Consider the following 57,671-nt stretch of genomic DNA (forward strand, 5'->3'; position numbering starts at 1 on the left):
GCAAACGCTTCGACTTCAAATGCCCGATCGAGGTGATGGGCGAAGTGATGCAAGAAGCCGTGGTGATGCGGCATGATGCTCCCGCTTCAATTCAATAACCGTGTTGCACTCAGATCCTGCAACCGCCGTGTATTTTTTGATTTTGTTTGGCTCGAAAATATATACCCCTCCCCAAGGTGAAAGTATTGCTTCGCTAGCTCATATAATTGCAGGCTGGTATGCCACTATGTTATGTCTTCTGTTAGTAGTTGCGATATTTTTTTTTGCTCTAGCAAAAGACTTTTTCTGTTATACCCATTACCCCATTCGCTTCAATCGAATAAATCGCAAGGTCTACCTCTTTCGGCACAATAAAAAGAACGGTGTCATGACCCTGGATTGGGATAAGGTCCATTGGTGTGTCGGGCGGGGTCGTGATGTGGGGCATTATATTTATGAGCTGCGCGGTCATGTGCTGGATGACGACGGTATCGTGCGTTATACCTTCGCCGTCGGCCAGTATTGTGAAAGCCATGCAGGAATCCTGCAGCACTGGGAAGCGCTTCGCTTGTATATGGAAGAATCACCAGCGGCCTTGCCTTATCCACCCCTTGCCTTATCGATCTCGACTCGGCCGACCTTTCGCAATTGTATGTTGCTGGTTATTAGTTGGTTTGACGGCTATCAGTCTATAAAGATGTTCTTATTCAGCATGCTGTATGGTTTTTTTCGTTGGCTTGCCTTAAGCACTTGTCGCGAACCTCGCTGGCCGAGTGAAGTTGAAGCCGAGTGCCAAATCCCGATCAATGATCCCTATCAACGAACAGCCCCCATGAATGTAGGCGAGTACCCCGATTTCGATGAAGAGGATAAGCGTCAACAAAACGAATATGTAGCATTCGCCAGAGCTGCTGCCGCTGCCTATGAAGAACACGGCTCACAATCAAGAGCGCCCGAAGCCTGAGTGCGACACCTGGTCATTAGTGATCCCGAAGCCGAACGTGTTGTCTGCGAGGAACCGTTTCAGGCAACGCTTTAGCGCTGCTTGCTCATCAGCAGAATGCGGGCTAATGCCGATCAGTTGAGCCCTCTCGCTTGAACTTTGGCTGCTGCAAATTAGACGAGAGGAATGCGTTTAGCCCTGGCCATCAGGCTTGATACCCCCGGAGTATCCGATCAGAAATAAAAATGCCAGTCAGCTTAACTGACTGGCATTAGCCCCTGAGGGCGTTTTTTTTGCAGCCGGGGCCTGAATCACTTCAGGACAATGGCGCCTTTCATCATCGAGTTGTGGCCTGGGAACGAGCAGAAGAACGAGTAACCGCCCGCATCGGTCAGTTTCGACACGTCGATGGTCAGCGAGTCTGTCTCGCCAGCACCGATGATCTTGGTGTGCGCGATCACACGAGCATCGCCTTCCTTCAGGTAGTTCTTGTCCAGGCCGGCGCTCATGCCGTCGGTGGCAACGCCTGCCATGTCAGCAGTCTTGGTCACGACCAGGTTGTGGCCCATGACGTTTTTCGGCAAGGCACCGGAGTGGGTCAGTTCCACGGTGAAGGTCTTGCAGCTCTTGTCGATGGTGATTTCCTTGGTGTTGAAGGACATCTGGTCGGTGGAATCGACAGTGACCTTGCACTCTGCAGCCAACAATTGGCCGCTGGCCAGTGTCAGCAGGGAAACCGCAACGAGTTTTGCAAACATGGTGAATCTCCAAGGCAGGGTTAACGAAAACGCTTATCACCCCAGATTGCCTTAAATAGCAAAAAGTTCCTATGACCTGTATCAACGAGCGGTCTACAACTTTCGGGCTATGGCAGCGATACACACAATCAAACGGCCATTAGTGCTGCAGGCGCCCACAATCGGGCCTTTCCTTCCTCTCTGGAGCGCTTGTGATGCCCCTCAATAGCCTGTTATGCAGTTTGCTCGCCGCCTACGCCTGTGGCGCCAGCGGCACCTGTGAAACGCCGTCACGCCACGGCTAAGGCGCTCACGCCCCGAACGTCAGGCACTTCGCTCACGCCGGTTGGGGGTGCAGCACAGGGCCCGCTCGGCGACCACGGCAAAACCCTGGGGCTGCGGCAAGGGAACGGTTTCTACAAGAAACCCATCGTTTTTCTCGATCACGTCGTCGGCGAAGGCTTCGTGCGCGAGCAGCACCGTGCCATGCTGCAGGACGGCGAATCGCCGGCCACCCTGCTCGATGCGCTGGATGCCTGGCAACCGGTGGCACTGCCAAAGTGGGCCGGACAAAAACCCGGCTAACCCTTGTGCCTCGTTTACGGGCAGAATACGCGCCGCTCAACCTCACCTTCGACCCCAGAGGATCGCCCATGGCAAAACCTAATTACTCCTTCGCCAAACGTCAGCGAGACCTGGCCAAAGAGCAGAAGAAAGAGGAAAAGCTACAACGCAAGAAAGCCGCCGCCGATGAAGAGGCCGCCGCCCTGAACCCGGATGCCGAGGGTGAAGTGGATGCCCCCGACGCCGACACAGAAGAAACCCCGCTCCCGTAGGTAGGAAGCGGGTTCGCCCGCCCCGGGGTGCGTAGGAGCCCAAAAACCGACAACAACGATGTAACTGCGTAACTTGAACGAGTGCTTTAGGGGCGCCTCGCCTCCCGCGCGGGCTAGCCCACTTGCTACTTACGGCACTGGCATCACGGTCACCCGCACCTCCGGGTCGTGGTTGCCGCCCCCCAGAATGACCCCACGCAACGGCGACACATCGGAAAAATCCCGGCCCCAGGCCAGGGTGATGTGTTCCAGCGCCGGTTGCACGTTGTTGGTCGGGTCGAAATCCACCCAGCCCAGTTGCGGGCAATACACCGACACCCACGCATGGGACGCATCGGCGCCGATCAGCCGTGGCTGGCCGGGCGGTGGCTGGGTCAGCAGGTAACCGCTGACGTAGCGCGCCGCCAGCCCCCGCGAACGCAGGCACGCCAGCATCAGGTGGGCGAAGTCCTGGCACACCCCGCGCCGCCGCTCCAACACCTCCACCAGGGGCGTCGCCACCTGGGTCGCTTCGGCGTCGAAGGTGAACTCGCAAAAAATCTTTTCCATCAATGCCCGCACCCCCAGCAACAGCGGGCGCCCCGGCGCGAAGCAACTGGCCGAGAACTCGACGAAGCTGCGCTTGAGGTGCACATAAGGCGACTCGAACCGGTAGCGGCAGGCCTGCAACGCCGGCGCGGCGAGGGGGCGCCCGCTGTAGGCGAGGCCGTCGCGAACCTGCTCCCAGGGCGGCGATTGGTTGAAGTCCAGCGCCGCCCGCGCCAGCACCTCGACGCTGAGCCGCGCGTTGACCTGCAACTTATCGTGGGGCCGCTCGAACGCCAGGCGCGTCAAGGGGTTGCCGAACACGTCCAGCTCATCGCGGCGCGTCGAGGGTGGCGGGCTGACCTGCAATTGCTGCTCGGTGCAGCGCTGCCACGGGCATTCACGGGGCCACAGGTGAGCCAGTTGCTGGGCCAACGACACCGGGCTGTCGTAGCGGTAGTGGGTGTCGTGGAGGATCTGGTAGTGGGCGCTCATCACACGGACACCGTTTGCTGGCTGACATCATCGACGTGGGCAAAGTGGCGCAAGGCCAGGCGATCGGACACCTGGCCGCTGGCGTCGGCGATGCTCTGCAGCAGTTCGGCCAAGCCGTCCAGGGCCGCGCGCACGCTGGTTTCACCGAACAGCGGGTTTTCCAGGCAACCCAGGTCAAAACGCGCCAGCCGTTCGATCAACCCCGGCAGGACGCTGTCGCGGGGCGCGCCGAAGTCGTCGTTCAGGCGTTTGAGGGTACGCGCCACCAATTTGAGCTGGAATAGCAGCGCGTGGGGGTTCTGTTCGTCCAGCAACAACAGGTCGAGTACCGGGATCAACTGCGCCACCGCCAGGTAGCGCGAGCGGTAGGTGATGCTGCTGTTGCCCAATTCCAACAACCATTCCAGCGCCGCTTGGTCTTGCGCCCCGGCGCCGCGCAGGAACGCCGCCAGGCTGTTGCCCAGAAACTGCAAACGCTCCAGGCGCCGGCCGATCATCAGAAACCGCCAGCCTTCGTCGCGGGTCATGTCGTCCAAGGCAAAACCGGACAGCGCCGCCAGAGACATCACCAAACGGTTGAGAAAATCCATCAGTTCGCCGAAGTCCGGCTCGTCGGTTTCCAGCTCCAGGGCTTCGCGCTGTAACTCCACCAGCGCTTGCCAGTTCTCCCGCGAGAGCTTGCCGCGCACCTGCGAGGCCGCCCATTGCAAGCGTTGCAGGTTGGCGCGCAGGCTACAGGCCCAGTCGTCCCCTAGCATCGCTGCCAGCAAGCGCTCAGGCAGTTCGCCCTCGTCGGGCAGCAGCAACAGGCGTTCGCCCAGGTCGACTGCCGCTTGCAGGGCCTGGGGGTCGTCGCCGTCCACGTAGCGGGTAAGCATGATGCGCAGCAGCCGCGCACTGTCGTCGCAGCGCTCGCAGTAGCGGCCGAACCAGAACAGGTTTTCCACCACCCGCGAGGGCAGGTAGGGGTCGCGCCGCACCAGATCGTGCACGCCCAGGGTGCGCTGGGTTTTCCATTGCTCGCCGGCGGGTGCGCGGTCTCCGAGCACCCAGGTGTCCTTGCTGGCGCCGCCGCGCTGCATCGACACCACTTGGGCGTGGGCCTGCGCCGCCACCCGGGTCAGGCCACCGGGCAGCACCCGATAACCCTCGGCGCTGGCCACGGCATAGGCGCGCATGCCGATGGCACGCGGTTGCAACTGCCCGCCATCGGCCTGCCACACCGGCGCCTGGGACAGCTGCGCCACTTCCTGGGCAACGTAGGCGTAGGGCCGCGCTCGCATGCGTTCGATCAAGGCTTCGCGTTCGGCCGTGCTGAGGTCGCGGCCCACCACCGGGGCGAAGCTCTGGGACGGGAACGCCGGTTTTATCAGCAGGTCCGGGAGTTTCTCCAGGGCCTGGGCCAGCACCGGCGCCTCGCCGCACCACCAAGTGGCGATGGACGGCAAGATCAGTTCTTCGCCGAAGAGAAATTCGCTGATCTTCGGTAAAAAACCCAATAACCCCGGAGATTCCAACACGCCGCTGCCCAAGGCATTGGCCACCAGCACCCGGCCCTGGCGCACCGCGTCGAGCAACCCCGGCACGCCCAGGGCCGAGTCGGTGCGCAGCTCCAGCGGGTCGCAGAAGTCGTCGTCCAGGCGCCGCATGATCGCGTGGACTCGGCGCAGGCCATTGAGGGTCTTGAGGTACACCGTGGCGTCGCGCACCGTCAGGTCGCCGCCCTCCACCAACGGGTAGCCGAGTTGGCGCGCCAGGTACAGGTGCTCGAAGTAACTCTCGTTGAAGCGCCCGGGCGTCAGCAGCACCACCAACGGCGGCTCGTCCTCGGCGCCGGGAGCCTGGCGCGCCAGGGTTTCTTGCAAGGTGCGGAAGAACCCGGCCAGGTGCTGCACCTGCAAGTCGCGGTACAACTCGGGGAAGGCGCGGGAGACGATGGTGCGGTTCTCCAGGGCATAACCGGCGCCGGACGGGGCCTGGGTACGGTCGGCGGTGACCCACCAGCGGCCGTCCGGGGTGCGCGCCAGGTCCACGGCATACAGGTGCAGGAACGTGCCATCGGGGGGCGCGATGCCCTGGCAAGGCCAAAGGAAGTTGTTGTGGCCGAACACCAGTTCAGCCGGCAACAGCCCTTGGGCTATCAGCCGTTGCGGGCCGTAGAGGTCGGCCAGCACCGCGTTGAGCAGGCGCGCACGCTGGGCGATGCCGGCACTCAGTTGCGGCCACTCTTCGGCGGCGATCACGTGGGGCAGCAGGTCCAGCTCCCAGGGCCGGTCGGCGCCCTTGGGGTCGGCGTAGACGTTGTAGGTCACGCCGTTTTCGTGGATCTGCCGCGCCAGCAAGGCCTGGCGTTGGGCCAGTTGCGCCGGGGTGCTGCGCTGCAACTGGTCGAACAGGCGCCGCCAATGGGCCCGCACCGCGCCGCTTGCGTCGAGCAGTTCGTGGTAGGTGCCGGGCGACAACGGGTAGCGGTCTAGCAGGTCTGGCATGGCAGGCTCGGGCAAAAATTCAGGTTGATCTGCAAACAGGTACACCCGCGCTTACTGCGCGGTGTGGTCAAAGCGGCGCAAATCCAGGGTCATGGGCAGTTCGTTGTTGATAACCGGCGGCGTCGCCGTCCACGGCCCGGGGCTGTGGCCCAGGCGGAAGAACCGCGCCATGCGTCGGCTCTCGGCTTCGTTGGCGTTTACCGGCAGGCTGTCGTAGTTGCGCCCGCCCGGGTGGGCGACGTGGTATTGGCAGCCGCCCAGGGAGCGCTGCATCCAGGTGTCGAACAGGTCAAAGACCAGCGGCGCGTGGGCCGCGATGGTGGGGTGCAGGCAATTGGCCGGTTGCCAGGCGCGAAACCTCACCCCGGCGACGAACTCGCCGATGCGCCCGGTGGCGTGCAGCGGCACCTGGATGCCGTTGCAGGTCAGCGTGTAGCGGTCCGGCGCCAGGCCCTTGAGCTTGACCTGCAAGCGCTCCAGGGACGAATCGACGTAACGCACCGCGCCGCCCGCCGCGCCCTCCTCGCCCAGCACATGCCAAGGCTCCAGGGCCTGGCGCAGCTCCAGCTCGACGCCGCCGACCGCGTAGTCGCCAACCTTGGGGAAGCGGAATTCCAGGTGCGCGGCGAACCACTCGGCGCGCAGGGCATAGCCGGCGGCGTTGAGTTCGACGATGACATCGGCGAAGTCCTGCTCGATAAAGTGCGCCAGCATGAAGCGGTCATGCAGCTCCGTGCCCCAACGCGCCAATTTGGCCGGGGCGTAGGGCTGGCGCCAGAACCGCGCCACCAGCGCCCGCAGCAGCAACTGCTGGGCCAGGCTCATGCGCGCATGGGGCGGCATCTCGAAGGCGCGTAACTCCAGCAGGCCCAGGCGCCCGGTGGCGCCGTCCGGGGAGTAGAGCTTGTCGATGCAGAACTCGGCGCGGTGGGTGTTGCCGGTGACGTCGATCAGCAGGTTGCGCAGCAAGCGGTCTACTCGCCAGGGCGGGCAGTCCTCACCCGGCGCGGGCATCTGTGCGAAGGCGATTTCCAGCTCATACAGGCTGTCGTTGCGCGCCTCGTCTACCCGTGGTGCCTGGGACGTAGGCCCGATAAACAGGCCGGAAAACAGGTACGACAGCGACGGGTGGTTGTGCCAGTAGCTAATCAGGCTGCGCAGCAGGTCGGGGCGGCGCAGGAACGGCGAGTCGGCCGGCGTGGCACCGCCGAGAACGAAGTGATTGCCGCCGCCAGTGCCGGTGTGGCGCCCGTCGATCATGAATTTTTCGCTGCTCAGGCGCGTCTGCCGGGCCTCTTCGTAGAGGAATTCAGTACGCTCCACCAACTCGTCCCAGGTGGCGGACGGCTGCACGTTGACCTCGATCACGCCAGGGTCGGGGGTGATGCGCAGGTTGCTCAGGCGCGGGTCGGCGGGCGGTTCGTAGCCTTCAAGGAGGATCGGGCAATGCAGCGCCTGGGCGCTGGCCTCGATGGCGCTGACCAGCTCCAGGTAATCCTCGAGCCGCTCCAGCGGCGGCATGAACAGGTACAAGCGGCCCTCCCGCGCCTCGGCGCACAGGGCGGTGCGGGTCAGCCAGTGGGCGGATTCATCCACCTCGGGCACGCGCTCGTTGGCCACGGCCGGTTCCCCCGGCGCGCGGTTGGCGGGCAGCTCGGGCAGTTCCTGGTTGGGGTCGCGCGGGTGGACGAAGGGGTATTCGGCGGCGCTCACCCAGGGTTGCGAGGCCAAGGGCAAGCGGTAGCCCAGGGGCGAATCTCCCGGCACCAAGCGGCAATCGTGGTCGCGCAAAAACCAGCGGCCGCTTTGCCACTGCTCGCCACTGGCAGTGCGCGCCAGCGGCAAGACCTGGCCGATGATCTTGCCCAGGCCATGGCTGAACACTTTGCGCAAGCGCGCACGCTCCAGTTCATCCTCCAGGCGCGAATCTTCGGCGCGCACATTGACGGGCAAGGCGCCTTCGCGCCACAGGTAATAGACGTGGTCTTCATAGGCCGGGAACACGAAGCGGCTGGGCAACTTCAGGCGTTCGGCGACGCTGGCCAGAAAACGCCCGGCCAGTTCGCCATCGGCGCCGTAGTCTTGCTGCTCGTCGGCGATCAGCGCCTGGTTGTGCCACAGCGGCACGCCGTCACGCCGCCAGTACAGGTTCAGCGACCAGCGCGGCAGCGGCTCACCGGGATACCACTTGCCCTGGCCGAAATGCACCAGCCCCTGGGGCCCATAGCGTTTGCGCAGGCGCTGGAACAACTCGGCCGAGAGCCGGCGCTTGGCCGGACCCAGCGCGGTGGTGTTCCACTCGGCGCCATCGGGGTCGTCGATGGAGACGAAGGTCGGCTCGCCGCCCATGGTCAGGCGCACGTCGCCGGCCGCCAGGTCGGCATCGATCTGCCGGCCCAGGGCCTGGATCGCCAGCCACTGGTCGTCGGTGTAGGGCTGGGTGACCCGCGGCGCTTCCCAAATCCGCTCCACGGACATTTCGTGGCTGAACTCGCACTTGCTCGGTTCCACCAGGCCACTGATGGGTGCCGCCGAAGACGGATCGGGGCTACAGGCCAACGGGATATGCCCTTCCCCGGCAAACAGCCCGGAGGTGGCGTCCAGGCCGATCCAGCCTGCGCCGGGCAGGTACACCTCGCACCAGGCGTGCAGGTCGGTGAAGTCCACCTCGGTGCCGGACGGGCCGTCCAGGGCTTTGACGTCGGCGGTGAGCTGGATCAGGTAGCCGGACACGAACCGCGCCGCCAGCCCCAGGTTGCGCAGCAGTTGCACCAGCAACCAGGCCGAGTCGCGGCACGAGCCGCTGGCGTGCGCCAGGGTGTACTCGGGGGTTTGCACCCCCGGCTCCATGCGGATCAGGTAGCGGATGTCGTTGCTCAGGCGCTGGTTGAGGGCCACCAGAAAGTCCACGGCCGGCAGCGGTGTGCGGTCGATGCCGTCCAGGTAGGCCTTGAAGGCTGGGGTCAGGGGCAGGGTTGCCAGGTACGGCGCCAGCTCCTTGCGTTCATCGGCGCCGTAGCTGAAGGGGATTTTTTCCGCGTAGGGCTCAAGGAAGAAGTCGAAGGGGTTGAACACCGCCATTTCCGCCAGCAGGTCGACCTCGATGCGCAGTTCAGCGGTTTTTTCCGGGAACACCAACCGCGCCAGGTAATTGCCCTGGGGGTCTTGTTGCCAGTTGATGAAGTGCTGCTCGGGCCACACCTTCAGGCCATAGGACAGCACCCGCGTGCGGCTGTGGGGCGCCGGGCGCAGGCGAACGATCTGCGGGCCGAGCTCGACGGCGCGGTCGTAGCGGTAATGCGTGACATGGTGCAATGCGACATGAATCGACACGGCGTGCCTCCTGCGAGCCTTGGGCGTCTTTGAAAGCGCGCAAGAGTTATGCCACCCGGCATCCTCGGCGCTTTCTCCATTTGCTCAACGCAGTACAGCACCAAAACCGCGCAATGCAGGATTTGTGCAGGTGGCGGGCGCACATAAATGTGGCGAGCCCTGCTCGCGATGCCCCCAACGCAAAACGCCAGCCCGAAGGCTGGCGTTCTATCCACAGGCGCTGGCGCTTAGCGCGGCACGACCGGTTTGCGCGCAGGTTTGGGGCCCTTGCCCTTGGCCGCGTCCTTGCGTTCCTTGGCGGCCTGCTGGTTGCGGGCGAACGCGGCGGCCTTGGCCTGTTCGCGCTTGTCCCAGGCATTGCCGCCGTCACTGGCACGCGGCGGCAGGCCGGTGTGCTGGGTGAGGATCTTGGTGGTTTTTTCCTGGGCCACTTTATGGCTGCCCGCCGGCGTGGAGTTCTTGCGCCGGGCACTCTGGTAGCTGTCGGTGGCCGGTTGGTGCAGCGGGATCAACTGGTTCTTGCCCGGCCCGATCAGGTCGGCACGGCCCATGCGGGTCAAGGCTTCGCGCAGCATCGGCCAGCCCTTGGGGTCGTGGTAGCGCAGGAACGCCTTGTGCAAGCGGCGCTGTTCCTCGCTCTTGACGATGGTCACGCTGTCGCTCTTGTAGGTGACCTTGCGCAGCGGGTTCTTGCCCGAGTGGTACATGGCGGTGGCGGTGGCCATGGGCGAGGGGTAGAACGCCTGCACCTGGTCGGCGCGGAAACCGTTGCCCTTGAGCCATAGGGCCAGGTTCATCATGTCTTCGTCGGTGGTGCCGGGGTGGGCGGCGATGAAGTACGGAATCAGGTACTGCTCCTTGCCTGCCTCCTTGGTGTACTTCTCGAACATGCGCTTGAACCGGTCGTAGGTGCCGATGCCCGGTTTCATCATCTGGTTGAGCGGCCCTTCCTCGGTGTGTTCCGGGGCGATCTTCAAGTAGCCACCCACGTGGTGGGTCACCAGCTCTTTGACGTACTCGGGCGATTCCACCGCCAGGTCGTAGCGCAGCCCCGAGGCGATGAGGATCTTCTTCACCCCCGGCAACGCACGGGCGCTGCGGTACAGCTGGATCAGCGACGAGTGGTCGGTGTTCAGGTTCGGGCAGATGCCGGGGAACACGCAGGACGGCTTGCGGCACGCAGATTCGATTTCCGGGCTCTTGCAGGCGATGCGGTACATGTTCGCGGTCGGGCCGCCGAGGTCGGAGATCACGCCGGTAAAACCAGGGACTTTGTCGCGAATTTCTTCGATCTCGCGAATGATCGACTCTTCGGAGCGGTTCTGGATGATCCGCCCTTCGTGCTCGGTGATGGAGCAGAAGGTACAGCCGCCGAAGCAGCCGCGCATGATGTTCACCGAGAAGCGGATCATGTCGTAGGCGGGGATTTTCTCCTTGCCGTACGCCGGGTGCGGAACGCGGGCGTAAGGCATGCCGAACACGTAGTCCATTTCATCGGTGGTCATGGGAATGGGCGGCGGGTTGAACCAGACGTCCACTTCGCCATGCTTCTGCACCAAGGCGCGGGCGTTACCCGGGTTGGTTTCCAGGTGCAGCACGCGGTTGGCGTGGGCGTAGAGCACCGCGTCGTTGCGCACTTTTTCCACGGAGGGCAGGCGGATCACGGTCTTGTCGCGGGTCATCTTCGGGCTGGCCAGCAGCTGCACAACCTTGGCTTCGCTCGGGTCTTCGACCGGGCCTTTTTCCTGCTCGATGGCGCAGGCCTGGGTGTCCTGGGTGTTGACGTAGGGGTTGATGATCTTGTCGACCCGGCCCGGGCGGTCGATGCGGGTGGAATCCACCTCGTACCAGCCTGCCGGGGTGTCACGGCGGATGAACGCGGTGCCGCGCACGTCGGTGATGTCTTCGATCTTGTGCCCGTAGGACAAGCGCTGGGCAACTTCGACAATGGCCCGCTCGGCGTTGCCGTACAGCAGGATGTCGGCGCTGGCGTCGATCAGGATCGAGTTGCGCACCCGGTCCTGCCAGTAGTCGTAGTGGGCGATGCGGCGCAGCGAAGCCTCGATGCCGCCCAGCACGATAGGCACGTTCTTGTAGGCTTCCTTGCAGCGCTGGCTGTAGACCAGGCTGGCGCGGTCCGGCCGCTTGCCCGCCATGCCGCCGGGGGTGTAGGCGTCGTCGGAGCGGATTTTCTTGTCGGCCGTGTAGCGGTTAATCATCGAGTCCATGTTGCCGGCCGCGACGCCGAAGAACAGGTTCGGCTCGCCCAGTTTCATGAAGTCGTCTTTGGACTGCCAGTTGGGCTGGGCAATGATCCCGACGCGAAACCCCTGGGATTCCAGGAGCCGGCCGATGATCGCCATGCCAAAGGACGGATGGTCGACGTAGGCATCACCGGTGACGATGATGATGTCGCATGAATCCCAGCCGAGCTGATCCATCTCCTCCCTGCTCATGGGCAGGAATGGCGCTGGACCGAAGCATTCGGCCCAGTACTTGGGATAGTCAAATAACGGCTTGGCTGTTTGCATGACGGTGACCGGTGTTGAGATGAAAAATCGCGGGCGCGGAATATAGCACAAAATTTGACCAATTCCGACCGCAACGGTCGGCCTTTACCGCCTCGCGCCCCACTCGCCTGTTTTGCCCCGCCCATGGCACTAGATATCCAACGCAGGCGCAGGCAGCGGAGCAATAGTCTGGCCCGAACGATGGCCCACTCATTCCGACCTGCGGTGACCCACTTGAACGACGCCTCTCCCGTTGCAAAAGCCCTGCCCCAGCACGCCCGCTTCATTCACTACCACTTGCCGACATGGCTCAAGCAAGCCACACCGCCCCTGCGTGCCGCCCTGCGCACCAGCCTGCTGGCCAGCAACCAGTCGCGGCATGACATGGCCGAGCTGCTCAGCCCCCTGCAAAACCCGGTCGAGTTTGCCAGCCCACTGCTCAAGAACGCCTTGCGCCAGGAGTTCCTCGACCTGCTGGACAGTGACCGCACCACATTGGTGCGCGAATGGAAAACCACCCACATCCTGGGCCTGGTAAAGACCCACCGGCAAACCACCACACAATCGCTGCTGGAAGCGGCCCTGCAGAATTTCGACGCGGCAGAGGCTGAGGATGGCGGGTTCGAAACCGGTTCCGGCCTGTACACCGACGAACACGGCAGACAGGAAAAAAGCGTCGTCACCCCGGTCATGTTCGCCGGGTTCTGCCGACGCCTGAACCTGGGCCAGCGCTTCCAGGAGCACCTGGACAGCGTGCTCAGCGCCACCAGCGGGCCGGACGCGGCGACCGTGTTACGCCGCTGCGAGCAGGACGCCCTAGCGGTGGCCGCCCATATCGCCAGGATCAAGGGGGTCATCTCACCACGCCTGTATGAATCGCTAATCACTCTGCAAGCGAACGGCGAACACCCCGACCTGCGCTGCGCGCACTTGACCATCAACAACGTGCCACTGCCCGGCATTCTGGTGATTTACGACAAACACATCGACGCCGAGCAGGTGCTCTACATCCCCCAAGACCCCTACGGCCCCTTGTACCAGTACCCGTCGTTCCAGGCCCTGAAAGATGCGCTGGCCAACCGCCTGGAACAGCCGGGTTACGAGACGTTCTTCAAACGCTTCGTGCCCCAGCGCCACCACGGCCGCCTCTATACCCTTAAGCCCCACACGTACCGATGGGTCACCCACTGGCCCAACGGCCCCCGCCTCATCAACGAGCCGGCGAGCATCGTCGAGCCTGTGGCGCGCCAGTTGATCCAAGGCGATGTGCTGAGTGCCAGTGCCGCGCTGCACATCGCCAAGATCAAGGAGGATGCCAAAGTGCTCGCCGTGTCCTCAGCAGACGCCGATCTGGCCGCCCGCGAAGTACGCCTGCAAGGCTATGAGGACCTGGGCAAATCGCTGTTGTTCTTCGCCCTGTCCTTCGTGCCGGTAGTCGGCGAAGCGATGCTGGCGGTGACCGCCGCCGAAGTCATCCACTCGGTGTACCACGGGTTCGAATTCTGGAGCCGCGGGGACAGTGTCGCCGCCCTGAACGACCTGCTGGACGTGGCCGATACAGCCGCAGCGCTGGTATTTACGGCGGGCGCGGTCAAGGCCGGCGGGGCCGTGGCCAAGCTGGTCAGCGTCAAATTGCGCAACGGCAACTGGCGCCTCTGGAACCCGAACCTGACACCTTACCGGCAAACCTTGCAGTTGCCCGGCGCCCTGCCCGCCGATAGCCGCGGTTTGTACGCGTTCAACGCCAGTCACTACGTGCGCCTGGACGACCAGCTCTACCAGGCGCAACTCGACACGGCCAGCAACCAGTGGCAACTGCTGCACCCCCAAGACCCGGACGCCTACCGCCCGCCGCTGCTGAGTAATGGCGCCGGCGGCTGGCGCCTGCCCCATGAGCGCCCGCAGGAATGGAACAACCTCAAGTTGATAAAACGCCTGGGGGCAACCACCGCCCATATCCAGGCCGAGGATGTCGAGCCGCTCATGCTCATCAGCGGCATCGACCAACCCGCGCTGCGCCAGTTGCATCAGGAAGGCATGCGCCCGCCCGCGCTGCTGCGCGACAGCGTGAAACGCCTGAACCTGGAACGGGCCATCGACGGTTTCGACCTGGCGCAGGCCGAAGGGCGAACTCTGACGCCTGAGTCACCCTTTATCCAACTGCACCTGGTGACCCTGCTGCCCGAATGGCCAGCCAGCCACAGCGTGAAAGTGCTCGACCCGTCGGGCAACACCCTGCTCGCGCTACCCGCCGCCGAGCCGCAAGGCGAGCGCGAGATTCAAGTGCCGCTGGCCCGCTTGCGCAACGGCCAATTGCTGCAATGCCTAGAAGAGCAACTCGACACCGACACCTACCTTGCCCTGATTGACGACACCTACTTGCCCTACGTCAGCAACCCCGACCGACTGGCCTTGCGCCTTCACGAAGAGGCCCTCGAATACAAGAAGGCCTTATTCGCGCGGCTCTACCAGGGCACCGAGCAACCGGAGACCACGACCGAAAAAACCCTGCGCCAACTGCTGCCCGACCTGCCCAAAAGCTACCTGCAAGACCTCAGCCTCAGCCTCGGCCACCCTGAGCAGCAACGCCTGGTGCGCGAGGAAAGCCTAAACCCGCTGATGCACGAAGAAGCGCTGCAGTACCACGAAGAGGTGCTGGCACGCGCGCCCTATGAAGGCCTGTTCCTCGACACCCTGCACAGCGCCGACAGCGATCTGCTGGCGTTTGTTTGCCTGGAGCAACTGCCCCGCTGGCCCCAGCACCTGCGCCTGGAGATGCGCGACGCCCTGCACAACAACCGTTTGCTGGGTAGCGTCGGCGATGAGACCGCTACTCAAACCCTCACCCTTTCCCGCAGCGCCAGCACCTATGTGGTCGCCGATACCCCACGCCAGACGCCCGCCGATCTGTTCACCACCCTCGCCCGCGCCCTGCCCGAAGCCGATCGCAACGCCCTGTTCGGCACGGCCCAAGTCGAACCCAGAGTCATTCACGACGCCCTACGCGCGACCGTGAAACAACGGGTGAAAAATGCCGTGGCCTACATGCAAGCGAGCACTGCGGTGGATACGGCCGCAGCCAGCCCTGGCGGGGGCTTCGATGAACTGTTCGCCGTGCCCACCACCCCGCCACGACTGACCCTGCGCGAAGACAATATCTATGAGCAGCCCCGCCGGGATGTGGGTGGCTACAACCATTACGTGCAGGAAAACAATCTGTATTACCAGGTGCGTAACGCCAACCCCGGCTGGCAACTGGTGGACGCCCGCAACCCCTGGCGCGCCTACAAACCCTACATCCGCCCCAAGACCGACGGCGGCTGGGAAATCGCCACAGACGCCGGCTTGCTGGGTGGCGGTATCGGTCCTTCGCGCTACCGGGCGGTGGAACCGAGCAGCAGCACCTTCTACACCGCTTCGGACTACCTCATGCCCGAGCCGTTTACGACGCAAGAGCTGGCACGCATGCGCCAACGCTCGGCGACCAACGGCGTACCCAACAAGATCGGGGAGTACGACCGGGTCAACAATGGCCGCTACCCACTGCGCGACAACTATGACCGACCGCTCTACATCACCCAGATCCGCCCGCCGAACGACGAACCACGCTTCGCCACGGAGCTGGTGATGCCTTATCTGGAGCGCGAGGGGTATGAACGGGTAGCACAGCTCTATGAGGAAAAACTGAAAGTGCGCACTTTTATCGAAAGCGACGCGCGCAGCCCGCAAGAACGGGTGATGATCGGCCAACACACAGTGGTGGCCCGCAGGGACCTGCGCAAGGATGAAATTCTGGGGGTTTATGGCGGGCGGTTGATCCCCAGGTGGCGTGCCGACCAGAGCAACAATGCCTTTGTGATCGACGTGGAAGACCTGCCCCCTTACAAACGGGCGATTCGCGAACGCTTGCGTGCTGGCGATTACTTGTCGGGCGACAACATCCTTTCGCGTATCAACACCCTGTTCGAGTTCCCCAGGAACCGCTCGCCCCGCCAGGCCCGCCAAGGCTACAACGCCCATATGGTGAGCTACGCGGTGAAGGCCAGCCGTGGCCAAGAGGAGGCGCAGAGCTTGCAGATCAGCGTGCTGTTCACCCTCACGGACATCCCCGCCGAAACGGAGCTGCGCTGGGACTATGGCTACACCTCGGAGCAGATCCGCCGGATCATGACCCGAGCGCCGTGAGAGAGGCGTTACTCGTCGTCAAAGTTGTAGCTGCCCGGCGCCAGGTTCTCGAAGCGCGTGTACTTGCCAATAAACGCCAAGCGCGCCGTGCCGATGGGGCCGTTACGCTGCTTGCCGATGATGATCTCGGCAATGCCCTTGTGCTCGGTCTCGGGGTGATACACCTCGTCGCGATACACGAACATGATGACGTCGGCGTCTTGCTCGATAGCGCCGGATTCACGCAAGTCGGAGTTGATCGGGCGCTTGTTGGGGCGTTGCTCCAGGGAGCGGTTGAGCTGGGACAGGGCCACCACCGGGCAGTTGAACTCCTTGGCCAGGGCCTTGAGGGAGCGGGAGATCTCGGAAATTTCGTTGGTGCGGTTGTCGCCCCCCGAACCCGGGATCTGCATCAATTGCAGGTAGTCGATCATGATGAGGCCGATGTCGCCGTGCTCACGCACCAGGCGCCGGGTGCGGGCGCGCATCTCCGAAGGGCTGATGCCGGCGGTATCGTCGATGAACAACTTGCGGTCGTTGAGTAGATTGACCGCCGAGGTCAGGCGCGGCCAGTCGTCATCCTCCAGGCGACCGGCGCGGACCTTGGTTTGGTCGATCCGCCCCAGGGACGACAACATACGCATAATCAGCGATTCGCCTGGCATCTCCAGGGAATACACCAAAACCGCCTTCTCGCTGCGCAACACGGCGTTTTCCACCAGGTTCATCGCGAACGTGGTCTTACCCATGGACGGACGACCGGCGACGATAATCAGGTCCGAAGGCTGCAAGCCACTGGTCATGCCGTCGAGGTCGGTGTAACCGGTGGACAGGCCCGTGATGGCGTTATCGGTGTTGAACAGGGTATCGATGCGGTCGATGGCCTTGGTCAGCAGGTCGTTGACGCTGACCGGGCCACCGGTTTTCGGCCGGGCCTCGGCGATCTGGAAAATCTGCCGTTCGGCTTCGTCGAGAATCTCCTCGGCGGTGCGCCCTTCCGGGTTGAAGGCACTGTCAGCGATTTCAGTGCTGATGGCGATCAACTGGCGCAGGGTGGCGCGCTGACGGACGATCTGTGCGTAAGCCTTGATGTTGGCGACCGACGGCGTGTTTTTCGCCAGTTCACCCAGATAACCGAGGCCGCCGACCTGGGCACTCTGGCCTTCCTTGTCCAGTTGCTCGGCCAGGGTCACTACGTCTATCGGTGAGTTCTGGTCCGCCAACTTGGCAATGGCGCGGAAGATCAGGCGGTGGTCATGGCGATAGAAGTCACCGTCCGAGACTTGATCGAGCACGCGTTCCCAGGCGTTGTTGTCCAGCATCAGGCCACCGAGCACGGCCTGTTCGGCCTCGATGGAATGGGGCGGGACCTTCAGGGCAGCGGTTTGCAGATCGTATTGCTCGGGAACAGAGATATCGTTCATGGCCACTTGGAATTGGGGGTGGTGAAAAATCGGAAGCTGCAGAAAAACAAAAGGCACGACCTGTAAACAGGATCGTGCCCGATGTTAACCGTCCAGCACACAAGGTGCCAGACGATTGCGTGCTGCTTAAGCAGCCACCACAACAACGCGTACGGTTGCTTCGACTTCGGCGTGCAGGTGCACGGCCACGTCGAATTCGCCAACGTTGCGGATGGTGCCGTTTGGCAGACGAACTTCGCTTTTTGCCACTTCAACGCCAGAGGCGGTCAGTGCATCAGCGATGTCGTGGGTGCCGATCGAACCGAACAGCTTGCCTTCGTCACCAGCGGTGGCAGTGATAGTCACTTCCAGCTCAGCCAGTTGGGCAGCACGGCTTTCAGCCGAAGCTTTCTTGTCCGCTGCTGCTTTTTCCAGCTCGGCGCGACGCTCTTCGAACGCAGCCAGGTTGGCAGCGGTCGCAGCGGTAGCCTTGCCGTAAGGCAGCAGGTAGTTACGACCGTAGCCGGCCTTAACATTTACTTTGTCGCCCAGGTTGCCCAGGTTGGCGACTTTTTCCAGAAGGATCAGTTGCATGTGAAAATCCTCTTAACTTTTAACCTTCACCGTTCGCGCTATCGGCGTCTTTCGGCGCCAAACGACCGCGAAAATCAATCAGGCTGTCGACAATGGCCAACACCACGAGCAACGGATAGATCAGCTGCATGAACAGCAACAGCGTTACGTACAACCCCACCAGCCAAAACTTGGCCAGACGCTTATGCGCCACCAGCCCGTGCATCAGGGCCAGCCCGGCGAACACCAACGGTACGCTGCACAACGGCGTCAACATGGCCATCTGGGAACCGAAGTTCGGCCCCACAAGCATGCACGCCAGCAGCAACATCGCCGGCCCCAGCGGGATTCGGATGGCGCGAAACTCGCGACCAAAACCACCCGGGTTGTACAACAACGCCTGCCAATAACGCCCAAGCATCAGGCTCAACAAGCTGACGACCTGCAACAATGCCGCAATCAGGCCGGTCAGGACCGGTGCCACCAGTGCTGCGAGACGCGCTCGCTCCTCTACCGAGAACTGCTGGTAGAGATCCCCGAGGGCCAGCGGCAGGATTTTTATCAATTCCTGCGCCAAGCCTTCGATCTGAGGGCGGAAAGCCGCACCCAACACCACTGAAAACACCAACCCCATCGCTATGCTGACCAGCAGCACGCGGTTCCAGGACTCGCTTGCGCGCAAAACCAACGCAAGGCCCGAAGACCCCAGCAGCACCATGAGTGCGCGAGGATCTGAGGAGTACAGCCACCAGAACAAGGCCGGCAGCAATCCCAGGGCAACGACGCCCAAGGCATCCTTCAAACCGCGCCGCAGCAGCACAAGGCTTCCTGCGGCAGCACCCAACCAATACAACAGCGGCAATGCAGCACATCCGGCCACTACAGCAGTGGCCTGCACACGACCGCGCATGATGAACTCAGCTAAGGCGCGCATGCATTCAATCCCTTACTACGTGTCGACTGCCCGGTCTCAGCGGCCGTGGCTGTCGGTGTAGGCCAGCAGGGCCAGGAAGCGGGCGCGCTTGATAGCGGTGGCCAGCTGACGCTGATAACGAGCTTTGGTACCGGTGATGCGGCTTGGAACGATTTTGCCGGTCTCGGATACGTAGGCTTTCAGAGTGTTGAGATCTTTGTAATCGATCTCTTTCACGTCTTCAGCGGTGAAGCGGCAGAATTTACGACGACGGAAGAAACGTGCCATGTAATTGGCTCCTTAAAAGGTCCGTGGATTACTCGTCAGCGTTATCGCTGTTGTCGCTGTCATCACTATCAGCGCTTTCAGCGCCTTCGTGCTCAGGACGGTCGCGACGCTCACGGCGCTCACTGCGGTTTTCTTCAGCCTTGAGCATCTCGGATTGGCCAGTAACGGCTTCTTCGCGACGGATGACCAGGTTACGGATCACTGCATCGTTGTAGCGGAAGTTGTCTTCCAGCTCGGCCAGGGCCTTGCCGGTGCACTCAACGTTCAGCATCACGTAGTGAGCCTTGTGAACATTGTTGATTGCGTAGGCCAGTTGACGACGGCCCCAATCTTCCAGACGGTGGATTTTGCCGCCGTCTTCTTCGATCAGCTTGGTGTAACGCTCAACCATGCCGCCGACTTGCTCGCTTTGATCCGGGTGGACCAAAAAGATGATTTCGTAATGACGCATGAATGCTCCTTACGGGTTGTAGCCTGCCGCTCAAAAGCGGTCAGACAAGGAGTGAATGACACTTATGGACCTTGCCACGGTGAGGCACATGCGTGCCTGCCATGAAGGCAAGGGGCGCAATAGTAGAGAAGGAGGCTCTAAGCTGCAAGCTGCAAGTGACAAGCTGCAAGCGCATCGACGCTTAACTTGCAGCTTAGGGCTGATTTACTTGCGTGTAGCGGCGGCTTTTTTCGCGCCGCGCTGGCGCTGGGCCTCGAACAGGCATACGCCGGTCGCCACGGACACGTTGAGGCTGCTGACGCTGCCCGCCATCGGCAGGTTCACCAGGTAGTCACAATGTTCGCGGGTCAGGCGGCGCATGCCTTTGCCTTCGGCGCCCATAATCAGGATGGTCGGGCCGGTCAGGTCTTGGTCATAGATGCTGACCTCCGCCTCCCCTGCCGTGCCCACGACCCACAGGCCGCGCTGCTGGAGCTTTTCCAGCGTCCGGGCCAGGTTGGTCACGGCCACTAGCGGGATCACTTCCGCCGCACCGCAGGCCACTTTTCGTACAGTCGGCGTCAGGGTTGCCGACTTGTCCTTGGGCACAATTACCGCCAGCGCACCCGCCGCATCGGCCGAACGCAGGCAAGCGCCGAGGTTGTGCGGGTCGGTCACACCGTCGAGCACCAGCAACAGCGGCGCGCCTTCGGTGCGATCCAGGAGCTCATCGAGCATGGCTTCGCCCCAGACCTGGCTCGGGCTCACATCCGCGACCACGCCCTGGTGCACGCCTTCGACCCAGGCGTCCATCTCGCGACGCTCGGCCTGGCCGACCGCAACGCGGTTTTCGTTGGCCAGCTCGATCAGGGTCTGCACCCGCGGATCATTGCGGCCTTCGGCCAGCCAGATCTGCTTGACGCGCTTGGGGTGGTGACGCAGCAACGCTTCCACGGCATGCACGCCGTAGATTTTTTCCAGACTCATGACTTGGCCTTAGGTTTGCGCGCCCCGCCGCTTTTCGCAGCCGGGGCCGAGCCTGCCTTGGGCGGGCCCTTACGGTGTTTACTCGGTTTGCTCGACTTGTCCGACGCTGCGGGCTTTCCCCCAGACGCCGCTTTACCACCGCTTTTCGCTTCGGCCAACAACGCCTGCTTCAATTCACGGCTTTTGCGCAACTCGGCGTTTTTCGCCGCGGCATCGCTTGGGCGATAGGCTTCGCTGGCCTTCTCTTTGGTCGAAGTGCGACGCCCGGTTTTCGCCGGTGCAGGTTCGGCGGCAGCCTTGGCGGCTGGGGCGGTTGCTTCTGCACCCCGTTTCTTGCGGCCGATCGGCGCGCTGATGGTTTTTTCCGCCATCTCGAAGTCGATCTTGCGCTCGTCCAAATCGACGCGCATGACCCGTACTTCCACGGTGTCGCCCAAGCGGAAGCTACGGCCGGTGCGCTCGCCAGCGAGGCGGTGGTGCACAGGATCGAAGTGGTAGTAATCGCCCGGCAATGCCGTGACGTGAACCAGGCCTTCGACGTAGATATCGGTCAGCTCGACGAACAGACCGAAACCGGTCACGGCGGTAATGACCCCGGGGAACGACTCGCCCACGCGGTCTTTCATGAACTCGCACTTGAGCCAGTTCACAACGTCGCGGGTCGCTTCGTCGGCACGGCGTTCGCTCATCGAGCACTGCTCGCCGAGTTGCTCCAGGGCCGCCTCGTCGTACGGATAGATCCGCGCCTTGGGAATGCTCATGGCACCGGCGCGCTTGACGTGCGGGGTGTTCATCTTCGAATGGATCACGCTGCGGATCGCCCGGTGCGTGAGCAAGTCCGGGTAGCGGCGGATCGGCGAGGTGAAGTGGGTATAGGCTTCGTAGTTCAGGCCGAAGTGGCCCTGGTTATCAGCGCTATACACTGCCTGGCTCAACGAGCGCAGCATGACGGTCTGGATCAGGTGGAAATCCGGACGATCCTTGATGCTGGCCAACAGTGCCTGGTAATCCTTCGGCGATGGGCCGTCCTTGCCTTTATGCAGGGACAAACCGAGTTCACCCAGGAAGGCGCGCAGTTTTTCCAGGCGCTCCGGCGGCGGACCATCGTGCACCCGGTACAGAGCTGGGATTTCATGCTTTTTGAGGAATTCCGCGGTGGCCACGTTGGCCGCCAGCATGCACTCTTCGATCAGCTTGTGGGCATCGTTGCGGGTGGTCGGGGTGATTTCCGCGATCTTGCGCTCGGAGCCGAAGATGATTCGGGTTTCCTGGGTTTCAAAGTCGATGGCACCGCGCACATGACGAGCGCCCAGCAGCACCTTGTACAGCGCATAAAGCTGCTTGAGGTGCGGCACGACATGGCCGTACTCACCGCGCAGGGCCTTGGCCTCGCTGGTTTTCGGCTGCTCCAGGATGGTGCTGACCTTGTTGTAGGTCAGGCGCGCCTGAGAGTGGATCACCGCTTCGTAGAACTGGTAATCGGTCATTTCGCCGGTCTTGGACATGGTCATCTCGCACACCATGGCCAAACGGTCGACTTTCGGGTTCAGCGAGCACAAGCCGTTGGACAGTTGCTCCGGCAGCATCGGGATCACGCGCTCGGGGAAGTACACCGAGTTGCCGCGTACCTGGGCTTCATTGTCCAGGGCCGAGCCAATCTTCACGTAGCTGGAAACGTCGGCAATCGCCACGTACAACTTCCAGCCGCCGGAGAACAGGCGCAGCTTGCCCGGCTTGGCTTCGCAGTACACCGCATCGTCGAAGTCGCGGGCATCTTCGCCGTCGATGGTGACGAATGGCAGGTGGCGCAGGTCGATGCGCTTCTCTTTGTCCTTTTCCTCGACTTCCGGCTTGAGCTTGGCGGCTTCTTTGAGCACCGCTTCAGGCCAGACATGGGGAATGTCGTAGGTACGCAGCGCGACATCGATTTCCATGCCGGGTGCCATGTAGTTGCCCACCACTTCCACCACATCACCTTGCGGCTGGAAGCGTGGCGTCGGCCAGTGGGTGATTTTCACCTCAACGAATTGGCCGACTTTGGCGCTGGCATTGCGACCCGGAGTCACCAGCACTTCCTGCTGGATCTTCGGATTATCGGCAACCACGAAGCCGATGCCGCCCTCCTCGAAATAGCGACCGACGATGGTCTCGTGGGCACGGGACACCACTTCGACGATCACGCCTTCGCGGCGGCCACGACGATCCAGACCGGAAACACGGGCCAACGCGCGGTCACCATCGAACACTAGGCGCATTTGCGCCGGGCTCATGAACAAGTCGTCGCTGCCGTCATCCGGCACCAAGAAGCCAAAGCCGTCACGGTGGCCGCTGATGCGCCCCAGGATCAGGTCGAGCTTGTCCACCGGCGCATAAGTGCCACGGCGCGTGTAGATCAGTTGAGCATCGCGCTCCATGGCACGCAGGCGGCGGCGCAAGGCTTCGAGCTGGTCTTCGGTGGTCAGGCCGAATTCTTCTACCAGTTGCTCGCGGCTAGCAGGCGAACCCCGATCAGCAAGGTGCTGAAGGATCAGTTCGCGGCTAGGAATAGGGTTTTCATATTTTTCCGCTTCACGAGCGGCCTCGGGATCGAGGGACTGCCAATCGGCCATTAGAGAGTTTTCACCTTGTCTATATGCGGGTTAGTTTGGCATAGGCGTAATGAAACGGGAAATTTCAGACTCCAAGAGCCCCTTAAAAGCCCTTTGACCTACGCAGAAAACGCATTAGAAGACCGCTCGCGAATTTTTCGCTGGTTTTTTGATAACAGGGGTTTACAGCTCAAAACTGCCTCCGTATAGTGCGCGCCATCGACGACGTAGCCGTTGCCGATACTGCCCAGATGGTGAAATTGGTAGACACGCCAGCTTCAGGTGCTGGTGACCGCAAGGTCGTGGAAGTTCGAGTCTTCTTCTGGGCACCAAATTCAGAGCTTGAGGTTAGTTCAACTTTGAAGCTCACACAAAAACCCGCGAAAGCGGGTTTTTGCATTCTAAGTGTTTGATTTCATTCCAAGTATTCGGTTTATTAAAACGAAAACAGGGGTTTACAGATCAAAACTCTCTCCGTATAGTTCGCCCCATCAACAGCGCGAAAATGTTGTTGATACTGCCCAGATGGTGAAATTGGTAGACACGCCAGCTTCAGGTGCTGGTGACCGCAAGGTCGTGGAAGTTCGAGTCTTCTTCTGGGCACCAATTCAAGCATCAGCCTTTCACGCTGGCGCTTCACAAAAACCCGCGAAAGCGGGTTTTTGCATTTCTGGCTTTTTGATTTGCAAAACTGCGCACACCTCCTCAGCAAGCCCTCCCCATTTCCCTCCTCGGCCGTCAAGCGGTATCCATCCGCACTTGAGAAACAATATCGTTTATTATTGTTACAAGTTTTTGCAATGCGACCGCGAGGAACCCTGCGAATGATGCTTCGATATACCCGACGTGCAACCTCCCTTCTACGTGGCTTGATCCTCTCCCTGCTGGGCCTGGCCCTGTTCGCACCACTCGCCCAGGCTGGCGGCCCGGTCACCCTGACGCTCTACAACGGCCAGCACAAGGAAGTGGGGGACGCCGTGGCCAAGGCGTTTGAGGCCAAGACCGGTATTCACGTCAACGTGCGCAAGGGCAGCAGCAACCAGCTCGCCAGCCAGATCGTCGAAGAAGGCGACCGCTCCCCCGCCGACGTGATCTACACCGAGGAGTCCCCTCCCCTGAACAAACTCGGTGAACAAGGCCTGCTGGCCAAAGCCGACGACGCCACACTCGCCGTGTTGCCCAAGGACTACGTGGCGAGCAACGGCACCTGGATCGGCGTGACCGCTCGTGTGCGCGTGGTGGCGTTCAACCCGAAGCTGATCGACGAAAAAGACCTGCCCAAAACCGTGCTGGATTTCGCCAACCCCGAGTGGCAGGGCAAAGTCGGCTTCGTGCCCACCAGCGGCGCGTTCCAGGAACAAGCGGTGGCGATCATCAAATTACATGGCATGGACGCGGCCGAAGAATGGCTCACCGGCCTGCGCGCTTTCGGCAAAACCTACAGCAACAACATGGTGGCGCTCAAAGCCGTGGAGAACGGTGAAGTCGCCACCGTGCTGGTGAACAACTACTACTGGTTCGCCCTGCAACGGGAAAAAGGCAAGCTCGACTCCAAACTGCACTACTTCACCGATGGCGACGCCGGCGGGCTGATTACCGTGTCTAGCGCTGCGGTCATCAAGTCCAGCAAATACCCAAAAGAAGCCCAACAGTTGCTCGCCTACATGGTCAGCGAAGAAGGCCAGCGCGTGATTACCCAGACCACCGCCGAATATCCGCTGCACAAAGGCATGGAGTCGGATCGCGGGCTCAAGCCGTTCAGTGAACTGCAGGCGCCGAAAGTCACCCCGGCGGACCTGGGCAACGCCGAAGAAGCCCTGGACCTGGAACGTGACGTTGGCCTGAACTGATGGGCACATCGCTGCGCGCGCGCGCCCAAGGCTCGAACTATGTGCCCGGGCGCAAACGCCCCTCGATCTGGCTGCTGCTACCGGTGTTGCTGCTGATCGGCCTCAGCTTGCTGCCCCTGCTATATGTGGGGCTCAAGGCCTGGCAGGCCGGCTGGGCCGAGGCGGTGCATCTGCTGTGGCGGCCCTATGTGCTGCGCCTGCTGAGCAACACCTTACTGCTGATGGTTGGCGTGACGATGGCTTGCGGGGTCATTGGCCTGTCGCTGGCCTGGTTGCTGGAGCGCAGCAACCTACCTGGGCGACGCCTGTGGGGCGTGATCCTGTGCTTGCCGTTCGCGGTACCGGCGTTTGTCAGCAGCTTCACCTGGGTATCTTTGAGCGCCAGTTTCGAGGGCCTGGGCGGGGCGATTCTCGTAATGACCCTGTCCAAGTACCCGCTGGTGTTTTTGCCGGTGGCGGCGACGCTGCGCAACCTCGACCCATCCCTGGAGGAGTCCGCCCGCACCCTGGGGCAAAACCGCTGGGGAGTGTTCTTTCGTGTCACCTTGCCCCTGCTCTGGCCATCGTTACTGGCCGGCTCACTGCTGATTGCCCTGCACATGCTGGTGGAGTTCGGCGCCCTGTCGATCATTGGCCTGCAAACCTTTACCACGGCGATTTACCAGCAGTTTGAACTGGAGTTCAGCAACGCCAACGCTGCGATGCTCTCGGCAGTGCTGCTCGCCCTCTGCCTGGTGCTGCTGTGGCTGGAGTTACGGGTACGCGGCAAGGGCCGCCACGTGCGCACCGGCCAAGGCGCGGCGCGCCAAGCAGAGCAGGTGCGCCTGGGCAACTGGGCACTGATGGGGCAGGCCTATTGCCTGATGCTGGCGATCATTGGCAGCGGTGTGCCCCTGGGGATGCTGGCTTATTGGTTGGCGGTGGGGTCTTCGGCGGCCTTTCCCGTGGCGGCCATCAGCGAGGCCTTGCTCTCGTCCCTGGCCCTGTCCCTGGGCGGCGCGGCGCTGTGCCTGGTGCTGGCGGTGCCCGTCGGCTTGCTGGTGGTGCGCTACAAAGGTGCCTTGGCGCTGTGGGCCGAACGCCTGCCGTACCTACTGCACGCTCTGCCGGGACTGGTGATCGCACTGACCCTGGTGTTCTTCGCCCTCCATTACGTGCCCGTGCTTTATCAGACGTCGGCCTTGCTGCTGATCGCCTACGCCCTGTTGTTTCTGCCCTTGGCGCAGGCACCGATCCGCACTGCACTAAACAAAGCCGCGCCGCAATTGGAGGAAGCCGCACGCACCCTTGGCGCCAGCTCCTTCAGCGCGTTTTGCCGGGTGACCCTACCGATCATCTTCCCGGCCCTGGGCGCTGCGTTTGCGCTGGTGTTCCTGGATGCCATGAAAGAGCTCACCGCGACCCTGCTGCTCAGCCCCACCGGGCTCAACACCCTGGCCACCGAGGTGTGGGCGCATACGGCGAATGTGGAGTTCGCCGCCGCCGCACCCTATGCGGCGCTGCTGATCCTGGTGTCGGGGTTACCGGTGTATTTGCTGACGACGCGGATGTACCTGAGCCGTTGAAATAGGCCTGGTGGCTGTGGGAGGGAGCCCGCTCCCACAGAAGATCTACAACCCACCTAAGCCTTGAACTGCCCCAAGCTCGCCTTCAGCTGCGCCGCGAGGCCATCGAGCACCTTGCCGCTGGCCGTAGTCTCTATCACCGCTTGCGCCGCTTGCTCGGCCTGAGCGTGGATGGTTTCAACCCGTCCCCGCACCGCGTGCGCGCCCTGAGCCTGATGCGCCGCCGCCTGGGTCGCCAGGCCAATGGCCGCGTGAACTTGCTCCACCGATGACTGCACCGATTGCTGCAAGCGTGCACTGTCGCGCAGCACCAACAAGCCTTCACTGGCCTGGCGCCCGGCCTGACCAATCGCAGCCACCGCCTCCCGCGCGCCCTGCTGCAAGGCGCCGATGTGGGCCTGGATATCGCCGGTGGAACTCTGGGTCTTGCTGGCCAGCGCGCGCACCTCGTCGGCCACCACCGCGAAACCGCGCCCGGTTTCACCGGCTCGCGCCGCCTCGATAGCCGCGTTCAACGCCAACAGGTTGGTCTGCTCGGCGATCCCGTGGATCACCGTCAGCACCACCTCGATCTGCTCGCTCTGCTGCGCCAGGCGCTCGATAACCTTGGCCCCGGTGTCCACCTGCCCGGCCAGCGCCTCAATCAGGCTACCCACCTGAGCCGAAGTGCGAGTGTTCTCGTCCGTGGCCTGGCGGATCTCCACCACTTGCTGCAATGCCGACTGCATGGCCTGGCTCTCTGCCTGCGCTTCATCGGCCATCTGCGACAGCGCCCGCAGGCTTTCGGCCACTTCGTCGCGCTGGGACGCGGCCGCCGCATCGGCACCCGCATTGCGCCGGGTCATGGCGCCGATTTCCACGCCAGTACGCTGGGCCACATCGCCCGCCTCGCGCACGATGGGCTGCAATTTATCCACAAAGCGATTGACCGCCGAGGCCATGTCGCCGATTTCATCCTTGCTGTTGATTTGCACACGCTTGGTCAGGTCGCCGTCCCCGGCCGCCAGATCGTCCATGGCCGCAATCAGCAGGTGCAAGCGATTGACCACCCGACGCCCCAGCACCACAGCCAATAGCAGCAAGACGCCAAAGCCCACCAGGGCCAGGGCCAGGCCAATGCGCCAGCGCAACGTCGCCGCCGCTTCCTGCACGGTGCTGGCGGTGTTGTCTTTCATTGCCGCCGCCGTGCCCTGGGCAGATTGCAGGCGCGCGCGCATAGCCGTGGCGCTGTCAGCCGCCGCGCCCTTGAGGCTGTCATCCACCAATTGGTCGCTGCTGGCGATCAACGCGCTAAAGCGTTTGTCCAGCGCCGCCAGGTCGGTTTCCACCGACGCTGTCGACACGCCCATCAGCACCTTGCCGATTTCCACGCCATTGGGGTTGATGGAGGCTTCCAGGTAGTACACCGACTTATCGTTCTTCGCCGCGTCCAGCACCTTATCCAGCGCCCGCTCGCCTTGGCCTTTTTCCAGAAGGGCCTTGTTGATCGGGTTTTCCCGGTTCAGGTAGCGGGTCAGATGCTGGCCCGTAGCGTCGTCATACACCACGAACAACACGTTGGGGTTGCGCTGCGCGCGTCGTGCGAATTCAGACAGGGTTGGCACATCGTTGTCCCACATGGCGCGCGGCGCCACGGAGGCCAGGAGCTGGGCCATATCGTTAGCCGAATCCTGAAGGTCTTTCTCCAACGTGGCGCGAAGTTGCGCCTGCTCATCTTCCAGGCGCGACGAAAGCCCCGCCGTGAGGCGCTGACGCGTGCTGCTGGAGAGGCCGTCGAGGCTCGACGTCACCTCGCGCCCGGCCTGCTCCAATTCACCCGAAAGCTTCTGGCTATCCACACCCAACCGATTGGCCAAATCGGCCTCCAACGCGGTCACCGTGCTCCGAGTTAGTGCAACGGCCACCAGCACTTGCACCAAAAGAGCGATACCAAGGGTAACGAACACCGGTCGCAACAGCCGGCTTTGTAACAATGAGAGAACGGCAGACATTGGGAATCCCTCCACCTAGGGTGCCATTAAATTGATAGCACCACCAAAGAGGGAAACACAGCAAGGGTCGTGCCGCTTGTCAGGCAGAAACGACAAAGGGCCCAATCGAGGGCCCTTTGCTTTTTACATCAACAGCTTATTACGCGAACGGATGACGCAGAACGATGGTTTCGTTGCGGTCCGGGCCCGTCGAAATAATGTCGATCGGCGCGCCGATCAGCTCTTCGACGCGTTTGATGTAAGCACGGGCGTTGGCAGGCAGCTCTTCCAGCGTCTTGGCGCCCACGGTGGACTCGGTCCAGCCCGGCACTTCTTCGTACACAGGCTGCAGGCCCACGTAGCTGTCAGCGTCAGTCGGGGCTACGTCTTTACCTTCTGCATCTTTGTAGCCGATGCAGATGTTAATGGCTTCCAGGCCGTCGAGTACGTCCAGCTTGGTCAGGCAGATGCCCGAAATGCTGTTCACGTCGATAGCGCGACGCAGGATAACGGCGTCGAACCAACCACAACGACGAGCGCGACCGGTGGTGGCACCGAACTCGTGACCTTGTTTGGCCAGGTGCGCGCCGACTTCGTCGAACAGCTCGGTCGGGAACGGGCCCGAACCGACGCGCGTGGTGTAAGCCTTGGTGATGCCCAGGATGTAGTCCAGGAACATAGGGCCCACACCCGAACCGGTAGCAACGCCGCCCGCGGTGGTGTTGGAGCTGGTTACATAGGGGTAGGTACCGTGGTCGATGTCCAGCAACGAGCCCTGGGCGCCTTCGAACATGATGTCTTTGCCAGCACGACGCAGGTCGTGCAGCTCGGCCGTCACGTCCAGCATCAGCGGCTTGAGCAGCTCGGCGTACTCCTTGCACTCGGCCAGGGTCTTGTCGAAGTCGATGGCCGGCTCTTTGTAGTAACCCACCAGCATGAAGTTGTGGTAATCCACCAGTTCACGCAGCTTGTCTTCAAAACGTGGCATGTTGAGCAGGTCGCCCACACGCAGGCCACGACGCGCAACCTTGTCTTCGTAAGCCGGGCCGATGCCGCGACCGGTGGTACCGATCTTCAACTCGCCACGGGCCTTTTCACGGGCTTGGTCCAGCGCAACGTGGAAGGACAGGATCAACGGGCAGGAAGGGCTGATACGCAGGCGCTCACGCACCGGTACGCCTTTCTCTTCCAGCTTGGTGATTTCCCGCAGCAGGGCGTCCGGTGCAACCACCACGCCGTTGCCGATCAGGCACTGCACGCCTTCGCGCAGTACTCCCGACGGGATCAGGTGCAAGACGGTTTTCTCGCCGTCGATCACCAGGGTGTGGCCCGCGTTGTGGCCACCTTGGTAGCGCACTACGGCGGCAGCATGTTCGGTCAGCAGATCAACGATCTTGCCTTTGCCCTCATCACCCCATTGGGTGCCCAGGACTACGACATTCTTACCCATAACACTTGTCCTCATTCGCGCAAACTTGGTGCCGGCAGCCGCCGGCAGGAAAACTCAAGAAGCCAGCGGCAATACTTGCCAAAGCCCGTTCTGCTGAATCAATTGCCGGTCGCAGTCCGCTTCACGGGCGGCGGCCAACAGCTGCCCAGGCAAGGCCTGGACAACGCGCTGACCCTCACTGCGCAACTGGCAAACGTGCTGCCAGAGTGCTGCATCCGTACTGTCAGGCATCCAGATACCGCCAGACGGTAGCTCGATCTCAGCACGCCCCAGGGTCACCAGGGTTTTCAAATCGGTGGAAAAACCAGTCGCTGGACGGGCACGACCAAAATCGGCGCCGATATCGTCGTAGCGACCGCCCTGGGCGATGGATTGACCCACGCCCGGTACGAACACGGCGAACACCACGCCGGTGTGGTAGTGGTAACCGCGCAGCTCGCCCAGGTCAAAATACAGCGGCAACTGGGGGAAACGCGCGGACAGACGCTCGGCAATCGCCAGCAAATCGTCCAGCGCCGCCAGTACCGGGGCCGGCGCGTTCGCCAGGCGCACACGGGCGGCATCCAGCACTTCGCGACTGCCACACAGGTCAACCAGCGCCCGCAGCATTGCGGCCAATTCGGCCGGCAGGCCTTCGGTCAGCGCGATCACTTCGTCAATGGCCTTGCGTTGCAGGGCGTCGAACAACTGCTGCTCCACTTCGCCGGACAGACCGGCGGCGCGTGCCAGGCCACGATAGATGCCGACATGCCCCAGGTCCATGTGCACATCCGGCACATCGGCCAGTTGTAGCATGGCCAGCATCAGGCTAATGACTTCCACGTCGCTGCTGGGGCTGGCATCGCCGTACAACTCGGCGCCCAACTGGATTGGGCTGCGCGAGGAGGACAACGCACGCGGCTGCGCATGCAGCACGCTACCGGCGTAGCACAGGCGGCTTGGGCCTTCGCGGCGCAGGGTGTGCGCATCGATGCGCGCCACCTGCGGCGTGATGTCTGCGCGAAACCCCATCTGCCGACCCGATTGCGGGTCGATGACCTTGAAGGTGCGCAGATCCAGGTCCTGGCCAGCACCGGTCAACAGGGATTCCAGGTACTCGATATGAGGGGTTACGACAAACTCGTAGCCCCAGCTCTGGAACAGATCCAACACCTGGCGGCGCGCTACTTCGATGCGCGCCGCTTCAGGCGGCAGTACTTCTTCGATGCCATCTGGCAGCAGCCAGCGGTCTACCGTTGCCATTACGCCATTCCCCTATGATCCGGGCGGCGAGCCGTCGGGCTAGCCTTGAGTGAAGCAGAAAATGGTTACCTGCCGCCCAAGAGCGACGGGGCGAAAGGCCTGAAATCGGCTTCGCCACCACATTCCTCGAAAAAACTGTCGAGCCAATCAACTCGTTCTGAAGCAATCAAACATGCAGACGCAAAAAAGCCGGGAATTTCCCGGCTGCCGCATCATACACCCGTTTTCCCAAAGGATCACCCCGCCAAGCGCTTTAGCCGCTCGACGGGGTGTCGCAGGGGTCAAGGCTTGGCTTTTTCCAGGTAGCGGAAAAAGTCGCTGCTTGGGTCAAGCACCATGACATCGGTTTTGTTCGCGAAGCTTTCACGGTAGGCACGCAGGCTACGGTAAAACGCGTAGAACTCCTGATCCTGGCCGTAGGCCTTGGCGTAGATCGCCGCTGCCTGGGCATCACCATCACCGCGCGCCTCTTCAGACTCGCGATAGGCTTCAGCCAGCAGTACGCGACGCTGACGATCGGCGTCGGCACGGATGCCTTCTGCCAGTTCGTTACCTTTGGCGCGGTGCTCGCGAGCTTCACGCTCACGCTCTGTGCTCATCCTCTCGAACACGCTGCGGTTCACTTCCTTCGGCAGGTCGATGGCCTTGACCCGGACGTCGATCACTTCGATGCCCAGCTCTTTCTCGGCCATCTTGTTGAGCGAAGCGGTGATATCCGCCATCAGCGCATCGCGCTCGCCGGACACCACTTCGTGCAACGTACGCTTACCGAACTGGTCGCGCAGGCCCGATTCCAAACGACGGGACAGACGTTCGTCAGCAATCTGCTTGAGGCCGGAAGTCGCGGTGTAGAAGCGCTCAGCATCTTTCACGCGCCACTTGGCAAAAGCATCGACCATGACGGCTTTCTTTTCCAGTGTCAGGAAGCGCTGTGTCGGCGCATCCAGCGTCATCAGGCGAGCATCGAACTTACGCACCTGGTTGACGTATGGCACTTTCACATGCAGGCCCGGTTGGACATCAGCCTGGACCACCCGACCGAACTGCAGCAACACCGCACGCTCGGTCTGAGCCACGATGTAGAAGCAGTTCCAGGCAGCGATCGCCACGACGACGCCGACAATAAGGGCGATCAGCGATTTATTGCTCATCAGCGACTCTCCCTGGAACGCGTTGGCTGTGGCTGCGAATCCGCGCCGCTGTGCGTGCCCGCATCATTGTTGCTGGCTGCGGCGGCGCCAGTTACTGGCGAGGAGCCAGTGCGGCCACTTTCGATCATCTTGTCGAGCGGCAGGTAAAGCAGGTTGCTCTGGCCACCTTTATTACCGGTCACCAACACTTTACTGGTGTTGCTGAAGACTTCCTGCATGGTGTCCAGGTACAGACGCTCGCGGGTGACTTCAGGGGCTTTGCGGTACTCAGCCACCAGTTTGGTAAAGCGGTCGGCTTCACCCTTGGCGCGGGAAACCACTTCATCGCGATAACCGTTGGCATCCTCGATGATGCGCTGGGCCTGACCACGGGCTTCCGGCACGACGCCGTTGGCGTAGGTTTCAGCCTGGTTGCGCGAACGCTGCTCATCTTCGCGTGCGCGGATCACGTCATCGAAGGCTTCCTGCACTTCGCGCGGTGCAGCAGCGCTCTGTACGTTGACCTGAGTAACGGTGATACCGGTGCGGTAAGTGTCGAGGAAGCGTTGCAGACGCTCCTTGATCTCGCTCGCCATCAATTCACGACCTTCGGTCAGCACCTGATCCATCGCGGTGGAACCCACCACATGGCGCAGAGCACTCTCGGTCGCGTGCTGCAGGCTGATTTCCGGCTGATCGACGTTCAGCACGAAATCCCGCAGGTTGCTGATTTTGTACTGCACGGTCAAAGGGACTTCGACGATGTTCTCGTCTTCGGTCAGCATTTGGCCTTGCTTGGTATAGGCACGCTCACGCGTGACGTTTTCCATGTACTTCTTATCAATCGGCGGGAAGTAGATGTTCAGGCCCGGGCCGACAGTCTCGTAGTATTTGCCGAAGCGCAGCACCACAGCCTGCTCCTGCTCGTCCACGACGTAGACGGCGCTGTACAACCAAACGGCTGCCAGCACGACAAGCCCCAGGCCGAGCAGGCCGTAGCCACCACCCTTGCCAGAGCTGCCATTGCCGTCGTCACTGCCACGTTTTTTTCCACCACCGAACAACCCGTTCAGGCTTTCCTGTAGCTTTCGGAAGGCCTCGTCGAGATCTGGTGGCCCCTTGCGGTCGCCATTATTGCGGCGCTTACCACCCCAAGGATCCTGATTATTCGAGTTGCCACCCGGCTCATTCCAAGCCATAGCGCTCTCCATCTGATAAAGCAAAGACGCGCCCACGGCGCGTCGGCCAATGCTACAGAATGCCTACGACAGCGGCACAACCGCTTTTCCAGGCTTTTATTGCAAAGTGTGTTGCTCGAGAAACTCCATCGGTTGCAAGCCCTCGCGACTGACCAGTCGATTCAACTCGATCCGGGGCAGGCGCACAGCCAGCAAACTCAGGCCTTCTTCGTCGTGTTCTTCTTTCTGTACCGCACCCGCTGCGAAGAACTGAGCACGCAGTCGAGCAAAACGCTGAGGCAAGCGCAAGGTGCCGACGAACAAATCGTTGCCGAGCAATTCCGCGATAGCTTGCTTGAGCAGATCCAACCCTTGACCGTCCCGCGCCGACAACCAGACCCGCTGCGGCTTGCCATCGGCATCGCGCTGGATCTGCGGCTCTACACCTTCGAGCAAATCGAGTTTGTTATAGACCTCGAGGATGGGCAAGTCCTGGGCGCCAATCTCACCCAGCACCACCATCACCTGCTCGATTTGTAGCATGCGGTCGGGTTCGGCGGCATCGATCACATGCAACAACAGGTCGGAGTTGCTCGACTCTTCGAGCGTGGCCCGAAAGGCCTCGACCAGTTTGTGAGGCAAGTGCCGGATAAAACCAACGGTGTCGGCCAGGACAATCGGCCCCAGGTCATCTAGGTCCAGGCGACGCAAGGTCGGGTCGAGCGTGGCGAAGAGTTGATCCGCCGCATACACGTCCGATTGCGTCACCGAGTTAAACAGCGTGGATTTGCCGGCGTTGGTATAGCCCACCAGCGAAACCGTGGGGATATCCGCACGCTTGCGCCCTCGACGGGACTGCTCGCGCTGGCTGCGCACCTTCTCCAGCCGCCCCTTGATCTGCCGCAGGCGAACCCGCAACAGACGCCGGTCGGTTTCAAGCTGAGTTTCACCCGGGCCGCGCAGGCCGATGCCACCCTTTTGCCGCTCAAGGTGGGTCCAACCGCGCACCAAACGCGTACTCATGTGCTCAAGCTGGGCCAGTTCTACCTGGAGCTTGCCTTCATGGGTGCGGGCACGTTGGGCAAAGATGTCGAGAATCAAACCCGTGCGGTCGATCACGCGACACTCGAAAACACGTTCGAGGTTACGTTCCTGACTGGGCGTGAGGATGTGATTGAAAATGACCAGATCGACCTGTTCGGCGCTGACCAGGTCGCGCAGTTCCTCGACCTTGCCGCTGCCAATCAGGTATTTGGCGGTTGGCCGATGACGCGGCACGTTAAAGAACGCAACGGTCTCGGCGCCGGCCGATAGAGCCAACTCCTGAAACTCCTGCGGATCTTCGCGCGCCTCAGGGTCCTGTCCATCCAAGTGAACGAGGATTGCCCGCTCACCACCACCGTGGCGCTCAAAGAACAAAGGAGACTCCTATCAGGCGTTACCTGGAGCAGGATCAGCGTCGCCCTGTTCGTTTTCGGTAGCGCTAGGCAGACGAATTGGACGAACCGGCACTACTGTGGAGATAGCGTGCTTGTACACCATCTGGCTGACGGTGTTCTTGAGCAGGATGACGAACTGGTCGAAGGATTCGATCGTGCCTTGCAGCTTGATCCCGTTGACCAGATAGATGGAAACCCCCACTTTCTCTTTACGTAAAGTATTCAAGTAAGGGTCTTGTAGCGAATGCCCTTTTGACATGTGCCGCACTCCTTTAAGGATCAATAATAAAAAATTAGAAAACAGATGGCTTGTGGCCGCCACACCCCCAAGGATAGACGGCAATTGCAAGGACTCAGCTCAATATGGAGACCGTTCCCAAGTATTTCAAGGCGCGTGGCAGATTGTCGCAAGCCAGGCTGTCCAACCACTGTAAATCAGCCCAACTGCGTAGCCAGGTGAACTGACGCTTCGCCAATTGGCGCGTGGCAATGATGCCGCGCTCCTGCATCTCGGTGAATGTCAGCTTGCCATCCAGGTGATCCCAGACTTGTCGATAACCCACGGCACGTATAGACGGCAACCCGGCGTGCAAGTCACCTCTGGAGCGCAGTGCTATGACTTCGTCAACGAAACCCTGTTCCAACATTTGTGTGAATCTTTGTGCAATGCGCTCATGCAGTACTTGGCGGTTCGCCGGGGCGATGGCCAAGTTCGCGACAGTATAGGGCAATTGTCCTCGCCCCGAAGCGGCTGCTTCAGTACTTTGCGCAGATTGTCGCTCGCGGTGGGCGGTCATGCTCTGGCCGCTGACACGATAAACTTCCAGCGCCCGGCTCAAGCGCTGCGGGTCGTTAGGGTGAATACGCGCCGCCGACACCGGGTCAACCGCCGCCAATTGGTCGTGCAGGGCTTGCCAGCCAAGGCGCGCAGCCTCTTGCTCGATATCGGCGCGAACCTGCGGGTCCGCCGCTGGCATCTGCGCCAGGCCGTCGAGCAAAGCCTTGTAGTAGAGCATTGTGCCGCCCACCAGCAGCGGGATTTTGCCGCGCGAGGTGATGTCCGCCATCGCTTCCAAGGCATCACGGCGGAAATCCGCGGCCGAATAAGCCTCGGCCGGGTCGAGAATGTCGATCAAACGATGGGGATGCTCGGCCAGCAGCGCCTTTGAAGGCTTGGCGGTGCCGATATCCATGCCGCGATAGACCAGTGCGGAATCCACGCTGATGAGTTCGCACGGCAACACCTTGGTCAGCTCGATGGCCAGGTCGGTCTTGCCCGCGGCCGTAGGGCCCATCAGGAAGATGGCGGGAGGTAAATGGCTCATCAGCGACCGCGCAAGAACAGTTTGTCCAGATCGTCCAGGCCCAATTGGGTCCAGGTCGGTCGGCCATGGTTGCATTGACCACTGCGTTCAGTGTTTTCCATGTCCCGCAGCAAGCCGTTCATTTCCGGCAAGGCCAGGCGCCGGTTGGCGCGGATCGCGCCGTGGCAGGCCATGGTGCCGAGCAGTTCGTTCAGGTGAGCCTGAATCCGGTCGCTGGTGCCGTATTCCATCAGGTCTGCCAGCACGTCACTGACCAACCGATTGGCCTCGGCCTGCTTAAGCAGTGCCGGGATCTGGCGAATGGCCAGGGTTTCCGGGCCTAGGCGCTGGAGCTCGAAGCCCAGGCGCTGGAACCAGGCGACGTGCTCTTCGGCGCAGTCCGCTTCACGTTGGCTCAGGGCCAAGGATTCGGGCACCAGCAGCGGCTGGCCACTGAGACCCTCGCTGGCCATGGCGACTTTCAAACGCTCGTACATGATCCGCTCGTGAGCCGCGTGCATATCCACCAGCACCAGGCCCTGGGCGTTTTCCGCGAGGATATAGATGCCCTTGAGCTGCGCCAGGGCATAACCCAATGGCGGAACATCGCCCTGCCCCTCGGGCAACGCCACGGCGCCGGCCCCAGGCAGTGGCGCGAAGAACTCACGGTACGCCGCCTGGGCTTCTGCGGCCGGCACAGCGGACGTTGGCCGCGGCGTGTATTGATACTGATAACCCGCCCCCGCGCCGGAGCCCGGCGCATGAACGTTCGGTTGCCCCTGGGGCTGCTCCAGCAAGGCATTGGCCGCCAGGCGCATTTCGCCCTGGGGGCCGAACTCGCCGGCGTCGATGCCGGTCGGGCGGACCATACCCGCGACCGCCGCAGGCGCGGCGAGCTGGTCCTCGGGGCGCACATCACCCAAGGCACGGTGCAGGGTGCCATATAGAAAGTCGTGAACCATGCGCCCATCACGAAAACGCACTTCGTGCTTGGTCGGGTGCACGTTGACGTCAACCACCGCCGGATCGACCTCGAAAAACAGCACGAAGGTCGGATGACGGCCGTTGAACAGCACGTCGCGGTACGCCTGGCGCACCGCGTGGGCCACCAGTTTGTCGCGCACTGCGCGGCCGTTCACATAGAAGTACTGCAAGTCAGCCTGGCTACGGGAGAACGTCGGCAAGCCGACCCAGCCCCACAAATGCAGGCCATTGCGCTCAACTTCAATCGGCAGCGCCTGCTCCAGGAAGCCCGCCCCGCACACCGCGGCCACGCGCCGGGCACGCGCCGCGTCATCGTGGGCTTCGTGCAGGCTGAGGATGGTCTTGCCGTTATGGCGCAGGTGGAAGGCCACGTCGAAACGGGCCAGGGCCAGGCGCTTAATGACTTCTTGCAGGTGATCGAATTCGGTTTTTTCGGTTTTGAGAAATTTGCGCCGCGCCGGGGTGTTGAAGAACAGGTCGCGCACTTCCACCGACGTGCCCACCGGATGGGCCGCAGGCTGGACCCGGGGCGCCATGTCGCGGCCCTCGGTTTCCACCTGCCAGGCCTGCTCGGCCTCACGGGTGCGCGAGGTGAGGGTCAGGCGCGCCACCGAGCTGATGGACGCCAGGGCCTCGCCGCGAAACCCCAGGCTCATTACTTGTTCCAGGTCTTCCAGGTTACGGATCTTACTGGTGGCGTGGCGCGCCAGGGCCAGGGGCAAATCGTCGGAGGAGATGCCACTGCCATCGTCACGCACCCGCAGCAGCTTGACGCCGCCCTGTTCCACATCCACGTCGATACGCCGCGCGCCGGAGTCGATGCTGTTTTCCAGCAATTCCTTGATGACCGACGCCGGGCGCTCGACCACTTCGCCCGCGGCGATCTGGTTCGCCAGCCTTGGGCTGAGCAGTTCGATGCGAGCGCTGTTGTTCACGATGTCGTTCATTCCTTGACCGCCAGTTCCGTGCTCGGAATGTTGAGGGTCTGGCCGATTTTCAGCTCATCGGTCTTGAGATTGTTGGCGCTGCGCAAGGCACCCGCCGACACCTGGTAGCGCACAGCAATCATCGCCAACGTTTCGCCTGGGCTGACCCGGTGATCCCGCGGCCCCTGCGCAATCTTGCCGGCGTCACGCAGCCAGGCGATGTAGGTGCCCGGCGGCGGGTTCTGCTGGAAGAACTGGCGCACGCCGCTGCTGATGGAGCGGGCCAGCGCCTGCTGGTGGCTGGCAGCAGCCAGTTTCGAGGCTTCGTTGGCGTTGGAGATGAACCCGGTTTCGACGAGGATCGACGGAATATCTGGGGATTTGAGCACCATGAACCCGGCCTGCTCCACCCGCTGCTTGTGCAGCGGCGTGACACGGCCGATGTTGCTCAGCACTTTCTGGCCCACGTTCAGGCTGGAGGTCAGGGACGCGGTCATCGACAGGTCGAGCAGCACCCCGGCAAGCATGCGGTCCTTGTCGTCGAGACTGACGTTACCGGCCCCGCCGATCAGGTCAGAACGGTTTTCACTGTCGGCCAGCCAGCGTGCGGTCTCGGAGGTGGCGCCGCGATCGGACAGCGCGAACACCGAGGCGCCGAACGCCGCTTTGGAGGGGGCCGCGTCGGCGTGGATCGAGACAAACAGGTCGGCGCCCTTCTTGCGGGCGATTTCGGTACGCCCACGCAACGGGATGAAGTAGTCGCCAGTGCGGGTCAGCTCGGCGCGAAAGCCCTTGATGCCGTTGACCTGGCGTTGCAATTCCTTGGCGATAGCCAGCACCACGTCTTTTTCCCGCTGGCCGCGCGAGCCCGAGGCACCCGGGTCTTCGCCGCCGTGGCCGGCGTCGATGACCACAATGATGTCGCGCTTTCCGGCCGGCGCTGGTGGCAGATTAATAGCAGGCTTGGGTGCGGTCACCGGCACGGCCGGCACCGTGGCCACGCTGGGGGTCGGTGTAGGCGGCGAAGCGGCGTCGGACGGGTTGTCGAACAAGTCGACCACCAGGCGATTACCGTATTGGGCGTTGGGCGCCAGCACGAAGCTTTTCGGTGTGACGGCTTGCTTGAGGTCAATCACCACCCGCAGGTCGCTCGGCGTGCGCTGGGCCGAACGCATGGCGGTGATGGGGGTGTTGGCGGTGGAGACGTTCAGCGGCGCGCCTAGTGTTGCGCCGTTGATGTCGATCACCAGGCGATCCGGGGCACTGAGCGTGAAAACGCTGTGCTGCACTGGGCCGGACAGGTCAAACACCAGTCGCGTGTTATCCGGTGCGCGCCACAGGCGCACACTGCGCACCTGCGAAGCGGCCAGAGCATTGACAGTCATTGCCGCAAGCAACACCCCTACGACAGTAACCAACGCGCGAAAGCGCATACCTAACCCCATTATTTATTTGAATTTCAATGCCAAGGCTGCGCACCACGACTCACCGCGCGCACCTTGGGACAACACATGCAGTGAACGCCCGGCGTTATGCGGCCTAATGGTAATGGTCAGGTCGGGCTTTGGCAAAAAGCCTGCACCCTTTTCGGGCCATTCGATCAGGCACAGCGCGTCATCGTCGAAATAATCGCGAATCCCCAAAAACTCCAGTTCTTCTGGGTCAACCAACCGATACAGGTCGAAGTGGAAGGCGCGGATGCCCCCGATCTCGTAGGGTTCGACCAAAGTGAAGGTAGGACTTTTTACCGCGCCGACGTGTCCCAGCCCGCGAATAATGCCCCGCGACAGGGTGGTTTTACCCGCACCCAGGTCACCATCGAGAAAAATCAGACCATGGCCTTGGGTGATTCGGGCAAGCACGCCGCCCAAATCCGTCATAGCCTGTTCATCCGCCATAAACAGCGTTACTTCACGCACGGCGATTGCTCCTCCAATAACTGACGAATGGCTGGAATCAGGTCGCTGGCCGCCAGGCCTCGACCCAATCGGCCTTGTTGTTCACCGGCGCAGGCATGCAGCCACACGGCCAGGCACGCCGCGTCGAACGCGCTCAAGCCCTGGGCCAGCAAGGCGCCGATCAACCCGGCCAGCACATCCCCCAGGCCCGCGCTGGCCATGGCCGGATGCCCCCGGTCGCAACGGGAAACCCGCCCATCCGGGCTCGCGATCAAACTGCCAGCCCCCTTGAGCACCACCACCGCGGCGTATTTGGCGCTCAATGCGCGCGCCACCTTAGTACGGTCGGCCTGAACCTCGGCTGTCGATACGCCCAGCAAGCGCGCCGCCTCCCCCGGATGGGGCGTGAGCACGCAGCCTGCGGGCAGGTTGATGCCGCCGTCGGCCAGCAGGTTGAGGGCATCGGCGTCCCACACCTGGGGCAGCGCGGTGTTGGCGGCAGCCGATAGCAGGCTGCGGCTCCAGGCCGACTGCCCCAACCCGGGGCCGACCACCAACACCGAGGCCTGGGCCAGCAAGCCCATCAACTGATTGGCCGAGGCAATACCTCGCGCCATGGCTTCCGGCAACCGCGCCAGGGCCGCCGGCACGTGCTCGCTGCGGGTGGCCAGCGACACCCGCCCCGCGCCGCTGCGCAAGGCGCTTTCGGCGCTGAGCAGAATGGCGCCGGCAAAACCGCGATCACCACCTATCAGTAAAACATGGCCGAACTGGCCTTTATGGGCACTCGCCCCGCGAGGTAAAAGGCCCGGCAGATGGCCGGGCGCGAGGTGTTGTACGTCGGGCAATGGTTGATTTGTCTGCGGCATGCGTCTTCGGGCTCCGATGTCTGGCAGAATTATACGCACCTCAGCCCCGGTTTCTCTCGTCTCATGCCTGTCACCTCCCCCGACTTCCCCGCCCTGGCCCAAACGATCAAGGCGCTGGGCCGTGAACTGGGCTTTCAACAAGTCGGCATCAGCGGCCTGGACCTGGGCGAACACGAACAGCACCTGCAACGCTGGCTCGATGCCGGCTACCACGGCGAAATGGATTACATGGGCGCCCACGGCAGCAAGCGCTCGCACCCCGAAGAGCTGGTGCCCGGCACGCTGCGGGTGGTTTCTCTGCGCATGGACTACCTGCCTGGCGACACCCAAATGGCCCAACGCCTGGCCCAACCGGAAAAAGCCTACGTTTCCCGTTATGCCCTGGGCCGCGATTACCACAAGCTGATCCGCAAACGCGTACAGCAACTGGCCGAGCGCATCCAGGCACTGATCGGCCCCTTTGGCTACCGCGCTTTCGTCGATAGCGCCCCGGTGCTGGAAAAAGCCCTGGCCGAGCAGGCTGGGCTGGGCTGGATCGGCAAAAACACCCTGGTGCTCAACCGCAAGGCCGGCAGCTACTTCTTCCTCAGCGAACTGTTCGTCGACCTACCGCTGCCTGTGGATCCGCCCCACGCCAGCGAACACTGCGGGCGCTGCACCGCGTGCCTGGACATCTGCCCCACCAACGCCTTCGTCGGGCCTTATGTGCTGGATGCGCGGCGCTGTATTTCCTACCTGACCATCGAACTCAAGAGCGCCATCCCAGAAGACCTGCGGCCGCTGATTGGCAACCGGGTGTTCGGCTGCGACGACTGCCAAATCGTCTGCCCCTGGAACCGCTTCGCCCGCCCGTCGGGCGAAAGCGACTTCAAGCCCCGGCACAATCTGGATAACGCCGAGTTGGCGCAATTATTCCTCTGGGACGAAGCGCAATTTCTCAGCAGCACCGAAGGCTCGCCGCTGCGCCGTGCCGGCTATGAGCGCTGGCTGCGCAACCTGGCGGTGGGCCTGGGCAATGCACCCTCGACCATCCCTGTGCTGGAGGCCTTGAAGGCGCGGGCGGACTATCCGTCGGAGCTGGTGCGCGAGCACGTGGCGTGGGCACTCAAGCAGCATGCGACGCGGGATCAGTGCTCGTCGTTGTAGACGAACTTGGGCATTTCCCAGTGAAAGCGGATCGCCAGCAGGCGCAGCAGGAAGCCGCCAAACAGAGTGATAAGGATGGCTTGCTCGCCCGGCAGGTTCAGCCACAGGCAGAACATGTAGCACCAGGCTGCGGCGAAGGAGACGCTGGCGTAAAGCTCGCGGCGGAAGATCAGCGGGATGTCGTTGCAGAAAATATCCCGCAGGATGCCGCCGAAAACGCCGGTAATGACCCCGCTGACGGACGCCACCAACATGCCGTGGCCCATTTCCAGGGAGGTCATGCAGCCGATCAGGGTAAACGCCACCAGGCCCACGGCGTCGAGCACCAAAAACAGCGAGCGCAGATGGCGCATCCAACGCGCGGTAAACACCGTGAACATCGCCGCCACCGTGGTCAGCACCAAGTATTCCGGGTGCTTGACCCACGTCAGCGGGTAGTGGCCTAGCAGCACGTCACGCACCGACCCGCCCCCCAGCGCCGTCACACAGGCGATCAGCACCACGCCAAACCAATCCATGCCACGGCGCCCCGCAGAGAGTGCGCCGGTCATGGCTTCAGCGGTAATGGCAATCAAATAGAGCATCAACAGCATGATGGCGGTCCTGACAGGAAGGCGCGCAGTCTAGCCATTATGTGATGGCACCAAAAGAGGGCGGTGCCAGGAAAACCGTGGGGCGGCTCCCACAGGTTCGCAGATGCCCTGTAGGAGCGGGCTTGCCCGAGATGGGGCCTTCAGCCCTTCTACACAATCAGAACTTGATGAAGTGCTTGCGGTAATGCTGCAACTCGCCAATGGACTCGCGGATGTCGTCCAGGGCCAGGTGGGTGCTGCCTTTGTGGAAGCTGTCCTTGACCTCAGGCGCCCAGCGCGCGGCCAACTCCTTGAGGGTGGAGACGTCCAGGTTGCGGTAGTGGAAGTAGCTTTCCAGCGCTTTCATGTGGGTATAGAGGAAGCGCCGGTCCTGACAGATGCTATTGCCGCAGATCGGCGATTTGCCCTTGGGCACCCACTGCTCCAGGAAAGCGATGGTCTGCGCTTCGGCCTCGGCCATGCTGATGCGGCTGTCGCGCACGCGCTGGGTCAGGCCCGAGCCGCCGTGCTGGCGTGTGTTCCACTCGTCCATACCGGCGAGGATTGCGTCGCTGTGGTGGATTGCGATCACCGGGCCTTCGGCCAGGGTGTTGAGGTCGCTGTCGGTGACGATGGTCGCCATCTCGATGATGACGTCGGTGTCGGGGTTCAACCCGGTCATTTCCAGGTCGATCCAAATCAGATTCTGTGGGTTTTGCATGGGTTGGCTCCTCCGGTAGTCGCGCAGTTTAGCCTAGGGGATAGCGCGAGCGTGCTAAACTCGCGGCCGTTTTACCTCTTCGCTGCATTCTCAACACGGAACACCCATGGCCAAACGCCAACTCAATCGTCGTCAAAACTGGCGCATCGAAAAAATCCAGGGCGAGCGCGCTGCCCGCGCCGCAAAACGCGAGTCCTCGGCAGTGCAAGCCCTGGAGGGCGGCGACCTGGGCCCCGAACAAACGGGCCTGGTGATCGCTCACTTCGGCGTGCAGGTCGAGGTCGAGGCCCGCGAAGGCGAGTCGGCCGGCCAGGTGTTCCGCTGCCACTTGCGGGCCAACCTGCCGGCGCTGGTGACCGGCGATCAGGTTGTCTGGCGAGCCGGCAACCAGGGCATCGGCGTGATCGTGGCGCAACTGCCGCGCAACACCGAACTGTGCCGCCCCGACAGCCGCGGCCAGCTCAAGCCTGTGGCGGCCAACGTCGACATGATCGTGATCGTCTTCGCGCCGCTGCCCGAGCCCCACGCCAACCTGATCGACCGCTACCTGGTAGCGGCCGAGCACGCGGGCATCCGGCCGCTGCTACTGCTCAACAAATTCGACCTGATCGACGAGCAGAACGCCCCAGCGCTCAATGCCCTGTTGGCCGTCTACCGCACCCTGGGCTACCCGGTGCTGGAAGTGTCAGCGCACCACGGCAACGGCATGGAGCAACTGCAACAGCAACTGGACGGGCGCATCAGCGTGTTCGTCGGCCAGTCGGGCGTGGGCAAGTCGTCCCTGGTCAACAGCCTGTTGCCGGAAGTGGAAACCCGCGTCGGCCCACTGTCGGAGCTGTCCGGCCAGGGTACCCACACCACCACCACCGCGCGCCTGTTCCACTTTCCTGGCGGCGGCGAGCTGATCGACTCCCCGGGCATCCGTGAATTTGGCCTGGGCCACGTCAGCCGCGCCGATGTGGAGGCCGGGTTCATCGAGTTCAACGACTTGATCGGCACCTGCCGCTTCCGCGACTGCAAGCACGACCGCGAACCCGGTTGCGCCCTGCTCAAGGCGCTGGAAGATGGCCGCGTGCAGCAGCAGCGGATGAACAGCTACCGCTCGATCATCGCCAGCCTGCCCGAAAGCAGTTACTAGGCCAGCGGCGCACTAAAAAGCCCCCGCGACAGTGAATGTCGCGGGGGCTTTTTTTGTTGCGGTGGTTACTGCGCCGCCGGCGCCTTGGCGCCGCCATCCTCGAAGATGTTGAGCTTCTCGCGCAGCTCGTGGGGCGGCAGCGGCACCTTGTCGGCCGGCAAGGCGTTCGGGTCGGCCGGCACTTCGCCCGGCGCGCCCTCGCCCTGGGTCGGCGTAGTCGGCTCGGCGGGTTGCTGCTCGCCTTCGATGGCTCGCTGGGCCTTGCGAGTCATCACCACGATGTCGATGCGACGGTTGACCGGGTTGAACGGCTTGGCCCGGTCAAACAGCGCCGAGGAGGCAAAGCCCACCACCCGCGCCACTTGTGGATCGGGGTAACCACCGGCAACCAAGGCCCGGCGTGCCGCGTTGGCGCGGTTGGCCGACAGCTCCCAGTTGCCGAACTCGCCGGCACCCGAATAAGGCGTAGCGTCGGTGTGGCCGCTGATGCTGATCTTGTTCGGCACCGCTTTGATGGTGTCGGCCATGGCCAGCAGGATGTCCTCGAAATACGGCTTGAGGCGTGCACTGCCGGAGTCGAACATCGGCCGGTTCTCGGCGTCCATGATCTGGATGCGCAAACCGTCCGGCGTGATCTCGAAGAGGATCTGGTCCTTGAACTTTTGCAGTTGCGGGTTTTCATCGACCTTGTTCTGCAACTCTTGCAGCAGCAGCTCTAGGCGCTCCTGCTCGACCTGCTCGGCCATGCCTTCGACCTGGTCGGTATCGACCGTGACCTTGTCCGGTTGCGGCTGGGACTTGACCTCGGGGTTGAGGGTGGTGTCCGGCGCCAGCTCCGGCGAGCCGCCCAGGTCGATGATGTAGGGCGTACCGCTTTCGGAAAAACCGATGGGGTCTTTGAAGTAACCGGCGATGGCGATCTTCTGTTCCGGCGTGGCGGTGGACAGCAGCCACAACACCAGGAAGAACGCCATCATCGCTGTCGCGAAGTCGGCGAAGGCGATTTTCCAGGCGCCCCCGTGGTGTCCGGCAGCGAAGCGCTTGACGCGCTTGATGATAATCGGCTGGTTGTTTTCCATGGCTTAGCGACCGCGAACCGCTTGTTCCAGCTCCGAGAAGCTCGGGCGATGCAGCGGGTAAAGCACCTTGCGCCCGAATTCCACCGCCAGGGACGGCGGCATGCCGGAAGCCGAAGCTACCAGGGAAGCCTTGATGGCTTCGTAGACGTTCAGCTCTTCCTTGGCGTCGTGGGCCAGGGACGTGGCCAGCGGACCGAAGAAACCGTAGGCCGCGAGAATACCGAAGAAGGTACCCACCAGCGCCGCACCGACGTGCATGCCGATGGCCGCCTGGTCACCCTCGCCCAGCGACGCCATGGTCACCACGATACCCAGTACCGCCGCGACGATACCGAAGCCCGGCATACCGTCGGCGATGCCGGTCACCGCATGGGAAGGATGCTCCAACTCTTCCTTCATGCTGAACAGCTCCATGTCGAACAAGCCTTCGAGCTCGTGCGGGGCCATGTTGCCCGAGGACATGATGCGCAGGTAATCGCAGACGTAGGCCGTCATGCGGTCGTCCTTGAGCACGGTGGGGTATTTGGCAAAGATCGGGCTGGCGGCGGCGTCTTCGATATCCGCCTCGATGGCCATCATGCCTTCGCGGCGGCTCTTGTTGAGGATCTCGTAGATCAGGCCCAGCACTTCAAGATAAAAAGCGTGGCTGAAACGCGAGCCAAACATGCCAAGGGACTTTTTAATGACATGCATCGTCATATGCCCAGGGTTTGCCTGCAAGAATGCACCGAAAGCCGCGCCCCCGATAATCAACACCTCGAAAGGTTGGATCAGGGCGGCGATCTTGCCGTGGGAAAGCACGTATCCGCCGAGCACGCTCGCGAACACGACGATGATGCCGATAATTTTAGCCATAGTAGGGAAGTACTTATTGAGTCGGGTTCAAGGTCATATTCGGAAGTTAATGAATCTCTTCTTCTGCTTATCGGCAAAACTGCGCCAGACTATAGCCAGTTCAGGCGAAAAGCCAATTTGGCCCGTTGCGGGCGCACTGCCAGTCAATAGTGATCGCGATCAACCATGACTAATGAAACGACAGTCCCAACTTCACGCCCCCACACGCTTGAAGGCTGGGTAAAGTTGCTCGATGCCGTGCGCCTGCCGGTGCCGCAGGCGAGCCATGACCGTGTGTGCAAGGCCATCGCCGACAGCCGCAGCTCCATGCGTGATATCGCCGAGCTGATGCAAGACAGCCCAGCCCTAGCCCTGAGCGTGATCCGCGAGGCCAACCAGCACACCCACGGCAGCATGACCGAGACTGCGGAAAACCTTGAAGTGGCCCTTAATCGCCTGGGCCTCAAGCGCACCGAGCAACTGCTGGCCCACCTCCCCGCCCGCCCTGAAAGCGAGATCCCCATCGCGCTGCGCCAGTTGCAGCTCATCAGCCAGCACGCCACCCAGCAGGCCAACGGCCTATTCGGCAGTCGCCTGGCGCGGCTGTGGCAAGACATTCATTGGGGTAGCCTGCTGTTCCTGTCGCCGCTGTGGCCATTGGCGCTGACCTACCCGCAACTGCTCGATGAGTGGGAATTGCGGGTGATCCGCCGCGGGCAATCGGCCCACAAGGTGGAAAAGGAACTGTTTGGTGTGCGCCTGCTGGTGCTGTGCCAGGCCCTGGTGGACCTGTGGCGGCTGCCGATCTGGGTGCAGCAGGGTTATCGCCTGCTGCTGAACGAACAGCGTTTGCTGGTCCAGGTCCTGCACATCGCCCGTGGCGCGGACAACCCGCTGCACCAGCAGCAACTGCTCGATGCCGACCCGACGCTACGCCGCTGGCTCAACCAACCGGCCAACACCGTGCTGCTGGCCAATGGCATTGCCCTGGCGGCGCAACAATCCTGGTCCTGCCCGCACCTGCTGCGCTGGCAATTCCTCACCAGCCTTTACCTGCAAACACCCATGGACGAGTTGCAGCAGCACATACACCAGCAAGCCGTGCGCAGCGCCCAGCACCACGCCATGGCAGACCTGTGGCACCCGGCCATTTCCCTGATCTGGCCCTGGGGCGCCGAGCACCTGCACCCCGGCCAATTACCGGCGCCGGCACCCACCGCTGAAGATCTGGCGCTGTGGCGCAAGCTCTGCGGGCAACTGCTGGCCGAGCCCAGTGTGTTCACCAACGCCATGCACCTGACCACATTCGCCCGCGACGCCCTGGTGGCGTGCGGCATGCACCGGGTGATGATCCTGATGACTGACCGCAACCAAAGTGTGCTGCGCGCCCATCAGACCGCCGGCCTACCCAAGGGCATGGCCACCTTGAGCCTGCAAGTGAACCAGAGCACTGTGCTGCAACGCCTGCTCAGCCAACCGGCGCAGGTGCGCCTGAGCCCGGCCAACAACGCCCAGTTCTCCGCCCACCTGCCCGCCAGCCTGCGCGCGCCCTTCGATGGCAATCATTTGCTGCTGCGCTCGCTGTCCAACAACGGCCGGGTGGTGATGGTGGTCATGGCGGATCAGGGCGGTGGGCCGTTCTCGGAAATCACCGTGCAAGCCTTCGGCAAAACCGCGCAGTGCATCGAAAAAGCCCTGCACAGCTTTACCGCCCACGGCTAAGCGCTACAATCGCTCCCTTTGTGCTCTGGAGACGCAGATGTCCGACTTCTCTGGCTTGACGCTGGTCATTGAGCCCAGCGACCTGCTCGCGCGCCTCGATGCCCGCGACCTGATCCTGGTAGACCTCACCAGCGCCGCCCGCTACGCCACCGGGCATATTCCCGGCGCCCGCTTCGTCGACCCCAAGCGCACCCAACTGGGCCAGCCGCCAGCGCCGGGGCTGCTGCCCAGCCAGGTAGCCCTGGAAAACCTGTTCGGCGAACTGGGGCACCACCCCGACGCCACCTACGTGGTTTATGACGACGAGGGCGGCGGTTGGGCCGGGCGCTTTATCTGGCTGCTCGATGTCATTGGCCACGCCCGTTACCACTACCTCGACGGTGGCCTGCCGGCGTGGCTGGCCGAAGGCCTGCCGGTTTCGACCGAAACCCCTGCGCCAGCCGCCGGCCCGGTGGCGCTGACCCTGCACGACGAACCCACCGCAACCCGCGAATACCTGCAAAGCCGCATCGGCGCCGCCGACCTGGCGATCTGGGACGCCCGCAGCCCGCAGGAATACAGCGGCGAAAAAGTCCTCGCCGCCAAGGCCGGGCACATCCCCGGCGCTGTGAACTTCGAGTGGACCGCCGCCATGGACCCGGCGCGCCACCTGCGCATGCGTACTGACCTGGCGCCAACCCTCCAAGGCCTGGGCATCACCCCGGACAAAGAAATCATCACCCACTGCCAGACGCATCACCGCTCCGGCTTCACCTACCTGGTGGCCAAGGCGCTGGGTTACCCGCGCGTCAAAGGCTATGCCGGCTCCTGGGGCGAATGGGGCAACCACCCCGACACCCCTGTCGAGATTTAAGGTTTTTTAAGGACCCCCAATGAAAAAGCGTTTGTTTATCCTCAGCCAGTACCTGCTGCCCCACCACTTGCTCTCGCGCCTGGCCGGCTGCATCGCCGAATGCCGCGTGCGCTGGTTCAAAAACGCCTTCACCGCGTGGTTCGCCAAACGCTATCAGGTGGACATGTCCCAGGCCTTGGTCGAAGACCTGACTGCCTACGAGCACTTCAACGCGTTCTTCACCCGCGCCCTCAAAGAAGGCGCACGCCCGCTGGACGAAACCCCAGGGGCGATTCTCAGCCCGGCCGACGGCGCCGTCAGCCAACTGGGCCCGATCGAGCACGGCCGCGTGTTCCAGGCCAAGGGCCACAGTTTCAGCGTGCTGGAATTGCTCGGCGGTGATGCCGCGACAGCAGCACCGTTCATGGGCGGCGATTTCGCCACCATTTACCTGTCGCCCAAGGACTACCACCGCGTGCACATGCCGCTGGCCGGCACCCTGCGGGAAATGGTGTATATCCCTGGGCGGATTTTCTCGGTCAACCAGACCACCGCCGAAAACGTGCCGGAGCTGTTTGCCCGCAACGAGCGCGTGGCCTGCATTTTCGACACTGAACGCGGCCCGATGGCCGTGGTGCTGGTGGGCGCGATGATCGTCGCCTCCATCGAAACCGTATGGGCCGGGCTGGTTACGCCACCCAAACGCGAGCTGAAGACCTTTCGCTACGACGAAGCTGCCCGCGGCCCAATCCACCTGGAAAAAGGCGCCGAGCTGGGTCGTTTCAAACTGGGCTCGACCGCCGTCGTGCTGTTTGGCCCGGATCAGGTGAAGTGGGTCGAAGCGTTGGCGGCGGGTTCGCCGGTGGTGATGGGCCAGGGTCTGGCATTGCCCAAGGCGTGATCTAAAAACACCGCAAAAGCAGTGTGGAAGCGGGCTTGCCCGCGATAGCGAACGGTCAGAAGCCTGTAGATCGACTGTGCTGCCGCCCTCGCGGGCGCGCCCGCTTCCACCTTATGAGAAGGGTTGTTCAGCCAGCCTTAAAGCTGCCCATCCCGGTCCCGAAAGCCCAGCAGATACAGCACGCCATCAAGCCCCAGCGTCGAAATGGCCTGCTTGGCAGACTGCTTGACCAGCGGCTTGGCGCGAAACGCCACGCCCAGCCCCGCAATCGCCAGCATCGGCAAGTCGTTGGCGCCGTCGCCGACCGCAATGGTCTGCTCCAGACGCAAGCCTTCCTTGTGCGCCAATTCGCGCAGCAAATCCGCCTTGCGTTGCGCGTCGACAATCGGCTCCACCGCCACGCCCGTGACCTTGCCGTCCACCACTTCCAGCTCGTTGGCGAACACATAGTCAATGCCGAGCTTGGCTTGCAGTTGCTTGGCGAAGTAGGTGAAGCCACCCGACAGGATCGCGGTCTTGTAGCCCAGGCGCTTGAGTTCGGCGAACAGGGTTTCGGCGCCCTCGGTCAGGCGCAGGGAGGCACCGATGGAGTCCAGCACGCTAACGTCCAGGCCCTTGAGCAGCGCGAGGCGTTCCTTGAAGCTGGCGCGAAAATCCAACTCGCCGGCCATCGCCCGCTCGGTGATGGCCGACACCTGCTCGCCCACGCCCGCGGCCTTGGCCAGTTCGTCGATGACTTCGGCCTCGATCAGGGTCGAGTCCATGTCGAACACCGCCAGGCGCCGGTTACGGCGGAACAGCGAGTCTTCCTGGAAGGCGATATCAACGTTCAGCTCCTGGGCCACGCTGAGGAACTCGGCGCGCAAGGCCTGGGGGTCGCCCGGCTCGCCGCGCACGGAAAACTCGATGCAGCCCTTGCCCTGGTCGGCCGGGGTGTCCAGCGGCATGCGCCCGGACAAGCGATCGATATGGTCGATATTCAAACCGTATTCGGCGGTGATCGAGCTCACGCGCTGCAATTGCTCGGCGGTGACCTTGCGGGTCAGCAGGGTGACGATATGGCGCTTCTTGCCCTGGCCCGCCACCCAATGCTGGTAATCGGCCTCGGACACGGGTGTGAAACGCACCTGCTGATCCAGCTTGTAGGCGGTGAAGAGGATGTCCTTGAGCACCGACGAACCCTGCTCGGTGCTGGGGATCTCGACCAGGATGCCGAACGACAGGGTGTCGTGGATCACTGCCTGGCCGATGTCGAGAATGTTCACACCACCCTGGGCCAGAACGCCGGTAATGGCCGCCGTCAGACCGGGACGGTCGACGCCAGTGATGTTAATCAGGACAATTTCACGCAAGGCGCACCCCCGCAGGTGGAAAAAAACCGCATTCTACCCACTTTCAGTGACCATCGGGCATAGCCAGCGCTTTGCCGGTATGTGGCCTGTCGCTATACTGCGCGTCAACTTCACGGACAAGAGCCGAGCTCAGTGAACCGGCCTACGCCAGTCAAAACCGATAACTTCTTTCTGCTGATCTTCCGGGCACTGCGCCATCGCCGTGTACCGATCGCATTACGCATCGCCAGCCATAACGTGATCCTGGTCGCCCTGGCCCTGGTGATTTACGCCTGTGTGATGGGTTTGCAGTTCAAGCAGGCCATGCACGAGCAGGCTGACGCCCTGGGCCAGAGCCTGACCACCCAGACCGCGACCTCCGCCACCGAGTTGCTGGTGTCAAACGACATCCTTAGCCTCAACGTGCTGCTCAATAACCTGACCAAAAATCCGCTGGTGGCCCACGCCGCCATCTATAGCGTGGACAACCGCATTCTCGCCGAAGCCGGCCAACGCCCGAAAAACAGCCTGCTGGGCGAAGTCGAAGGCCTGTACCAAACCAAGATCACTTTCCAGGACGTGACCGCCGGGCACCTGCGCATCAGCCTGGACATGGACCAGTTCCAGCAACCAATGACCATCAGCCTGCAAAGCATGGGCATCCTCAGTGCCATTTTGCTGGCGTTGGCCCTGGCCTTGAGCTTGCGCCTGGGGCGGCATATCTCCACGCCGCTGATGCAATTGCGCGTGTGGCTGCGCGACATCGACGAACACACCCCGGCCACCCAGCGCCAGGACGAAATCGGCGACCTCGCCCGCCAGTTGCACACCAGTTTCGCCCCGCAGCGGGTCGAGCCTGAACCCCAGGCCGAAGCCGACGACAACGACGATGACGAACCTGAGTTTGAAGTGCGCAACCTGCGCGATCCCAGTTTCGACGAAAGCGCCCCGCTGCCGAGCCTGAAAGCCGCGCCCCGGCATGTGCTCAACGCCGAAGAAGACCTGCCGGGCGAAGAAGACCCCTTCGCCGACCTGCGTGACGACACCGCCGTGGCCAAGCTACAACCCCGGCCGGTCGTACCAGCCGTGCCCCAGCACAGCGCCGTACTGGCGGTGCAATTGGGCGCCCAGGATCAATTGCGGCGCCTGCCCCGCGCTCGCCTCACGGAACTCCTGGATCGCTACCGTGACTGCCTCGACCAGGCTGCCTCGCTGTACCAGAGCGAACTGCACACCCTCAACGACGGCAGCACCCTGATGCTGTTCCACAGCGAAGACAGCGGCGAAGACTACCTGACCAACGCCATCTGCTGCGGTGAACTGCTGCGAGCCTTGGGCCATCAGTTGCAGATCGAAGTGGCGGACAGCGGCATCACCTTGCAACTGCAACTGGGCCTGACTCTGGGCGATGAACTGTTCGGCCTGAGCCAGATCGACCTGCTGCTGACCGAGAGCGCCCAGGATGCCTTGGCCTTGTCCCAACACAGCCGCAACCTGCTGCTGGTGGAGCGCAAGATCAGCGACGACAACCTGATTCGCCAACGCGCGCGCATCCGCCCCATCGCCAGCCCCGAAGGCGCCTGCTGCGTCGAACGTCTGATGGAGCCCTACCCGTCGATGTTGGAACGGCAACTGGCGCGGATGCACGAAACCCGCGCCTGAGGGTTCTACCCCGGTGGGAGCGAGCGTGCTTGCGGTGGTGTCAGTTGAGCTACATCAAGGTCGCCTGACCCACCGCCATCGCGGGCACGCCCGCTCCCACAGGAAGGCACTCCAAGCCTGTCCTTACAGCCTATAAATGCCGCCCAATAAAAAGGCCCGCTCAGTCAGCGGGCCTTTTTTGTCTGCGCTCGGCTCAGAACCTGAACACTTCCATGTCGGTACGGATCGGCGCAGCCATCGGGATTTTCGGTTGCTTGTCCTGGGCCGCAGGTTTGGCCGGGGCCGGGGCCTGGCGGCGCGGAGCTTCGACGATGGGCGGCTGATTGGCCAGGGGCTTGAGGGCCACCGACAACTGCTGCGCCAAGCGTTGCAGCAACACACCCTGGGCCTGGACCTGGGCCGCAGTGCTGCCAGCGTGGACTTCCTGCAGGTGGATGATGCGGTTGTCGCGCACCTGGCCACGGCGGTCGATCAGGCGCCATTGGGCGTCCAGCACCGCCGGTTGCGACACGCCCGAATCCAGGCGCGTGATCGACAGCAGCACTTGCACGTCTGGGGTGAAGCCCTGGCTCGCCGGGGCCAGCACTACGCGCTGGCTGTCCAGGTGCCCGGCCACTTGGCGCAGCAGCAATTGATCGATATCCGAAGACAAGCTGCCTGCCCATCGACCATCGGTGGCCGCTTGCAGGCTACCGTCGGGCTGGCGTTGCAGCAGGGTTTCGCGTTGCAGGTAGTCGGCCACCAGCACCGGACCAAGCAACACCGCCATGCCGCCGCTTTGCGCGGGCTGGGGCGGGGTGCCGCTGTCGAGCTGATACAGCGACACCGGTTGGTGCACGCTGCAACCCGCCAGGCCAAGAACGCCAGCGAGCAGCAAAATAAAAGGAAGGCGCAGAGCAGTCATCGTCCCATCCAGGTGGCGGCCGCACGGCCGACCACAGTGTCAATACTCAAAATCCTGAAGAACGCTCAGCCACGCTGGCGCTTGAAGGGCCATATCATCCGTGAATCTGCGCCATGACTCCAGCGCGAAAGCGTCGATCCACGGGTTAAATCGCAGATCGAACGCTCTGGGCAGCCGCTACGGCGCCGGGCGCCGCCCTCAGTTGGGCGTATCGACCAACAGGGCATCGACCCGCTGGAAGCCGCGCGGCAGTTTGTTGCCGCGCCGCCCGCGCTCGCCCTTGTAGTGCTCCAGGTCATCGGCCTTGAGGGACAAGGTGCGCTTGCCGGCCTGCAACACCAGGGTCGCGCCCTCGGGCAGCACGGCGATGTCGGTGACGTACTCCTCGCGGCTGGCCACGCGCTCGCCGGGGATGCCGATGATCTTGTTGCCCTTGCCTTTGCCCAGTTGCGGCAGGTCGCTGATTTTGAAGATCAACAAGCGCCCCTCGGTGGTCACCGAGGCCAGCCAGTTGTTCTCGCGGTCGCTGACCGGGCGCGGGGCGATCACCTTGGCGTTGTTGGGCAGGCTCAACAGCGCCTTGCCGGCCTTGTTCTTGGCTTGCAGGTCTTCGCCCTTGACCACGAAACCGTAACCGGCGTCGGAGGCGATCACATACAGCGCGTCGTCTTCGGGCAGCAGCACGCACTCGAAATTCGCCCCCGGCGGCGGCGTCAGCCGCCCAGTCAACGGGTCGCCCTGGCCACGGGCCGACGGCAGCGTGTGGGCCGCCACCGAATAGCTGCGCCCGGCGGAGTCGATAAACACCGCGAATTGGTTAGAACGCCCCGCCGCCGAGGTCTTGAAGCCATCGCCGGCCTTATAGGACAACCCGGTAGCATCAATTTCATGGCCCTTGGCCGAGCGCACCCAGCCTTTTTCCGAGAGCACGACGGTGATTTTTTCGTTGGGCAGCAGTTCGGTGTCGGTCAGGGCCTTGGCTTCGGCGCGCTCGACAATCGGCGAGCGGCGGTCGTCGCCATAGGTTTCGGCGTCTTTGAGCAGCTCGGTGCGCACCAGTTTCTTGAGCTTGGCTTCGCTGCCCAGCAGGGCTTGCAGCTTGGCCTGTTCCTTGAGCAGTTCATCTTGCTCGGAGCGCAGCTTCATTTCTTCCAGGCGCGCCAACTGGCGCAAACGGGTGTCGAGGATGTAGTCGGCCTGGATTTCGCTCAGGGCGAACCGCTCGATCAGGCTGGCCTTGGGGTGTTCCTCGGTACGGATGATGTGGATCACTTCGTCCAGGTTGAGGTAGGCGATCAGCAAGCCGTCCAACAGGTGCAGGCGCCGCTCCACCTTGTCGAGCCGGAATTGCAGGCGCCGGCGCACGGTGTTGACGCGAAACTCCAGCCACTCCACCAGCAAAGCCCGCAGGTTTTTCAGTTGCGGCTTGCCGTCCAGGCCAATGATGTTGACGTTGACCCGGTAGCTGGACTCCAGCTCCGTGCTGGCGAACAGGTGCTGCATCAGCACTTCGTGATCGACCCGGTTATTGGTCGGGATAATCACGATACGGCAGGGGTTTTCGTGGTCGGACTCATCGCGCAGGTCAGCGACCTGGGGCAGTTTCGACGGTTTGGCCTGCATCAGCGCAGCGATCTGCTCCAGCACCTTGGCCCCGGAGACCTGATGCGGCAGCGCAGTGACGATGATGTCACCGTCCTCGACGTGGTACACGGCGCGCATGCGCACTGAGCCCTTGCCGGTTTCGTACATTTTCAGCAGGTCGGCGCGCGGCGTGATGATTTCCGCTTCGGTCGGGTAGTCCGGCCCCTGGATGTGCTCGCAGAGCTGCTCGACCGTGGCCTTGGGCTCGTCCAGCAGGCGCACGCAGGCGCTGGCCACTTCCCGCAGGTTGTGGGGCGGCACGTCGGTGGCCATGCCGACCGCGATGCCGGTGGTGCCGTTGAGCAGGATGTTGGGCAGGCGCGCCGGAAGCACCAGGGGCTCGTCCAGGGTGCCGTCGAAGTTCGGGCCCCAGTCCGCGGTGCCCTGGCCCAGTTCGCTGAGCAGCACTTCGGAGTAGCGCGACAGGCGCGCCTCGGTGTAACGCATGGCTGCGAACGACTTGGGATCGTCCGGCGCACCCCAGTTGCCCTGGCCGTCCACCAGGGTGTAGCGGTAGCTGAACGGCTGGGCCATGAGCACCATGGCTTCGTAGCAGGCCGAGTCGCCGTGGGGGTGGAATTTACCGAGTACGTCACCGACGGTACGCGCCGACTTCTTGTGCTTGGAGTCAGCGTCCAGCCCCAGCTCACTCATGGCGTAGATAATGCGCCGCTGTACCGGTTTCAGACCGTCGCCGATATGTGGCAGGGCGCGGTCCATAATCACGTACATGGAGTAATTGAGGTAGGCATTTTCGGTGAAGTCAGCCAGTGACCGGCGCTCTACACCGTCCAGGCTGAGTTCAAGGGAGTCGCTCATGCGGGCCTCATCAGTTCGTTGTCTGGCGCAGCAGCATGGTGCCGCCGCGCTGGGTGAATTCAAGTTGCTTCAAAGCGCTCATGCCCAGCAGCACCTGCTCGCCGTCCAGGCCGGGTGCGATCAGGGCACGCACGTCGCGCAGGACGATATCGCCCAGTTGCAGGCGTTCCAGGCGTGTCCGATAACCCTGGCTGCGCCCGTTGGCGGTACTCAAGGTGACCGGCGCGCCCTTCTCCAGGCCCAGGCGCTCGGCCAGTGCCACGGGGATCGCCACGTCGGTGGCGCCGGTATCGAGCATGAACGTCGCCGGTTGGCCGTTGATCTGGCCGCTGGCGACAAAATGCCCCTGGCCATTGCTGACCAGTTTGACTTCTATATAGCCCGCGCCCTGCTGCGAGGTGACTGCGCTATTGGGGTTCTCGCGGCGCGCTTCCCACTCGCCGAAAAACCGGGTAGCCAAAAACAACCCCGCGCACCAAGCCAGGATCAGCAACACCCGGCCGGCGCGTTTGCCCGGCGCTTGCTGGCTCATGGCGTGGCGCTCCAGCCGCCGTCCGGCGCGGCGAAGCGCCAAACTATCGGCCGTTGCTCGCCGTCGGCGCGGGTGTGGCTGCCGTTATCAACGCCAATCCACGCCCCGCCCTCGTCCAGGGCCAGGGCTTCGGTGTTGCCAAACCGGGTGTTGTAGCGCCGTGGCTCGGTCAACGCCTCATTGGCGAACGACCAGCAACGCTCGACCGCGCCCGTGGCCGGGGTGCGGCGGCAGATGCGGTAGGCCATGCGTTCGAGGGTAAACAGTTTGTCCTGGTAGAACGCCAGGTCGCTGAAGTCCTTGTGCTGGCCCCGGCCGGCGGGGATTTGCGGCGGTGGCTGCTGCGCGCCGCCCTCGCTCATCACCACGCAATTGTCGGGGCAGTCCCACAGGCTTTGCTGTTTGCTCACCCGCAACAGGCCACGGCGCTCGCGCTCGGCGGCCAGCCAGAGCTGGGTGCCTGCCGGGTTGACGGCGATGCCCTCCAACAGCGCATTGAAATTCAGCAACATGCCGCTGGCCCGCGCCTGGCGCACCATCAGCGGGGAGATTTTCAGCCACTGCGCCGCGCCCTCGACCGGCACGTGCAGCACGGCGGCGTGGGTTTCGCTGACCACATAGCGATTGCCCGCGCCATCGCAGGTGATGCCCTCAAAATCCAGGTCGCCGCCACGCAGGGGGGCGGCCGCCAGGTTGCGCACGCGCAGGCCCCACGGCAGGCCGCTTTCGGGCACCGGGGGCACGTCGATCTTCACGGTTTCGGCTTGCCAGACCGGCGCGCGGGTATCGAGCCGGTAAAGCTGCCCATCGTCGCGGTCCGATACCGTCCATAACTC

General features: G+C 62.7%; 44 protein-coding genes, 2 tRNA genes and 1 pseudogene (1 of these 47 running past the window's edge). 14 read left to right on the forward strand and 33 right to left on the reverse strand.

Going from position 1 to position 57,671, the window contains the following annotated elements:
• Positions 1–226 precede the first annotated feature (226 nt).
• On the forward strand, positions 227–943 hold the full coding sequence (locus AC19YR_RS13905; protein WP_500598946.1) for a DUF6708 domain-containing protein: 717 nt from the start codon (positions 227–229) through the stop codon (positions 941–943).
• A gap of 290 nt (positions 944–1,233) precedes the next feature.
• Here AC19YR_RS13905 and azu read toward each other — a convergent pair whose 3' ends face one another.
• On the reverse strand, positions 1,234–1,680 hold the full coding sequence (azu, locus tag AC19YR_RS13910; protein ID WP_095109372.1) for an azurin: 447 nt from the start codon (positions 1,678–1,680) through the stop codon (positions 1,234–1,236).
• Positions 1,681–2,022: 342 nt separating this feature from the next.
• On the opposite strand from azu, the pseudogene AC19YR_RS13915 reads away from it, so the two are divergent.
• Together AC19YR_RS13915 and AC19YR_RS13920 are read left to right on the forward strand one after the other, a co-directional pair.
• A pseudogene (locus tag AC19YR_RS13915) lies at positions 2,023–2,244 on the forward strand (TIGR00730 family Rossman fold protein); the annotation flags it as partial.
• 68 nt (positions 2,245–2,312) lie between these two features.
• Positions 2,313–2,495: a hypothetical protein gene (locus AC19YR_RS13920; protein WP_095109371.1), complete on the forward strand. Its 183-nt coding sequence runs from the start codon at positions 2,313–2,315 to the stop codon at positions 2,493–2,495.
• Positions 2,496–2,624: 129 nt separating this feature from the next.
• Here AC19YR_RS13920 and AC19YR_RS13925 read toward each other — a convergent pair whose 3' ends face one another.
• The 4 genes from AC19YR_RS13925 to AC19YR_RS13940 all read right to left on the reverse strand — a co-directional run bounded on the left by AC19YR_RS13925 (position 2,625) and on the right by AC19YR_RS13940 (position 11,868).
• Positions 2,625–3,515 carry a transglutaminase family protein gene (locus AC19YR_RS13925; protein WP_500598883.1) on the reverse strand — a complete coding sequence of 297 codons (891 nt, stop codon included), beginning with the start codon at positions 3,513–3,515 and terminating at the stop codon, positions 2,625–2,627.
• On the reverse strand, positions 3,515–6,004 hold the full coding sequence (locus AC19YR_RS13930) for a circularly permuted type 2 ATP-grasp protein (RefSeq protein WP_095109369.1): 2,490 nt from the start codon (positions 6,002–6,004) through the stop codon (positions 3,515–3,517). Before AC19YR_RS13930 ends, AC19YR_RS13925 begins: the two co-directional genes overlap by 1 nt.
• A gap of 51 nt (positions 6,005–6,055) precedes the next feature.
• Complete coding sequence (locus AC19YR_RS13935) at positions 6,056–9,337, reverse strand: transglutaminase family protein (protein ID WP_500598885.1); 3,282 nt, start codon at positions 9,335–9,337, stop codon at positions 6,056–6,058.
• 227 nt (positions 9,338–9,564) lie between these two features.
• On the reverse strand, positions 9,565–11,868 hold the full coding sequence (locus AC19YR_RS13940; RefSeq protein WP_095109367.1) for a YgiQ family radical SAM protein: 2,304 nt from the start codon (positions 11,866–11,868) through the stop codon (positions 9,565–9,567).
• A 180-nt stretch (positions 11,869–12,048) separates the two neighbouring features.
• On the opposite strand from AC19YR_RS13940, the gene AC19YR_RS13945 reads away from it, so the two are divergent.
• Positions 12,049–16,032, forward strand: a complete 3,984-nt coding sequence (locus AC19YR_RS13945; protein ID WP_500598886.1) for a dermonecrotic toxin domain-containing protein — start codon at positions 12,049–12,051, stop codon at positions 16,030–16,032.
• 8 nt (positions 16,033–16,040) lie between these two features.
• Here the strand turns inward: AC19YR_RS13945 and dnaB are convergent, their stop codons facing one another.
• From dnaB to rnr, 7 genes are all read right to left on the reverse strand, one after another.
• The gene (gene dnaB, locus AC19YR_RS13950; RefSeq protein ID WP_095109516.1) at positions 16,041–17,435 is read right to left on the reverse strand and encodes a replicative DNA helicase; all 1,395 of its coding nucleotides are present in this window, start codon (positions 17,433–17,435) and stop codon (positions 16,041–16,043) included.
• 126 nt (positions 17,436–17,561) lie between these two features.
• The gene (gene rplI / locus AC19YR_RS13955) at positions 17,562–18,008 is read right to left on the reverse strand and encodes a 50S ribosomal protein L9 (protein ID WP_027617542.1); all 447 of its coding nucleotides are present in this window, start codon (positions 18,006–18,008) and stop codon (positions 17,562–17,564) included.
• A 19-nt stretch (positions 18,009–18,027) separates the two neighbouring features.
• The gene (locus AC19YR_RS13960) at positions 18,028–18,921 is read right to left on the reverse strand and encodes a YybS family protein (protein WP_095109365.1); all 894 of its coding nucleotides are present in this window, start codon (positions 18,919–18,921) and stop codon (positions 18,028–18,030) included.
• Positions 18,922–18,957: 36 nt separating this feature from the next.
• Entirely contained in the window at positions 18,958–19,188 is a 231-nt protein-coding gene (gene rpsR, locus AC19YR_RS13965) for a 30S ribosomal protein S18 (RefSeq protein WP_002551829.1), read from the reverse strand.
• A gap of 28 nt (positions 19,189–19,216) precedes the next feature.
• A complete protein-coding gene (gene rpsF, locus AC19YR_RS13970) occupies positions 19,217–19,639 on the reverse strand; it encodes a 30S ribosomal protein S6 (protein ID WP_003217491.1) in 423 nt (140 codons plus the stop codon).
• A 204-nt stretch (positions 19,640–19,843) separates the two neighbouring features.
• Positions 19,844–20,605 (reverse strand): 23S rRNA (guanosine(2251)-2'-O)-methyltransferase RlmB, encoded by a 762-nt coding sequence (rlmB, locus tag AC19YR_RS13975; RefSeq protein ID WP_095109364.1) that lies wholly within the window; start codon positions 20,603–20,605, stop codon positions 19,844–19,846.
• Positions 20,602–23,214, reverse strand: a complete 2,613-nt coding sequence (gene rnr, locus AC19YR_RS13980) for a ribonuclease R (RefSeq protein WP_500598889.1) — start codon at positions 23,212–23,214, stop codon at positions 20,602–20,604. The genes rlmB and rnr overlap by 4 nt, the downstream gene beginning before the upstream one ends.
• Before the next feature lie 224 nt (positions 23,215–23,438).
• On the opposite strand from rnr, the gene AC19YR_RS13985 reads away from it, so the two are divergent.
• The 4 genes from AC19YR_RS13985 (at position 23,439) to AC19YR_RS14000 (ending at position 26,608) form a co-directional block, all read left to right on the forward strand.
• A tRNA-Leu gene (locus tag AC19YR_RS13985) sits at positions 23,439–23,525 on the forward strand.
• A 187-nt stretch (positions 23,526–23,712) separates the two neighbouring features.
• Positions 23,713–23,799, forward strand: a tRNA-Leu gene (locus AC19YR_RS13990).
• Positions 23,800–24,017: 218 nt separating this feature from the next.
• Complete coding sequence (locus AC19YR_RS13995) at positions 24,018–25,043, forward strand: extracellular solute-binding protein (RefSeq protein WP_500598890.1); 1,026 nt, start codon at positions 24,018–24,020, stop codon at positions 25,041–25,043.
• Complete coding sequence (locus AC19YR_RS14000; RefSeq protein ID WP_500598892.1) at positions 25,043–26,608, forward strand: ABC transporter permease; 1,566 nt, start codon at positions 25,043–25,045, stop codon at positions 26,606–26,608. The genes AC19YR_RS13995 and AC19YR_RS14000 overlap by 1 nt, the downstream gene beginning before the upstream one ends.
• A gap of 56 nt (positions 26,609–26,664) precedes the next feature.
• On the opposite strand, the gene AC19YR_RS14005 is transcribed toward AC19YR_RS14000, so the two are convergent.
• The 12 genes from AC19YR_RS14005 to AC19YR_RS14060 form a co-directional block, all read right to left on the reverse strand.
• Entirely contained in the window at positions 26,665–28,599 is a 1,935-nt protein-coding gene (locus tag AC19YR_RS14005) for a methyl-accepting chemotaxis protein (RefSeq protein ID WP_095109360.1), read from the reverse strand.
• Positions 28,600–28,738: 139 nt separating this feature from the next.
• Positions 28,739–30,028 (reverse strand): adenylosuccinate synthase, encoded by a 1,290-nt coding sequence (locus AC19YR_RS14010; protein WP_095109359.1) that lies wholly within the window; start codon positions 30,026–30,028, stop codon positions 28,739–28,741.
• A gap of 54 nt (positions 30,029–30,082) precedes the next feature.
• Positions 30,083–31,270: an ATP phosphoribosyltransferase regulatory subunit gene (locus AC19YR_RS14015; protein ID WP_500598894.1), complete on the reverse strand. Its 1,188-nt coding sequence runs from the start codon at positions 31,268–31,270 to the stop codon at positions 30,083–30,085.
• A 281-nt stretch (positions 31,271–31,551) separates the two neighbouring features.
• Positions 31,552–32,421 carry a protease modulator HflC gene (gene hflC, locus AC19YR_RS14020; RefSeq protein ID WP_095109357.1) on the reverse strand — a complete coding sequence of 290 codons (870 nt, stop codon included), beginning with the start codon at positions 32,419–32,421 and terminating at the stop codon, positions 31,552–31,554.
• Positions 32,421–33,599, reverse strand: coding sequence for an FtsH protease activity modulator HflK (gene hflK, locus AC19YR_RS14025; protein ID WP_095109356.1), 1,179 nt, complete (start codon positions 33,597–33,599; stop codon positions 32,421–32,423). The genes hflC and hflK overlap by 1 nt, the downstream gene beginning before the upstream one ends.
• 96 nt (positions 33,600–33,695) lie before the next feature.
• Positions 33,696–34,997, reverse strand: coding sequence for a ribosome rescue GTPase HflX (gene hflX, locus AC19YR_RS14030; RefSeq protein ID WP_095109355.1), 1,302 nt, complete (start codon positions 34,995–34,997; stop codon positions 33,696–33,698).
• Between the two features lie 12 nt (positions 34,998–35,009).
• Positions 35,010–35,276 (reverse strand): RNA chaperone Hfq, encoded by a 267-nt coding sequence (gene hfq, locus AC19YR_RS14035; RefSeq protein WP_095109354.1) that lies wholly within the window; start codon positions 35,274–35,276, stop codon positions 35,010–35,012.
• 94 nt (positions 35,277–35,370) lie between these two features.
• Complete coding sequence (gene miaA / locus AC19YR_RS14040) at positions 35,371–36,342, reverse strand: tRNA (adenosine(37)-N6)-dimethylallyltransferase MiaA (RefSeq protein WP_095109353.1); 972 nt, start codon at positions 36,340–36,342, stop codon at positions 35,371–35,373.
• Positions 36,342–38,252, reverse strand: coding sequence for a DNA mismatch repair endonuclease MutL (gene mutL / locus AC19YR_RS14045; protein WP_095109352.1), 1,911 nt, complete (start codon positions 38,250–38,252; stop codon positions 36,342–36,344). Before mutL ends, miaA begins: the two co-directional genes overlap by 1 nt.
• The gene (locus AC19YR_RS14050) at positions 38,249–39,676 is read right to left on the reverse strand and encodes an N-acetylmuramoyl-L-alanine amidase (RefSeq protein WP_218192055.1); all 1,428 of its coding nucleotides are present in this window, start codon (positions 39,674–39,676) and stop codon (positions 38,249–38,251) included. Before AC19YR_RS14050 ends, mutL begins: the two co-directional genes overlap by 4 nt.
• A 3-nt stretch (positions 39,677–39,679) precedes the next feature.
• On the reverse strand, positions 39,680–40,150 hold the full coding sequence (gene tsaE, locus AC19YR_RS14055) for a tRNA (adenosine(37)-N6)-threonylcarbamoyltransferase complex ATPase subunit type 1 TsaE (protein ID WP_500598899.1): 471 nt from the start codon (positions 40,148–40,150) through the stop codon (positions 39,680–39,682).
• Positions 40,138–40,998, reverse strand: coding sequence for an NAD(P)H-hydrate dehydratase (locus AC19YR_RS14060; RefSeq protein ID WP_500598901.1), 861 nt, complete (start codon positions 40,996–40,998; stop codon positions 40,138–40,140). The genes tsaE and AC19YR_RS14060 overlap by 13 nt, the downstream gene beginning before the upstream one ends.
• Before the next feature lie 63 nt (positions 40,999–41,061).
• On the opposite strand from AC19YR_RS14060, the gene queG reads away from it, so the two are divergent.
• Positions 41,062–42,144: a tRNA epoxyqueuosine(34) reductase QueG gene (queG, locus tag AC19YR_RS14065; protein ID WP_500598903.1), complete on the forward strand. Its 1,083-nt coding sequence runs from the start codon at positions 41,062–41,064 to the stop codon at positions 42,142–42,144.
• Here the strand turns inward: queG and AC19YR_RS14070 are convergent.
• Complete coding sequence (locus tag AC19YR_RS14070; RefSeq protein WP_176465113.1) at positions 42,126–42,740, reverse strand: trimeric intracellular cation channel family protein; 615 nt, start codon at positions 42,738–42,740, stop codon at positions 42,126–42,128. The genes queG and AC19YR_RS14070 overlap by 19 nt on opposite strands.
• A gap of 154 nt (positions 42,741–42,894) precedes the next feature.
• Positions 42,895–43,437 carry an oligoribonuclease gene (gene orn / locus AC19YR_RS14075; protein WP_095109346.1) on the reverse strand — a complete coding sequence of 181 codons (543 nt, stop codon included), beginning with the start codon at positions 43,435–43,437 and terminating at the stop codon, positions 42,895–42,897.
• Between the two features lie 106 nt (positions 43,438–43,543).
• Between orn and rsgA the strand changes: the two genes are divergently transcribed.
• Positions 43,544–44,575: a small ribosomal subunit biogenesis GTPase RsgA gene (rsgA, locus tag AC19YR_RS14080; protein WP_095109345.1), complete on the forward strand. Its 1,032-nt coding sequence runs from the start codon at positions 43,544–43,546 to the stop codon at positions 44,573–44,575.
• A 65-nt stretch (positions 44,576–44,640) separates the two neighbouring features.
• Here the strand turns inward: rsgA and motB are convergent, their stop codons facing one another.
• A complete protein-coding gene (gene motB, locus AC19YR_RS14085) occupies positions 44,641–45,654 on the reverse strand; it encodes a flagellar motor protein MotB (RefSeq protein WP_095109344.1) in 1,014 nt (337 codons plus the stop codon).
• Between the two features lie 3 nt (positions 45,655–45,657).
• Positions 45,658–46,509, reverse strand: a complete 852-nt coding sequence (motA, locus tag AC19YR_RS14090) for a flagellar motor stator protein MotA (RefSeq protein ID WP_095109343.1) — start codon at positions 46,507–46,509, stop codon at positions 45,658–45,660.
• A gap of 165 nt (positions 46,510–46,674) precedes the next feature.
• On the opposite strand from motA, the gene AC19YR_RS14095 reads away from it, so the two are divergent.
• From AC19YR_RS14095 to asd, 3 genes are read left to right on the forward strand one after another with little or no spacing between them, the layout of a single operon-like run.
• On the forward strand, positions 46,675–48,210 hold the full coding sequence (locus tag AC19YR_RS14095; RefSeq protein WP_500598905.1) for an HDOD domain-containing protein: 1,536 nt from the start codon (positions 46,675–46,677) through the stop codon (positions 48,208–48,210).
• Positions 48,211–48,247: 37 nt separating this feature from the next.
• Positions 48,248–49,063, forward strand: a complete 816-nt coding sequence (rhdA, locus tag AC19YR_RS14100; protein ID WP_500598907.1) for a thiosulfate sulfurtransferase — start codon at positions 48,248–48,250, stop codon at positions 49,061–49,063.
• A gap of 19 nt (positions 49,064–49,082) precedes the next feature.
• Positions 49,083–49,943, forward strand: a complete 861-nt coding sequence (asd, locus tag AC19YR_RS14105; RefSeq protein WP_500598908.1) for an archaetidylserine decarboxylase — start codon at positions 49,083–49,085, stop codon at positions 49,941–49,943.
• A gap of 137 nt (positions 49,944–50,080) precedes the next feature.
• On the opposite strand, the gene serB is transcribed toward asd, so the two are convergent.
• A complete protein-coding gene (gene serB / locus AC19YR_RS14110; protein WP_095109339.1) occupies positions 50,081–51,295 on the reverse strand; it encodes a phosphoserine phosphatase SerB in 1,215 nt (404 codons plus the stop codon).
• Between the two features lie 132 nt (positions 51,296–51,427).
• Between serB and AC19YR_RS14115 the strand changes: the two genes are divergently transcribed.
• On the forward strand, positions 51,428–52,936 hold the full coding sequence (locus AC19YR_RS14115) for an AhpA/YtjB family protein (RefSeq protein ID WP_500598910.1): 1,509 nt from the start codon (positions 51,428–51,430) through the stop codon (positions 52,934–52,936).
• 193 nt (positions 52,937–53,129) lie between these two features.
• Here AC19YR_RS14115 and AC19YR_RS14120 read toward each other — a convergent pair whose 3' ends face one another.
• The 4 genes from AC19YR_RS14120 to AC19YR_RS14135 all read right to left on the reverse strand — a co-directional run.
• Complete coding sequence (locus AC19YR_RS14120) at positions 53,130–53,840, reverse strand: PqiC family protein (RefSeq protein WP_095109337.1); 711 nt, start codon at positions 53,838–53,840, stop codon at positions 53,130–53,132.
• Positions 53,841–54,038: 198 nt separating this feature from the next.
• Positions 54,039–56,303 carry a DNA topoisomerase IV subunit A gene (gene parC, locus AC19YR_RS14125; RefSeq protein WP_500598913.1) on the reverse strand — a complete coding sequence of 755 codons (2,265 nt, stop codon included), beginning with the start codon at positions 56,301–56,303 and terminating at the stop codon, positions 54,039–54,041.
• A gap of 10 nt (positions 56,304–56,313) precedes the next feature.
• Positions 56,314–56,835, reverse strand: coding sequence for a retropepsin-like aspartic protease family protein (locus AC19YR_RS14130; protein WP_095109335.1), 522 nt, complete (start codon positions 56,833–56,835; stop codon positions 56,314–56,316).
• On the reverse strand, positions 56,832–57,671 hold the 3' portion of the coding sequence (locus tag AC19YR_RS14135; RefSeq protein WP_500598914.1) for an esterase-like activity of phytase family protein. Its footprint extends 144 nt past the window's final position; the window shows 840 of its 984 coding nt (coding positions 145–984); its start codon lies beyond the right edge, outside the window; it ends in the stop codon at positions 56,832–56,834. The genes AC19YR_RS14130 and AC19YR_RS14135 overlap by 4 nt, the downstream gene beginning before the upstream one ends.

The sequence above is a fragment of the Pseudomonas sp. MF08817 genome (assembly GCF_059862705.1).

Bases quoted from the DNA above. Each gene is read 5' to 3' on its own strand.
- AC19YR_RS13925 (WP_500598883.1), bottom strand. From the start codon at position 3,515: ATGAGCGCCCACTACCAGATCCTCCACGACACCCACTACCGCTACGAC.
- rpsF (WP_003217491.1), bottom strand. From the start codon at position 19,639: ATGCGTCATTACGAAATCATCTTTTTGGTCCACCCGGATCAAAGCGAG.
- AC19YR_RS14005 (WP_095109360.1), bottom strand. From the start codon at position 28,599: ATGTCTGCCGTTCTCTCATTGTTACAAAGCCGGCTGTTGCGACCGGTG.
- rplI (WP_027617542.1), bottom strand. From the start codon at position 18,008: ATGCAACTGATCCTTCTGGAAAAAGTCGCCAACCTGGGCAACCTGGGC.
- orn (WP_095109346.1), bottom strand. From the start codon at position 43,437: ATGCAAAACCCACAGAATCTGATTTGGATCGACCTGGAAATGACCGGG.
- rsgA (WP_095109345.1), top strand. From the start codon at position 43,544: ATGGCCAAACGCCAACTCAATCGTCGTCAAAACTGGCGCATCGAAAAA.
- AC19YR_RS14130 (WP_095109335.1), bottom strand. From the start codon at position 56,835: ATGAGCCAGCAAGCGCCGGGCAAACGCGCCGGCCGGGTGTTGCTGATC.
- AC19YR_RS14010 (WP_095109359.1), bottom strand. From the start codon at position 30,028: ATGGGTAAGAATGTCGTAGTCCTGGGCACCCAATGGGGTGATGAGGGC.
- motB (WP_095109344.1), bottom strand. From the start codon at position 45,654: ATGGAAAACAACCAGCCGATTATCATCAAGCGCGTCAAGCGCTTCGCT.
- AC19YR_RS13905 (WP_500598946.1), top strand. From the start codon at position 227: ATGTTATGTCTTCTGTTAGTAGTTGCGATATTTTTTTTTGCTCTAGCA.
- AC19YR_RS13945 (WP_500598886.1), top strand. From the start codon at position 12,049: ATGGCCCACTCATTCCGACCTGCGGTGACCCACTTGAACGACGCCTCT.
- AC19YR_RS13940 (WP_095109367.1), bottom strand. From the start codon at position 11,868: ATGCAAACAGCCAAGCCGTTATTTGACTATCCCAAGTACTGGGCCGAA.
- motA (WP_095109343.1), bottom strand. From the start codon at position 46,509: ATGGCTAAAATTATCGGCATCATCGTCGTGTTCGCGAGCGTGCTCGGC.
- dnaB (WP_095109516.1), bottom strand. From the start codon at position 17,435: ATGAACGATATCTCTGTTCCCGAGCAATACGATCTGCAAACCGCTGCC.
- AC19YR_RS13960 (WP_095109365.1), bottom strand. From the start codon at position 18,921: ATGCGCGCCTTAGCTGAGTTCATCATGCGCGGTCGTGTGCAGGCCACT.
- rhdA (WP_500598907.1), top strand. From the start codon at position 48,248: ATGTCCGACTTCTCTGGCTTGACGCTGGTCATTGAGCCCAGCGACCTG.
- rnr (WP_500598889.1), bottom strand. From the start codon at position 23,214: ATGGCCGATTGGCAGTCCCTCGATCCCGAGGCCGCTCGTGAAGCGGAA.
- AC19YR_RS14015 (WP_500598894.1), bottom strand. From the start codon at position 31,270: ATGGCAACGGTAGACCGCTGGCTGCTGCCAGATGGCATCGAAGAAGTA.
- AC19YR_RS13920 (WP_095109371.1), top strand. From the start codon at position 2,313: ATGGCAAAACCTAATTACTCCTTCGCCAAACGTCAGCGAGACCTGGCC.
- AC19YR_RS14095 (WP_500598905.1), top strand. From the start codon at position 46,675: ATGACTAATGAAACGACAGTCCCAACTTCACGCCCCCACACGCTTGAA.
- hfq (WP_095109354.1), bottom strand. From the start codon at position 35,276: ATGTCAAAAGGGCATTCGCTACAAGACCCTTACTTGAATACTTTACGT.
- AC19YR_RS14120 (WP_095109337.1), bottom strand. From the start codon at position 53,840: ATGACTGCTCTGCGCCTTCCTTTTATTTTGCTGCTCGCTGGCGTTCTT.
- azu (WP_095109372.1), bottom strand. From the start codon at position 1,680: ATGTTTGCAAAACTCGTTGCGGTTTCCCTGCTGACACTGGCCAGCGGC.
- parC (WP_500598913.1), bottom strand. From the start codon at position 56,303: ATGAGCGACTCCCTTGAACTCAGCCTGGACGGTGTAGAGCGCCGGTCA.
- AC19YR_RS14000 (WP_500598892.1), top strand. From the start codon at position 25,043: ATGGGCACATCGCTGCGCGCGCGCGCCCAAGGCTCGAACTATGTGCCC.
- queG (WP_500598903.1), top strand. From the start codon at position 41,062: ATGCCTGTCACCTCCCCCGACTTCCCCGCCCTGGCCCAAACGATCAAG.
- AC19YR_RS13995 (WP_500598890.1), top strand. From the start codon at position 24,018: ATGATGCTTCGATATACCCGACGTGCAACCTCCCTTCTACGTGGCTTG.
- hflK (WP_095109356.1), bottom strand. From the start codon at position 33,599: ATGGCTTGGAATGAGCCGGGTGGCAACTCGAATAATCAGGATCCTTGG.
- AC19YR_RS14050 (WP_218192055.1), bottom strand. From the start codon at position 39,676: ATGGGGTTAGGTATGCGCTTTCGCGCGTTGGTTACTGTCGTAGGGGTG.
- asd (WP_500598908.1), top strand. From the start codon at position 49,083: ATGAAAAAGCGTTTGTTTATCCTCAGCCAGTACCTGCTGCCCCACCAC.
- rpsR (WP_002551829.1), bottom strand. From the start codon at position 19,188: ATGGCACGTTTCTTCCGTCGTCGTAAATTCTGCCGCTTCACCGCTGAA.
- hflC (WP_095109357.1), bottom strand. From the start codon at position 32,421: ATGAGCAATAAATCGCTGATCGCCCTTATTGTCGGCGTCGTCGTGGCG.
- rlmB (WP_095109364.1), bottom strand. From the start codon at position 20,605: ATGAGTCTGGAAAAAATCTACGGCGTGCATGCCGTGGAAGCGTTGCTG.
- mutL (WP_095109352.1), bottom strand. From the start codon at position 38,252: ATGAACGACATCGTGAACAACAGCGCTCGCATCGAACTGCTCAGCCCA.
- miaA (WP_095109353.1), bottom strand. From the start codon at position 36,342: ATGAGCCATTTACCTCCCGCCATCTTCCTGATGGGCCCTACGGCCGCG.
- AC19YR_RS13930 (WP_095109369.1), bottom strand. From the start codon at position 6,004: ATGCCAGACCTGCTAGACCGCTACCCGTTGTCGCCCGGCACCTACCAC.
- AC19YR_RS14060 (WP_500598901.1), bottom strand. From the start codon at position 40,998: ATGCCGCAGACAAATCAACCATTGCCCGACGTACAACACCTCGCGCCC.